This window comes from Mucilaginibacter sp. GW821-FHT07H05, assembly GCF_059418485.1.
Map to the genome: position 1 here is coordinate 288,357 of NZ_JBWKPY010000008.1, position 56,741 is coordinate 345,097.

The window sequence follows — 56,741 nt, forward strand, 5'->3', positions numbered from 1 at the left end:
AGCCGACATCCTTCTGAAAAAACAGGACGAAATACAGATCTCTTCATCAACAGCTTTTAGAAGTGAATATACCGTATTTATAGAAGGCGAAGTCAGAAAAGCCGGATACTATCCTTACAAAGACAACTTATCGGTAAAAGATATCCTTTTCCTTGCCGGAAGCTTCACTGATGCGGCAACATCATACAATATAGCGGTGAGCCGGCGTATTACTACAGAGCGCGCCGGCCAGCCGGCCGATTCCATTGCCCGGGTTTTTTTTATCAATACCGGGAAGGATCTTTCTTTCACAGGCGATGCATTTATCCTTCAGCCCTTCGATATTGTGACGGTGCGCCGCAACCCGGGGTATAACGAGCAAAAACGGGTGACGATAAACGGCGAGATCATGTATCCGGGACTGTATACCATTTCAACAAGACAGGAACGCCTTAGCGACCTTTTTAAAAAGGCAGGCGGACTCACCCCATCTGCCTATATTCAGGGAGTATCGTTAACAAGGAAAGTTAAGGAATCTTTAAAGCTTAACGATACGATCAGAAAAAAGAACATCGCAATGATGCAGAGCGGTATAAAGGATCTTAATTCAAAAGTGATCCGCGATGTAGATGCGACTACGGTGAAAATCGCTGTTAATATGGATAAAATACTGGCTGAACCCGGTTCTGAGGATGATTATATTCTTGAAGAAGGCGATGTGATAAATATAGCGAAATTTGACCCGCTTGTTAAGCTTAGCGGCGAAGTGCTGTTAGGGACTAAAGTTAATTATGAAGCGGGACGATCAATGAAATATTATCTCAACAGGGCCGGTGGAATTACGGATAACGCCAGGCTCTCTAAAATATATGTTGTGTACGCCAACGGGCAGCTCGACAAAACTGATTCACATTTATTCGGGCTGATACGCTCATACCCTAAGATAAAGGCAGGGGCGGAGATTGTGGTACCTGCTAAAAGCCCGAGACGGGGATTAAGCGCCGCGGAGACAGTCGGTATTACATCGGCCATTGTATCGATCTTCGCTGTCGTTGTAGTCACTTTGAATTCAATCTCTAAATAATGACAAACTTGTTCGATAGGATTTTAAAAGATTGGGAAGCCATTGCACGGGACCTTGCATGGTTCCTGTGGAAAAAATGGTATATCCTGCTGGCATCGTTCGCTATAGGAGGCGCGGTTGGGTACTGGTATATTCATCGCCAAAAACCGGTTTATACGGCAACCATCAGCTTTGTTCTGTCTACCGAAACCAAGCAGAGCGGGAATCTCATGAACCTGGTAGCACAGCTTAGTTATGATGCTGGAATGAGCGGCTCGGAAAATATTTTCACAGGGGATAATATCATTGAACTTTTTAAGTCGCGTAAAATCATCAGGAGCGCTTTATTCCAGCGACTGCCTGACGGGCAGCGCCTGCTTGATTTCATTGCCAAGGCACAGTATGGCTCGGTCCGTTTTCCCGAGGATACGACGAAATTCACGGAGAGCCAGAAATACATGTTGGGGGGGATCGTATCGCGGGTAGTGAACTCGTTCACCGTGTTTAAAAAGAATGATCTTGTGTTTTATTATATCATGGCCACATCAGAGGATCCCTGGGTAGCGCAGCATATCGCTAATTATGTGCTGCAGCAAACCGCATCCTATTTTATCGAGACTAAAACACGGGTGGCGGCCAGCAGCCTCAACTTACTGAAAAAAGAGGCCGACAGTCTGGCTACTGTATTAAGCCAGCTTTACCGGTCGACCGCCAGTGTGAACGACCGGACCTATAATATCAACCCGGCTGTCATGTCTCAACGATCGGGGATGTTATTTAACCAGGCTAAAGCAACTGCCTTAAGCGCTGCCTATATCGAAGCGGTGCGTAACCTGGAGCTCGCCAAGATCAATGTGCAAAAAGAAACCCCATTGTTCAGGGTAATTGACGAGCCTGACCTACCGCTGGCGCCGCAAAAAAAGAGCGCAACCCGGTATTTGGTATTGGTAGGATTAGCTGCCACAGCTTTTATTACGGTTATCCTGCTGTTGTTCCGTTTGATATTGCTTTTACGAAAAGAGCCGGCTGTTAAAGACTCCAGCCCCGCTCTATAGAAGGAGTTTTCCTGACTACAGTCGCCCATCGGTACTTATGATCGGGCAGCCGGTTGTTGGGGAGGCTGGCACGATGCTCTTTGCCTGGTATAATACAATGGCTCTGTTAAAAGGTTGAGATCACTGGAATATTTCTTCAAAAACACCCGCACTTACATATTTTGCCCCGAAAGCTGATAAATGATGCGCATCGCTGTAGATAAAATGGCCATCCTTTATAAAAATAAATTTATTACCGGCCAGCAGTTTATTTTCCAGGTGCAGGATGGTAACGTTATCATCCTGTTGCACCTGTTCAAATATCCGGGTCACCCGTTCAATAGACAATCGATACTCATCCAGCGTTTGGGAAATATCTGTTTGATCTGACTTGAAAAACCGGTTGCTGATCCTGTTGGCAGTATACCACCGCATATCATTTTTGGTCTGCGGCAGTTCATTCACAATCACTACCCTTCTATTTAATGCTATGATCCTCGCAATGGTTGTTCGCAAACCTTCCCGCAGTGCACTATTATCCATTCCATGTTTCTTGGGGCCATGCTTTGGCTTGTCTGTTTCTAAGCCCATTTTAAGATAACTCTTCCAGCGGGCAACCAAAATAACCGTATTAATTTCAGGGTGATGCCTGATAAAATCCATGACCTGGTTATTAAACACAGCGAAATCTGCATCGTTGGGCCTGATTAACCCAGTTAGCGGCGCGGTAGAATTACGGGTTAAAATATATCCTTTTCTTTTTTTTACCCGCGCAATAGAATCCACACCCGGGGCCAAAGCTATGGCATGCGAATCGCCCCATAATAAAAAGGATGCAGGCTGATTGTTATCCCCTATAGACGGCGGCACTTTTCCAGCTGAAAGCAGGACTGCAGAATTTAAGGTTGCCGATCGCCAGTATTTAAGTTCCGGGCTAAAAAACGTTTCCTCCAACGCCTTATTTTCAGGATATCTGCCCGGTAACCCGTCTTTCCAGTAGATCCAAAAACTGGTTCCACCTACCACTACCACCAGCAAAGCAGCTGTTGAAAAAACTTTTGCATGGGCATATCCTGCAGATCTTTTTATACGAAAAGGCCTTTCAATAAAATAATAGGAAAGAACCGACAACACAGCTATGACCGCTAAAAGGAAGATCTTTTCTGAAGCAACCAGGGCATCGCCAAGCAAATACCCGGCGAAAGCATATATGGGGAAATGCCACAGGTATAAGGAATAGGATATTTTGCCTGTAAATACAACTGGTTTCCAGCTTAATAAGCGATATACCCATCCGTTTTGATAGATTCCGCCGACAATAATCAGGCTCGCGCTAATAACAGCACATACAACGCCCGGGCCGGATGCTGTCTCTGACGGTTTAAAAAAAGCCAGGCTTAATAACAAGCAAATTACTCCGCCGGTCTGAATGACAGTTACCGCCAGCCGGGGAATATTTTTATTAGTTATGGCAACCGCGATACATGCGCCGGCTAAAAACTCCCAGGCCCTTCCCGGACTGAGAAAAAACACATAGGCTGGATAAAAGACCGCCGCCAGAATATAAATGGTCAGCGACAGGATCAGACAACAAAATAAGGGTATAAATACCGGCCGCCTTCCCGTTTTATGCAGGAAAAACAGCAGCAGCGGAAAAAAAATATAAAACTGTTCTTCAACAGACAGGGACCAGGTATGCAGGAATGGCTTAAAGGAAGTTGTAGCCAGGGCAAAATAATCGGGACTGGTCCTTTGAAAAAAAATGTTGGAAAAAAACAGGCTGCTTGTTGCTATACTTCCTGCCAGGTTCTTATACGTTATGTTCTCAAAAAAAAGATAGCCGGCTATCAAAAAAACGATACTTGTAAAAAACAGCATGGGGAATATGCGCCGTATGCGTCTCTCATAAAAATTCCATATGGAAAATTCGCCCGTGGAGATCTCTCTGACCAGGATTGATGTAATTAAAAAACCCGAAATAACAAAGAAGATATCTACTCCGACATAACCTGCAGAAAATCCGGGAATATTAAAATGAAAAAGAATTACAGCAAGCACGGCAACTGCTCTTAAACCGTCGATATCAGGGCGATATTGTATATTCATATTGGATTAGCTTCTATGAATATACAGTTTTTTGTATATTGACAAAAAGGCTAAAAGCCATAATTGTATCTATCAAAAACTGCCAATCGCTGAAAGAGGGCTAAATATAATGCCCCGCAACAAATTGAGCAGGACAACATTGTTAAAACAAAGAAAAAAGGAACACATCCTTAGTTCTATATCACACTTATACCACCTCATGAAGCCACTAAAAGCGTTATTGATTTTACTACACCTGTTTGCTTTTTCATTCTGGTCTGATGTCCAGGCCCAACCTATCCGGCTTATCAATCTGAAGACCGAATACACATCCGTGCCGCTGGGCATTGACGTTGCCAGGCCAAGGTTTAGCTGGCAGATGGCATCGGAGTTGCCGGGTTGTTATCAAACGGCTTTTCAAATTATTGTAACTGATGAGGCAGGTAACACAGTATGGAATTCCGGAAAAAAGCGGGAGAGTGGATCATTGAATATCAGCTATGATAAGTTCTCCCCGATAGCATTTACAAAGAATTCGGCTATAAATTTATTTTCATGTAATTCTGCATCCGTTTGGAAAAAATTTGGAGTAACGATGACACTTAGCGAAGCTATGGGATTTGCAAACAGTAAAGGTAATACTGTTTTTAGTTTGACTAATTCGGTCCCTCAAGCGAAAGTAACCGGTTTAATTGGTCAGTTTCAATATGGGCCTGTCAGAAGTGGGTTACTGCCAGCGCCTGGGCATACAGGGGGAAACTATAGCCCTCGCATTAATGGAAGTAAGGAATCACCAGCAATACAAGTAACAGGACAAAATGGAACAGTATAAGAAAACTAAAACTATTTTATCAATAACATTTATCGGAATAGCCCTCAGTTTAGGGTGTCGGGGCAAAATAAATGATGCCTCATTTACAGACAGTAGTTTAAATGATAATTTATCCTATGACGTTAAAAATGCATTAAGCGTAAAAATAAAACATGGCGATTCAACCAATTTGTTACTCCAATACGGAGGTCCAAGTGTTTTACATGATATTGACTACAATATCAATGGGAAAAATAGCTTTCATATTACTTTTGGTAAAGATGATATTTCACATCCAGCATTTCTTTCAGTGCCTCATTTTGAAAAGGATACTATTCAGATGTTATACAGGTTTGACGGGAGTAACGGTATTATAAGAGAAATTCAAAGAGCGCAGAATAATAACAATAATGGTCCGTATTATTCCTTTGACAGTGAGGGTGCACTAAAAGTGTCGGGCTTTTACAAAAATGGATATTATTCAGGAATATGGCGCTTGTATGATCACAACGGGAATATTTTAGAGACCGTTAATTCGGATTCAAATAAAGTAGATGTGCTCAAACATTTCAAAATAATAGAGTAATATATTTTTATAGAAGGGCCAATACTTGCAGGGGGTACTTGGATACCCATGATAGGATCATCACGAATGATATGAAAGCATTTATAATTTTCGCTGTTCTTTTTTATAGTTGTAGTAATAAGTTGAATATTCCTCACAAGCAACATGATGAATGTAAAAGTCAGTATGATTCTAAATTGAAAAAGAACATTTATGAAACAGTTGATGAAATGCCGGAGTTTGTTGGGGGTACAGATGAACTAATCAAATACATATTAAAGAATACAGTTTATCCAAATCAGGAAATTGTACAAGGTTCAGTTAAAATAGTTTTGATTATTGATACCGATGGTAAAGTTAGAGATGAAAAGATTGTCAATAAGGCAATAGGTGATTATACACCATTAGATAACGAAGTTCTCAGAGTGATGCAACATATGCCCAAATGGAGAGCTGGTAAGTGTAATAAAAGAAAAGTGCCTGTACGAGTGTTTATACCAATACGATTAAGCAGATAATACACATTGCCTATATACCCAACGTTTAGCAGCAATAAGACTTTTTATTGCCATCTTTCTTTTATAGCAAACTCATTTAAATACTTTTCATAGTTTTCAATGTATGCATTAAAACGTAATGCAAGTTTCTTAAAAGATTCCTCAGTTATATCGTAATAGAACGCATCGTTTAAGTCCATATACTGAAATTGGGTTTAAATTCTTCTCAACCGACAACAAACCCGACAACAAAAATCACAAAAGCCCCTCTAATTGCTTAGAGAGGCTTGTTTTGTGATCCCGCTGGGATCATGTGTATATGTCAAAAAGCGCTTAAAAATGCTGTATTCGATCTTTCTACTCAACGAGGGCACCACTTTGGGCACCAGTCATTTTGGAACGCTTTGATACGATTTAAAGAACTAATTTGTGTTACTTAAAATTACGATTATTAAATTACAATAACAAAAAAATAGAAATTACAATTGGGGTTCATAACCCTCAGGTCGGCAGTTCGATCCTGCTCCCCGCTGATTACAGTTCTTACCATGTAGTCGTTTACGATACAATTAGCGGTAGAAAAATAAAGGGCGTAACCCACCAGGGGTATTCAGATAGTTCCATGTGGGCGCGTGGACAATCGTGGGCCATTTATGGCTTTACCATGTGTTACCGTGAAACACACCAAGCAGAATTTCTGGATTTCGCTCAAAAAGTCGCTGACAGGTACTTACAAGGTCTGCCTGGCGACCGGATCCCGTATTGGGACTTTAATGATCTCTTAATACCCAATGCGCCGCGCGATGCTTCGGCAGCCGCCATAACAGCATCCGCATTGCTGGAGCTTTCCGGCTTTGTACGAGACAAGGCCAAAGCAAAAGTGTATCTTAAGCAAGCCATCGCCATGTTAACCACGCTTTCCTCCTCAAAATATCAAAGCCGGGCAATGAACCCGGCATTTTTACTGCATTCAACCGGTCATTTCCCTGCGGGAACAGAAATCGACGCCTCGATCATCTATGCGGATTATTATTATCTGGAAGCATTGCTGCGATTAAAGAAAATACAAGCCGAAAAAAACTGACTGCATGAAGAACCAGAAAAGATTTCAGTCCTCATTTTGTCCACAAATATGATGCTACAAAATATTAAAACGGGATCCGTTCGCTCCTTTAAAGGTTAGCTATTATTTGAGATAGGAGGCGAGCATCCAGGCCATTTTTTCATGGGCCGATATCAGCCCAGTTAAAAAATCACTGCTGCCATAATCCTTATAACGGGTGGCGAATACATCTATATTTTCCCTTAATGTAAAAATGATACTCCGGTGGTCTTCAAGGATGTTAGCGATATAGGAAGATCCGGAATTCCCACCGCCGTCGTCTTCCGAAAGACGGGTCAATTCCAGAAAGCTCTTCAATGAACCGGGGGAATAGTGGCCAAGGGAACGGATGCGTTCCGCAATACTGTCGATCATTTCATCCAACTGGCCGAACCGTTCCTCGAAAAAAATATGCAGGCCATGAAAACCGGGGCCTTCCAGGTTCCAGTGCGCGTTTTTCGTTTTGGTAAAAAGAACATATTCGTCCGCCAGTATTTTTGATAATTGATTGGCCACTTCCTGGGTATTGGCCTCGCTGATTCCGATGTTATTTTTCATGATTTAAGACTTTTTTGTTTGCTATTCTCAAAATATGCCAGTAATCGCAGTAAATAAAAAATTCCAGCAACAGGTTAATTATTCGGTAAAGTAAACGGGAACTATTAAAAAGTGCTTAATAAATAATTAAACCAAGTTTTAATCAAATGAATTTTATAAAAAGTAACCCGGAGCTTTGCCTGTGGATCAAATCTCATTTTCCGTGCTTACCGGTGATCGCCTTTAGTTGCGATAACGCGATCAGCGAACAATTCCATTCCGCAGGTTTTGATGCTTACTTGAAAAAGCCATTTGATCTGGAGGATTAGTATAGCCTAATCCGCAAGTTCATACCGGGTCACAAAAAACATGGAATGGTAGAAGAGGAAATGGTTTGTTAAGAATTAGCCTGATTATTTTTGCGGTTCAAATAAGCTTCCACGGCTGCCGCCGAAGGGCCGACGGCATTGATCGCCGCCTTCAATTGGACCTTGGTTACATTTAACCGGTCTGCCCATGCCCGAAGTTCCGCGTCATTGGTATTGTTGGCCTGGTTTTTAGAAACGCTGATAGCCGGTTGCGGAGGACTATGGAACTGCATCATGAGCCTTTGATTTTTATTGGAAGTAAAGGTAGATTATCCTTACGTTAAATTCATACTATCATTATGTTAATCACGGCCAGGAATGTTAAATTTGGTCAGCGCACCGCGCTCCGATCTTTTCCCATACCGCACGCAGGTCATACTTTGCTTTTTCCAGCATATAATCCAGTTCCTTGATATCTGAAAGCAATATTTGCTCCTCTGCCAGGAGCAATTCGCATTCGGTAGGGTCCGCCATTGTCCCGTTTTTTAATGTTTACCTAAGTTAGGTGTTTCCTTGCAATCCCGCGCTTTGGCTGGCCTTTGAGCAGGCGGGTTTCCAGCACGGACTTCCGGATGGCCGCAAGTTCTTCTATGATCCTTTCATTGACAAACTCCAGCGAGGGATATTTTTCATAGGTTGTTTCAAAGGTGGTGATGATCCCGCAAATTTCGTCGAGCAGTTCCGGTCGCAGCAAAGCATGATTATCCAGTTGTGTGCAGTCATTTCGCCCCAGGGATTTGCTTAAATAATAAATATCGCTGTTTAAAAGCAGGCCGTAGATCAATTTATCACCGGCCTGGCGGGTAACATGAATTATGGAGAAAAAATAAGTGGCGCTGTTGATATGAATTGGGATCATGCCGGATACGGTTAGGTTCGGAAATAAACATGGGCGTGGATAAGCTGGGTACTTAAGGCAACGCTGTTCCCGCCCAATTGTTTGCTTAAATCGTATCCGGTGTCGGCTCATCGTGATCCTTGTCATCCTCCGGTTGAAGTTCTGATTGGATCAGGTCTTTTTCAAATATTTTTTCATCCTTGCGGTTTCGCTTGACCAGCCAGGTCACCAGCAGGATCACCAGGACAATAAACAAGCCGCACCACCAATAATTAATACCCGTAAGCTGAGTCATCATTTTGTTGATTATCAATTATTTATGAAACTTCATAAAGCCTTTTTTCTTTCTGATAAAACTCTGATAAAACTAAATCTAAGCCAAAGCATATATAAACTGCTATAAAAAGATGGTCTTTACCAAGTTATTTTAAGTTAGGATAACCCCAAATGAACTACGCTCTTAAATTATAAATGGCGAATTGCGTTAGTTAGTTTTATCTTGCCACGTGATAAAACTAACTAACGCGCATATTTTAATGTTCAGTCGTGCGGGCAGCGGGCACCAAAAGTGTTGGCTTTATTTTGGTTAAATTTGAACTATAATTATCTTATTGCGCCAAAGATTGCGCAGGGCGATTTTGAAGTAGTTCTTTATCATTTAATTAGCCGTTTATATCATAGTTTATGCAAGCTACCAATAAAAAAAAGCAGTTTCTTTTGGTGACGGAATTTCTTGATTTGAATCAAGTATCCTCTAAAAAATGGTCATTAGTTTTGATAACATAACCGTTAAGGATACCGGAAATTTTCTTTCAAAAAAAGTAATTGCCGATGCAGCGGCGATTTTTATGTGATTTTTCTCTTTTAATGGCGCACTTTTTTCACTTATGATGGCGCTAAATGCTATACTTATTACGCCCGGCCCAAAAGGCTGCTGACGACCCTTTTGAGAAGGCTGATCGTCTATCAAAATTCATTGAAGTGAAATGATTTAACGTTCATCTTTTCCTGAATTTGCTGTAACCTTATTTGCTGATCTTCGTCTTACCGGTAAATAGTCCACTTAAAAATCTGTCAATCCCTTTTTCCTATGAAAAAATACCTGGTAGTTTGTTTTGGTCTGATTTTATATTTTACCGGATTTTCAAACGCCGGTGCACAGGTAAAAACCGGTACACTGCCTGCGCAGATCGATGCCATTTTTAAAAAATACAACAACCGTACAGGTCCAGGATGTGCCGTCGCCGTTATTCAAAACGGCAAGGTATTGTTTCAAAAGGGTTACGGACTGGCTAATCTGGAATACGGGATACCCATCTCACCAACGACCACTTTTGACATCGCTTCTGTATCGAAACAGTTTACTGGACTGGCCATATCGATGCTGATTCAGGAAAAGAAAGTAGCATTAAATGAAGACATTCATCGCTATCTGCCCCAACTGCAGGATTTCGGCGAACCTATCACCGTAGCGCAATTACTCTGGCATACCAGCGGTATCAGGGACGCTTACGATGGGCTGATCGCAGCGGGTTGGCGCTGGACCGATGTGTTGTCGTTTGACGATATGATGAAATTCACCCGCTATCAAAAAGAGCTGAATTTTACGCCGGGTTCCGAATTTTCGTATTGCAATACGGAATATATCCTGCTGCAACGGCTCGTTGAAAAAGTCAGCGGAACATCGTTCGCCAAATTTGCTGATTCAGCTATCTTTAGACCGTTCAAAATGAATTCTTCTTTCTTCTTAGACAATTACGCCAGGATCATCCCTCATCCGGCGAACCCATATACTACTACCGATCATGTGTTTGAAAAACAGGAGCAGCAAACCAGCGGCATCCCGATGTTCTCCACCCTTGATGATCTTTGTAAGTGGACCATTCATTTTAACCGGATGATCGCAGCAAAGAACCCGGTTTATACCCGGATGGCAGAAGAGGGCATCCTAAACAACGGACAAAAAACGGATTATGGTTTCGGGCTGATGTTAAGCGAAGACCGGGGCCTGAAGATGATCTGGCATACCGGTGCATGGGGCGGTTACCGGGCGGTCATCAAAAATTATTATACCGAAGGATTATCCATTATTATTTTGAGTAACGGGAATGATGATGTCATGAACGTAGGCTACTCATCGAAAGTTGCCGATATCTTTCTTAAAAATAAGTTTCGCGAAGAGCCAAAGATCGATGCAGCCAAACTGCCGGATGTAAAAGTGGACAGTGTATTATTAAAACGATATACCGGCACCTATAAATTCGGTCAAGGGGAAATTGCCATTACTTTAGAGCAAGGGCAACTGATGCTGCAATATACCGGCGAAAGCAAATACCCGACTAAGGCGATGTCAGATTCCTCATTCCTGGTCGTCGTCGCCGGGTTGCCACTCACCTTTTCAAAAACACCCGGCGGCCACGTGAACACCTTTACTTTTCGTTCTATTATGGGCAAGCGGGTCGTTCCGTTCAACCTCACTACGGAACAACTCGGTGCCTATAGCGGCGCGTATTACTGCCCGGAACTCTTTGTAGAATATACGGTGGACGTCCAACAGGGCAAGCTGTTTATTCACCATTTCCGCCGTGGTGATTTTGAACTTTCCCCTGATGCCCAGGATACGTTCAGTTCTGATATCGGCGATATTCATTTCCTTAGAAACGGGCAACAGCAGATCATAGGCTTTACCTTATCGGGAGAGCGGATTAAGAACCTTCGTTTTGAAAAAACTAAACCTTAATTTCTTGACCTTGTATGCATAGTCAGTTTGTGATAGCAACAGCCCACCGCATAGTGCGATACTGCCATCTGCGGTTTGTCCGATTATACCCAATCTAAAGAGTTTAAAAACGCTAAAAACAAGGAGCGGTGCCATTATAAGTGGAAATAGTGTGCCGCTAAAAGTAGAAAATCTGTCAATAACATCTTATGATGTCTCACATTTACATCATTTACCGTCCGTTTGCGTTACAAGAGGCATGCGGTTTAGCACCAAAAGTTTGTGTACTCGTTTAAAGGTGTCAAAAAGAACGGCGCTTTTAACCTATGTCATTACAACTCCAATACGCTTTAGGCATTATCTCCCGGAACACAAGACAAGCAAATCGGGATGACAAATGACACGAAAGCAGAGGCTAACGACAAAGCGTGCAACTCATGCAGGGAAGACAAATTTGTAGCAGGCTTAGCGTAAAATACGCTGCTTTCGTCAAAAAAATAAAGATTTCCCTGTCATGCAACTTTGTAATAACTCATGTGTCTTTTAAAATAATGACCGGCTCCTGAGTTACCTTGAAAAGGTACCTATTAAACGACAATCGAATGAAACCATTTTTATTTTTTTTAACGCTGAGTTTAGCTATCCCGGGATTTTCACAAATAAAACCGCCTAACGCCGATACCAGGAAGCATTTGCGACAACTGGCATCAGAACTTGAGCAACTCCGGCAGGTTTTAAAAATTCCTGGAATGTCGGTGGCTGTCGTTAAGGATCAGCAGCTGATCTGGTCTAAAGGATTTGGATTTTCCGATCTGGAGCAACACATCAAAGCGACACCAAATACACCGTACCGTATCGCTTCCTTAACCAAACCAATCGCTACCACTTTATTTCTTCAATTGTTGGAGCAGGGAAAGGTGGCGCTGGATGATCCATTGAAAAAATATTACCCCAAAGACTTTGAAACCGAAAGGGTGCATGTACGCCATATTCTCACACATACTGCCGGCGTAAACGTTGCGGGAGGAAAACCGGGAGATCAATATGCGTACAGTGGTTCCTGGTTTGGCTATTTGGGATTTGTTATCGCAAAAGGTGCAGATAAGCCATTCCGGGATCAATTGGCTACCCAAATTCTTGAACCCCTCCATATGGATCATAGCGTGCCGGGCCAGGATGTTTTGACATTAGTGCCCTCTCCGGCAGATGGCTACGTGGCAGGTACCCGTCAGCGTTATGAACAGGTGTTAAAACAGCTTGCAAAGCCTTATACGCTGTATGGTGCCGATGAAAATATTCTTTCGCCCTACCCGCCAAAGATGATCAGTTCTGCCGCAGGTCTGATTTCAACCGTAACCGATCTCGCTAAGTTTGATGTGGCGATCGATCAGCACCGCTTGATTAAAAAAGAAACTCAGGAACTTGCCTGGACCCCATCGCTCACCAATGATGGCAAAAAGATACCGTATGGGCTGGGCTGGTTCATACAGGAATTTAAGGGGAATAGATTGATTTGGCATTATGGGCAGTGGCCCGTTTTCTCCGGGCTGATCTTAAAAGTGCCGGAAAAAGGAATCACGCTGATTCTGTTAGCCAACAGTACTGCTTTAAGTGCACCTTTTGACCTGGATAAGGGCGACATTTTGAAATCACCTTTCGCACTGGCATTCCTGCGGGCCTTTGTGACCAAAGATAAACCATTGCCGGATTGGACGCTTTTGCAGATAGCGGCTGATTCATCGATACACCGTTATCTTAATAGCAGGCTGGCAAGAGTGCGCAACGAAATAGCGTTAGACTCAGGGAAACTCGACCTTTATGTAGGAAAATACGCGCTGGGCAGCACACAACAGGTCGTGATCAGCAAGGTAGCGAACAGGCTTTTGATAGCATACCCCGGTCAAACACAGAGCCTAATAGCGCTTTTCGCTGAATCAGATGCGCGGTTCTTTGCAAAAATTGCTGATGTACAGGTATCTTTTGAGAAAGATCAGACCGGAAAAATCAACTCGCTTATACTGGTTACCGGGGGGAAACAACAACGAGCTATAAAAATGTAATGGATCAACAAGGGCGGCCTGAATTCATTTTGGAGCTTTTGAAAAAATAATGAACCATTATTAACAATTTCTTGCTGAACTCATGATAACTTTGATCCGCATTTAACGTGAATAATCTTGTACGCTGATCACCTCTCTGTTTGTAACCTAAATTTATCTCCATAACAACTTCGTACGTTTCTGGAAATAAGTCACAGCATTACCTCCAATGTGACAGTAAATGATGTAAATGTGAGACATCATAAGATGTTAATGACAAAATCACATTTTATTTCAGACCATAGAATATTGACATAGGGGTAGCAATGCAGTTAGTCGTCTCAGGGTGAAAAACTAAAAAATGAAAACTAAAAAAACTTGTTGCATCTTCCTGCTATTCGTAATTGCGAGGATTGCCGCGCATGGTCAACAGCTTTCTGCAAACCCTTTTCAAACTGCTACTATCCAGCGCCCACCCATTTCCGGATTTGATTTGATTCATGTAGCATTGGATCTTAAGGTTGACTACGAAAAACGCTCCTTCTATGGAACTGTTACTAATATAATCGTTCCCCTCCGGGATACGCTATCAAATATCAGACTACACTGCGGAGCGAACCTGAATATAGCAAGCATTGATGTTTCAGGACAAGAGGCGACCTTCGTCCGCTCAGGTGACCTTCTAACGATCACCCCCGCACAACACTTAAAAAGTAAAAAACCAGCCAGGGTAATTATACACTATTCAAATGTTGTTGGTAAGGGAAGCCGTAATTTTTATTGGATAAAACCGACTGATGGCAATCCTCAGCAGGTAGGATTCTGGACCAGGGGAGGGTCAACCGGAAATCGCCAATGGTTACCTACCTGGGACTACCCAAATGATTTTGCTACAAGTGAAACCCGGGTTACGGTTCCGGCCGATTGGTACGTGATTGGTAATGGAATACTTATTTCAGACAGCCTAAACAACGATAAAAATACCAGAACATTTCACTGGAGAATGACTCAACCACATGCCACTTACCTTATTTCTTTAGTTGGAGCCCCATTAAGTATAAGCCGTACGACATGGAGAAGCATTCCCTTATTATACGTGGTGCCAAAGGGAAATGAAAGTAAGATCAATGATACGTTTGGAGAAACACCCAATATGTTATCGTTTTTTTCAGATATTCTTCATGTAAAATATCCGTGGCCAAAATATGCGCAAACTGCCATAGCAGATTATAATAGCGCGCAGGAAAATATCTCGGCAACAAGTTTTACATCATCGTACCTCACGGATAAAAGAGATGGTTTTCACCGGTTCGCAGATGTCGGCTCACATGAACTTGCTCATCAATGGTTTGGCGATCTGGTAAGCCCCAAAGACTGGAGCCAACTGTGGCTGAGCGAAGGATTAGCGACCTTTTTCCGATACCTATATATGGAACACAGCCGGGGAAAGGATTACTACTGCTACCAAATCCGGGACAATGCGGATGCCTATTTTTCGGAAAGCAAGAGTTATAAACGCCCGCTCATTGCTACACGCTATCCCCAGCCTTCCCAAATGTTTGACAATCACACCTATCAGAAAGGAGCCGCCATTGCACATTCTTTACGTCGTTTTATGGGTGACAAGGCATTCTTTAAAGGACTAAAAAATTATTTAGTGACCTATAGCCATCGCCCTGCGGACACGGAAGACCTGCGTAGAGCTATGACAGATGCAACAGGTATTGACCTTTTACCGTTCTTCAACCAATGGATGTATAAACCTGGTCACCCGGTTATCGACTATTCATGGAAATGGGATCAAAACGATAAACAGGTCATATTAAAGGTACGGCAAACGCAGGATACAGTAGGTGGAGTGCCTGTATATAAAATGAGGTTAAAAGCAGGTTTGATAATAGCCGGCAATATCGTGCTGAAAACGTTGAATTTAAACTCAACTGATCAGGAGTTTCGTTTCCATACAATCAGGAAACCAGGTGCTGTACTGCTCGATCCAAATCATGATTTCTTAATTGAGATACCTGTCCTTCATTGGGATGCTAAAGAACTATTTTCTATTTTTCAGTATGCACCAAATGCTGTTGATCGCCAGCTTGCCATGGATAAAATTCTGGCTGGAAATCCCTCAGATGCATCAATTAAAAGCATCGTGTCGGTTTTAAAGACAGATATGAATTTATTTCCGAAGTTTCATTCCATAGCTCGTTTAGGAGAATTAAAAAGTGCCGGTCTACACGATTTTTTCCTTGCGCAGATTAAACATCCTAATGACGACCGTAAGCAGCAGGCCATTCATGCATTGGGTCAGCTTCCCCCCAATGCTGGTGATTTACAGGCAATACGCGCTCTTACCGGTGACAAATCAAGCTATGCAGTAGTTCTTGCTGCCATAGCAATCCTCGCAGACTGGGATGCTCCAGGTAACCGCGATATTTTCCAAAAATCCGTACAGTCGCCGTGGCCGAATAGCGTATTAAGGTACGAAAGTTTGCTTGCTCTAAGAAAAGCCGACTTCATGGCAGGAAAGGCTCCAATGGATCCCGATACAATAATAACCAACCGGATAATGAAATTTATGTCAAATTTCACTAAAGGGATTAAAGATCCTACCTCTATGAGCACGGGTTTGATAGCGCAGCTGCCGCCTGCCGGCGATAAGGGTTATGCAGAAGATTTGAGCAGGCTGACGTCCTTTTCATATATTTTCAGGGAAGATGTGAGCAGTCGCAAGATTATATCGCACGGCGACCCGGTAAGCTATATTTATTATTATAAAATGGTCCCTACAAACCATGTTCATTATCTCAAATTCTACCTGACATCTGAAGGTAAAATCACGGAAATGCGGGACTAAACACTTGTTAAAAATTGTTAATATTTTGATCGAAGAAATTATAACTATCAAAGAGTTCGAATTTTTTTTCAACAAGCATTATGCTGCTGTGTTGAGGTATTGCGCGACTATAATAGCCAATTACGATGACGCAAAGGATATTGTTCAACAGGTTTTTATCATCTTATGGCAAAAGCGAGAAATCGTTTCAATTACAAATTCCACAAGGGCGTATCTTTATAAAGCCGTTTACAACGCCAGTCTTGATTATTTAAAGCATGAAAAAGTCAAAAGCAATTTTGTGAACCAAACAAGCTTTGGCAGCACAGCGGTTGTGTACCAAGCAGACATATTGGAAGCAGAAATTCAAGGGAGGATAGAAAAAGCTATAACAAAGCTTCCTGAACAATGCCGGAAAATATTCACGATGAGCAGGACGCATCATTTAAAATATAAAGAGATTGCAGCGGCGCTTAAAATCTCTGAGAAAACGGTCGAAAATCAAATGGGAAAAGCGCTCAGGCTATTAAGATTGTCCTTAAAAGGGTATTTGAACATTATATTGATTCTTATAAAATTATTGTCATGACAGAAGAATTGATAGCAAAATTTCTTGCCGGTGAAGCTTCACCGGAGGAAGCGGTCATGATTGAAGATTGGATGAACGCATCAATTGACAACCAATCTTATTTTGACGAACACCAACGAATTTACAAAACAACAGGCTCGCCAACCGAAATAATAGAAACTTTCGACGCATGGAGAAAAGTGCGGACGGCAATTGATAGTTACGAACGAGACAAAAAAATACAGTTACATCGGAGAATAGTCGGGCTTGCAGCCTCCGTTGTGCTAATAATCGCTACTATCCTACTTGTTTTTCACATTAAGGGAAATTCAACACACCTGGTCGAATACCGGACAGATCTGTTACAACGAAAAATTCACTTAGTAGATTCATCTGTGATTACACTTGCCCCAAAATCAAGTCTAATAATCGATAGCGATTTTGGTAAAAACGAGCGTCGTATTTTATTCAAGGGATCAGCTTTTTTCATTGTGAAACATGATGCTGGAAGGCCTTTAATAATCGACATGCATAAGCTATATTTTGAAGATATGGGGACAAAATTTTTCATACACACTTCTCAGAACATTGATACCGTCTATATCTATGTAACGAAAGGCAAGGTTTCCATGTTTGACGATTTCGGTTCAAGGACAATTTTAAATGCGGAGGAGCGGGCATTTTACGTGCGATCTGCAAAAAAAATTGTTACGCTGCATGATAAGCCTGTTGTTACCGAAAGTAAAGGCGATGTTGGCGAAAACGTTAGTAAAGTTACTAAATCAGTTTCGTCTTCTTCGATAAACAAAAAATGGAGCCATTTCATAAAGGACATTTGCGATACTTGTAATACCACCTTTGCTGAAACCGGTTTCTCAGCAGACACCGCCCTCCCGGCTCGCAAAGCAAAAGCTCCAGCTGTTGGTAAACCCGCTGCAACTACGAAGAGTCCCATTCCCGCCAGACCAAGCAATGCGTCGCGACCGGCTAAACCACCAAAATAATACAAATTTGTCGAATTGATTTTGGTCAAGTGGATAAGATGACATGGGATTTATCTGTAGCTCCTGAATTTCTCACCTTAAAATTGATACATTTTTAAGGTGAGTACAATATCTCACCTTAAATCGATTAAGGGCTACACCAGCGCCTGATTGATGGTTTCTGTAATAAAGATTTAGCTATTTGCATGAAATTTGTAACCGGTTGAAATTTGCTAAAAACCCGATGGCATACAAAATCGATGCCAATGCAGGCGGTTTCAAAAAATGAAAAAATGACAAACCGGCTTTATACCCCCGTTGTTGTAACAATATAGCCGGGATGTTCCGGTTAGTAAATAATTGAAGGAGGGAAAGTGATGGCCTTAGTAAAATTCAATGAGGGGAAAAACAGGGGCGGCCTGGTGCGCCCGGGGTTTGATGACATTTTTGAATCTATTATGAACGACACCTTTTTATCCGACCGGATGATATCGCGGGTGCCGGCGGTGAACATTTCTGAAACCGACGGGCATTACCATATCGAACTGGCCGCACCGGGACTAAAAAAGGAAGATTTTAAATTGAACCTGGACCGGGATGTACTCACCATCTCCGCCGAACACCGGGAAGAGCAAACCGAAAACGACAAAAAATATAATAAGCGCGAATACAGTTATAGTTCGTTCGTCCGCTCTTTTACACTGCCCGACTCGGCGGATGACGAGGGGATCGAGGCCGAGTATACCGAGGGGGTATTGAAGATCAATGTGGCTAAAAGGCCGGAAGCCAGGCGCGAAAGCCGCCAGATCGAGATCAGGTAGCTGAAAAACAGCATAATGGTTTAACCGGGCGCTGCTCACGCAGCGCCTTTATTTTTTCAGGCTATCTGCCAAAATCATATCAGGCAGGAAAATTGGTAGAACAAATGGTTGATCGGTTATCCTGTAATTACGGCATCAGGACTTAATGATACTTTCGCTATCCCTGGTTTTTGCTTCGATCTCCCTGATGATGGCATCCAGCCGGTCCCCGGATTTTTTGATGCCCTCAATAATGATTTTCTGATCTTCATCGGCATCATCGGGGTAATTGAGCAGCTGGACCAGGCCCAGGATATTGACGACCGGTGAACGGACCTTATGGGATTGTATCCAGGCGATCTCCTTCAGCTGTTCGTTCTGCTGCTTCAGTTTTTTTTGGTCTTCCAACGCGGTTTCCAATAACCTGCTGTTTTCCAGCGCCGCCAAAACCCGTTCATGATCATCCATCAGGTAAGCCAGGACAGCATCCTTATCGTTAACCTGAATGGCCTGTGAATACACATGGACGTAAAAAGTTTCCCCGTTTTTCCGCCGGTGGCAGGAGTTGCCCAGGTCATAAAATCCGCCGGCTGTCTGTGCATCCAGGACGATGCGCAGTTTCATACCCCGGTGGATCTCGCCATCCACCCGGACGTCCGGCAGTTTCATCGCCAAAAATTCATCCCTGCTGTAGCCGTATTGTTCGACCGCCGCCTGGTTGACCTCCAGGAACCGCATGTTTTCCTTATCCAATATCCACATCGGGCAGGGGCTTTCTTTGAAAAGTACGCTGTAATAATCTAATTCGAGGTTCATATCGGTTTCGTCCATCGGATGGGCCGCCAGTTCATAAACATATTGCTTTTAAACGAAAAACAGGTTGCATTGTTTATTTCCCGGTTATTTTGCTCACCATTCGCGCGAAATGGCATTTTAATTATACCCGGAACATTGTTAGCTGCTTTCGCTCCATCCGGCATCATTTGATCAAAAGCACCAGAATAACCATCGCTTTTTTTCCGGCAGGAATAGTTTTTTATTAAATTTGGTTCATAAATTTATAGCTTTAACCCTTAATTATCAAGGATATAACACGCAGTTTTTCACCCGGATTAATTTAACCCCTATCAACCCTTTAAATCCCGATTATGGAAGTTCCTATCAATTACCTGGCCGTAGCGGCAGCAGCGATTGCCAGCTACATGATCGCCGCCATCTGGTATGGCGCGATCTTTAGTAAATTATGGCAGCGGCTCACGGGCGTTACCGACATGAAACCAGCCCCCCTGAACATTGTACTGGTGTTGATCGCCTGCTTTGTCATGGCCTATGTGCTGGACCATTCGATCATCTTTGCCCAAACCTACCATAAAGAAAGCGGTCTGTCTTGCGGGCTCACCGCCGCCTTTTTCACCTGGCTGGGATTTGTAGCGCCTGTAACTTTATGCACCAAGCTTTATGAGAAAAAACCCTGGGGGCTTTGGCTTTTGGATAATGCTTTCTGGCTGATCGCCATGTTGGTCATGGGCGCCATTCTGTCCGTTTGGGCCTAAGTGGTTACGCATCAGGATCATTTCAATGCTGGAATTTTGATCAGGGGATGGCAGGAAAGGTGCCGTCCCCTTTGTTTCAGGGCGTTCGGATCGGGACACCTATATTTTTTTCCGGTTCAAATACGCTTCAACGGTCTTAGCGGAAGGGCCAACGGCATTGATTGCCGCCTTTAATTGAACTTTCGTCACATTCAACCTATCGCGGTGACCTGCCCGATGCACGCGACGTAAACCAGGTCGTAAAACAGCTCCAGCCAGCTGATCCTGCGCTCATTTTGCCGGTCCTCGAAGCGGGCTGGCGGCTGCCACCATGTCTTTTTGCGCATAGCGCTACCGGTTTTCTATCCAATCCACCATGAGCTTACGTTCGGCAAAGAGCCATTTCCCGTTTTGCTTTACAAAGCGGTCGTGATATTTAATATGGGCGATCATCAGTGCTTGAACCCCGTCCTTGATGGTTTGATGATGCGCAATGCAATAGGCAATACCGGTTGCCGTGTCATCGTTCAGTTCCAGCACGGTACTTTGACCATTAAAATGCATGGTGGCCCGATAAGTATTCAGGTTATCAAAGACCGGAAAAAGGTCGGCCCGGTTATGGATCACCTGCGATGGTTCTGCTGATTGAGCATCCATGAAAACAATAAAACTGGTATCTTCGGTAAACAGCGCCATTTGCCCTTGTGCATCACGGGTGTCGGCACAATAAGCATATTGGTCTACCAGGTTTCGAATGGCCAGCCTGTCGGCTGCCTGCTGCAATTGTTGTTCGGTATTCATGGGTTAGTTTTTTTAAGGTTATGGAATGCTGGCCGGCGTTACGCCAAATTTTTGTTTGAAAGCAGTATAAAAATGGGAAAGGTTCTCAAAACCTAACTCCATATAGATATCTATTGGTTTCCGCTTTTTTTGACGGATAAGCTCATAAGCTTCTGCTAATCTTTTTTCCTGTAACCATTTGCGCGGCGGGGTTTGAAAAACCTGGCTGAAATCTCGTTTAAATGCGGCCAGGCTTCTTCCCGTGAGTTTCGCGAAGTGTGCTACCGGCACATTGTAATGATAGTTTTGCAACATGAATTTTTCCAGGTCAATCTTATAGGGTTCTGAAGAATCGAATAGAAAGTACCGCAAATCAGGGTCTAAATGCAGGAGCAGTTCAATGGCTTCATTGGTTTTAATAGCCGCCAGTTTTTTATTGGTTTTTTCAAATTCCTCCACATAGGGCAACAGTGATTGGAAATAGCTTTTCAGCAAGGTATCCGGTTTGAGTAAAAGATTTTTTTCGCCGGTATAATTTTTGACTTCGTGGATAGAATTGGCTAAGGCATATTGCCGCAAAGTGGTATCCGTTAGGATGACCGAGATACATTGGTATACCTTATCTGCGGCCGGGATTTTGACCGATTTGGCCAGTTGATTTTTTTTGGTCAACAGGAGTTGATTCTTTTTTAAGACCAGCCTGCCGTTTTGATGCTGGATATGGGTTTCCCCCGAAAATTGAAAAGACAAAACGTGATAGGGGATAAACTGTTCATAGCTGCTGTATTGCTGCTCATAGGTACAGGAATACACAAAACTGTCTTCCAAAATCCGTGTTACCGGCATTATTTTTTCGTTCATGGTTTTCCGGCAACTAAAGTTTGGTGATATTCGGCGTTTCTTGCCCCCGTATTACTGTCGATCAGCATTAATACCGCCATCAAGGCAATGGCCGTGATGCCAACAGCCCGCCAGGTGGGTGTATTGACAAAGATGATCAGCAAGGCGGCTGCCATAATGATCAGGGGAAGCACCTTGAAAACCAATGCCAGGTCATGCTGCGATTTGGCGGTACGCTGTATTTCCGTCCGGACAAATGCTTTCGCATCGGTTTGATAAGCGGTTTCAAATTGTGTTATCCGGGGTTTGTTGGCAAAACATAAACCTGCCGACACAGCGATCATGACTACACCGGCCACCAGCATGGGCCAAACAAAAGCCCTGGCCATAGCCGTTTTGCCTGATTGGCCAAAGCCGACCGCTGCTAAGAGAAACAACAGGCTCAACAGCAAACTTATTTTGGCGGAAAACACCTCTGCCCTGGCCCAATCTGTACTTAATTTTAAAATATCCATTGACATCAAAGTTGGATTTTTTTTCGCACATTCTCATTGCTGTACAGCTCAAATACGAGTTGGTGTATGGCTCATCCCGGATTTATTTTTTTCCGCTATTCGGAAAATTCACACCCGGCCCAAAATAGCAGTCGTACCCGGTGATCTTGCCATCTTTGAACTGGAAATATTCCGTGTTCCGGAAGACCCGGCCATCATTGGTATAGCCATTGTAGGTCACAAAGGCATCCCCGTTTCCCATGATCACTTTTTCCAGGTCGACTTTTTGGTGTTTGGCAGTTCGGCCAGCACCGGGCATGATGGGTCTCCAGGCTGATATGATCGTCAACGGGGCTGCAGAACCGGAAACCGGGGCTTAAAATTGATTTCAACAGGTTCCAGTCCTTCTGCTCATCAGCGCGGTAATACGCTTTGACCAGCAGCTGGTTTTTGGATTGACTGTAGCCGCTGCCCACCAGCGCTAAAAAGCCAAGGATGAGTAATATTTTTTTCATAAACACCATTTAGCGATTTGTCCCGGTTTTTAGTGGCGGCATGATTCTTGTTATTTTCCTGTAAACACCCGGCAAAACACCATGAAAAAATAGCTGTTGCCTCGGGAAAAGCCATCTCTAAAAAAATGACAAACCAATATCCGGGGATTTCATTTTTACAGTTTTAACACTTAACTTCATGGGCAGCAAAGCTCCGCACATGAAAAAATACCCTCTCCTGTTTGGCTTCCTTTTGATCCTGACGATGGGCTACGGGCAGAAAAATATCCCGTGGCCAGTCTCTTCCCCGGAAACACAAGGCATGAATGCTGCGACACTGATCGATGGCATTCACAAGCTTAAACTGGATCATACGAATATCCACAGCCTGTTGGTGATCAGAAATGATCATATCGTCCTGGATGCCAGTTTTTATCCCTTCCAACCGGCCTATGCACATGATATCGCCTCGGTGACCAAGAGCATCATGTCGCTGTTGATCGGTATCGCGATCGATAAGGGGTTGATTAAAAATGAAGAGGAGCCAGTATTGAGCTATTTCCCGGAGTATCCCGTAAACAATGAACAGCTAAAAAAACTAAAGATAAAGGACTTGCTGAATATGGCCTCCGGTTTACAATGCAGCTGGGATGACCATGAAAAAGAACTGGAGCAGATGCAGCAGGGTACTGACTGGGTAAAGTACATGCTCTCGCTACCCTTTGTTTCGGAACCCGGGGGAAATTTCGCCTATTGCAGCGGTAATTTTTACCTGCTGGCCGAGATCCTTCAACGAACGGCCAAAATGACCTGCCATGAATTTGCGCGGCAATACCTGTTCGGCCCCTTACAATTTGGGCCAACCTATTGGGAAGCCAACAGCAAAGGCGTTAATCATGGTTGGGGCGATCTGCATATGCGCCCTTACGATCTGGCCAGGATTGGCTGTTTGCTCCTGAATGATGGCAAATGGCAGGGGCGGCAGCTCATTTCAAAGGAATGGCTGAATAAAATAAAACCCCTGTACTATATACACGGCACGGAATCCTACGGCTACGGCTGGTGGCTGGATAGGGAGAATCCCGACGAGATCCAGGCACTGGGAAGGGGTGGCCAGCGCTTGTTTGTGCTGAAAGCTGAAAATACCGTCATCGTAACGACCGGCGGCGGATTTGATGCGGGAGAAATGGATAACCTCGTCCTGGAATCGATCAAGTCGTATACTAAAAATGAAGATCATAGCGCGGACTTAAAAGCACTGCTCAAAACCATTCGGTCTCCCGGCCCCCAAAGCCCCGCTAAAAATGGTTTTTCCGCTAATATGTTAAACAGGACTTTTCATTTAGAAAAAAATGACCTGGAGTGGAAGACCGTTCGGTTTGAAAAAAGAAATAAGGCCCGCGCGCTCGTCATTCATTTCACAGATGGCGCCAAAGAAGTGCACCCCATCGGCTGGGGCGGCCAATATCAATTATCCCCTGAACATCAATTTGGTTTGCCGGTCGCGGTTAAAAGCCAGTGGGAAGGCCATCAATTGGTCGTGGATTACAATCAGCTCAGCAGGATCAATCTTTACCAGCTCCGCTTTGTTTTCCATCAGGATAGCCTTGATCTGGCTATTCATGACCTGACCAACAAGCAACGGGCCTCAGTCAAAGGAACGGCGATAAAGTAAACGGCCATGCGAATAGTTGGTGCCGGTATCAGCGGCATCCAGCAGTTGCTGGTATAAACTCTTCATGTCCTGTATAGCCCTATTTCAAATAAAAATAGCGCAAATTTAGGGTAAGCCCAATAGCGTATTTTATTCCGTTCCTAAGCCGATCTTACTGATGCTGCGGCCATTGGAACTGATCTTTAAACCGTTCGTCTTCCAGGGGCTCCGGTTCCACTTTCTCGGCGGGCAGGGCACAAATATTGGAGGCGAGCTGCGTCCATTGGCCCTGTTGTTGCTTCCCATAAATATCCATAGACCTGAGCTGATAGGAACCTTTTGTTGCGCCGTCCTCCCAGGACAGTTCTGCAATATAGGTCACGATGCCAGTCTGTTCGTGAAAAACAAGGTCATATTCCAGCATTTTGTACCCTACGAGGTGCCAGGTATTTTGCTTGTTCAAGCCGCCCTGGTTTGCTGCCGCCGCCATATAGTCATCGATGCCCCTTAGCACCTTTCTGGAATAAGTCAGGAAGCCGCGCCAGTTAGCGGCATGCAGGGCCCTGACCTGCGCTTCGTCTTTAGCGATATAAGCCTGGAAAATGCGGTCAATATGCGCGCGGATCGCCCGCTCATCTTCCGGGCCGCCCGCTGGCCGGGAACGGAGTACACCCGCGCTAAAGTTCAGGGAAATCAGCGCCGCCAGTACCAGCCCCAAACAAAAGTTACGTCTGTTTTTCATAATTTTGCTTAAAATTAACCGCGTGCGGGGAGGCAACAAGTATTTCTGATAGTTAGCCGGCTTTGCGTGAAAAATCGACGGTTTTTGATGATGTGCGGCCAGCCGTATCGTTTTTAATCTGCGCGGTTAAACCATTGCATCACCGGGTCGATCCATGCCTGGTATCCCTTGAATAAAAACCCGTGGCTGAGCCCGGTGTGAAGGACAACTTCTTTAAAGCTGCTGACCTCTGGCCTCGGGCTAAAGATCGCGGAACAGGTACAATGCGGATCGGTTTGTTCGATAATGGAAAGAAAATGACCGGGTAGCCGCACGTTTTGGTAGATTTGATAAGTGTCCGGCCAGCAGGCGCCCATGATCACATAATTCATTTGCTTGTTTTTTAATGTTTCGGCAACGCTGAGCGTGATGGCGGATCCCGCCGAAGCGCCGACAATCATAAGGTGCCGTACAGGTACACCCCCCCGGAGCAGGGAGTCAACCTGTTTGACCACTTTGTTCACATATACTTGGTCATTGATCCCATGCGCTCTTTTTTCACTGATGACATGTACCCCGCGGCTGCGCAGCGAATCTAAAATATTGAAATACTCGTATGGCCCCCACTGCGGCATGGCTGCGGTAATACCATTGTTTCCTTTTTCGGTCACTACACCGCCATGCAAATAGAATAAATAATTTTCCGCCGCACTGATTTTTTTAGGGAGCGAGGAAGATATGGTCTGTCCGAAACCCCGGTTAGGAATAACCGTTAGCAGGACCAGTAAAATCAAAAACAAGCTTTTCATGGGTTAACTCCTTTGATTACACCGGCTAACATCGATCCTGAAATACGGAGCCCGGCTTTTACTAAAGTGGCTTTAGAAGCCGCATTATCCTTGTCGCACCTGGCCGCAGGTATTCTTCCCCGCAGGTAGGATTCTTTTTTTACTTCCTGTAAAAGGAAACTGCCGGCCCCTCTTTTCCGGTAGCCGGGATCTACCTCCATATACAGGTCTGAAAATGGCCGGTTATAATGTAGTAAAAACCCGCCAGTGGCGATGATCTTCCCACCAAATTCGATCACAAAATCTCCTTCCGGTTCCGACCGATGTTCAAAAAGCTGATCGTCTTCTTTCCTGGGCCGGAAAACCATTCCTGGTACAGCTAAAGCGGTCACCGCCTGGTCACTGAATAATATCACATCCGCGGTGACTTCGCCGGCAAACTCATACAGCAGAGGCTGCAATATCTTGTCGTTGCTTTGACACTCGATATATTTTGCGGTAGCCACCTGAATAAGTTGTTTAAAAAAACGGGAGGCCAAACTCCGATAAGCCGGTATGATATAAAATTCAAAGATGCAATCGCGCTCAGTGGTATCCTGCGCTTTGACCGCACCATAGCCGACAGGAACAAGGTTGATTGTTAAAGCATATACGGTTGACCAGCCGCGCTCATGACAGGCATTGTACCTGATCTGCGTATTCATTTCCTGGAGATACAGCTCACGTAAAGGTAAAATTTCAGCTAAAGCAGTACGGGTTACTTGCAGGACCATACTTAAAGATAGGGTTTTAACCGGATAATCAAGCTGGTGATCAGCGTTTCAATAAGCGCTGTTCCACGACCTGCATCAGTTTGTCCCGGAAGGCCCGGCTCACGGGGACAGCTTTATCACCGATGATGACCTGATTGCCTTCAATGGCTGTTATCCGGGAAAGATTGACAATAAACGATTGATGGACCTTCATAAACTCCTGCGGTGCCAACTGGCTTTCCAAGCTTTTTAAGGTCAGGTAGGCGACCAGTTTTTTTTCAACGGTAAAGATGTTGATGTAATTACCCGTGCTTTCAGCATATAAAATAGCCGCTAATTCGATCTTTTCGATCCGCTTTTCGCTGCGGATAAATAAACTGGCGGCAAAGGCACCGGGCAGGTTCGTCCGCCGCCTGTCGGCATATTCCGCTGCTTTCTGGACTGCCTTTAAAAAGCGCTCAAAAGCGATCGGTTTTAACAGATAATCGATGATATCGAGTTCATAGCCTTCCAAAGCGTAACTGGGAAAGGCGGTGGTCAGGATCACCATAGGCTTGACCTCCGTTTGCTTCAGCCATTCCAGGCCGGACCTTTTGGGCATTTCGATATCCAGCAGGATCAGGTCCGTTTCGTTTTGCCGTAAAAACGCTTCGGCCTTCGCCACGTTCTCCACCTGGCCGGCCAGCTCCAGGAAAGCGGTTTTGCCAATAAATTCCCGCAGCACCTTGCGGGCCACGGGTTCATCATCCACGATCAGGCAGCGCAAGGTTTTCATGTCGCCAGGGTTAAGTGAACGGCGTAAAAACCATCGGCCTGCTTAATGTCCAGCGTATGGCGGCCGGGATAAAGCAGTTCCAGCCGCCGCTTCACATTGCCCAGGCCGATACCTTCACGGCCCGTGTCCTGTACCTCGTAGGAATTACGGCACTCAAATACGAGTTGCCCCGCGGTTTGCGTTAAGCTAATCGCAATGCTGTTCGCCTGCTGATCATCCCGTGTACTGTACTTAAAGGCGTTTTCGACAAAAGCGACGAAGATGAGCGGGGCTACCAGTACCGTTTTGTCGGTCATGGTTATTTGCAGGTCAATGGATAAGTTGCTGTCACTGCGCGCCCGTTGCAGCGCCACATAGTTCTCCAGATAAACCGCTTCCTTATCCAAAGTGATCCAGTCCACATCCGCTTCGTATAAATTATAACGCAGCAGGTCGGAGAACTGTACCAGGATATCCCTGGCCTGGGTATTTTCGATATCAATGGTGCCATAAATGGTATTCAGCCCGTTGAATAAAAAGTGCGGATTGAGTTGGGCGCGTAAGTATTTTAATTCGCTGTGCAATTGTGCCACCTCGATATTTTTGACGCGGTCCTGCTGCCGGCTCCAGCGCAGGCTGAACAACAACAGCGTCGAGATCAAAATAGACCAGAAACTGTCGAACAGGTTCCATTTAAAGTAATCCCGCAGGGGCATGAGATCCTTGGGCCAAATGATACTATCATAGTGTTGTTTGCTCAAGGCTTTCAGCCAGGTATTCAGGACGACTAAGGCTAATACCGCGATGAGGTAAAGGGCGATCCTTTTTTTATCCAGCAGTTTGGGGATCAGGAGAAAGGCGTTGACATAGATCAGCATGGCCAGTAATAAGACCGAGATCGCCAGTGGCGGCAGCGCGAACAGCCAGCCTTGCTTACGGATATAGTCCTCCACATTCATCAGGTTGTACACGCCGTATACCAGCCAAACGATCAGGTGGAACAGGTAACGTCGCTGGAAGACCGGGCCCAAATACTTCATGAAACCAAAGCTAAAAAACATTCCCGGGAAATTTAACCGCCGAAATCTGCCAGTTACGTAGCTTTTCCGGCTAATTATCCGAAAACCAAGCAGGTTTGTAACCTATGTGAAAGAAAAACGTCTTTTATCTAAACCCCTGGTCATGAAAAGTAGCCTTACTGCCCTGATCCGTAGCTTGTTCGCGGTAATACGTCATTCAAAGCAAGGCAGCCCGCGACCCGCAGAACGAAGCCCGGAAGGGCGGGAAGAACTGACCATCCGGGAAGCGGCCGTTACGGATATCCCGGCTTTAGCGGAACTCTATAACTTAGCCCGTTCAGCAACGCGCGGAAACGTCCGGAATCCTACTAAGGCAGAACAGCAACAATTGACAGTCACTGTCGGCACCTTTTTCTGCCTCGTGATCGCCAACAAGGAGGGGGACCTGGTCGGTTTTGCCCAGGGAAAAACGCATCAGCGCGGAGGGCTGCCGGCCTGTTCCGGCGAACTGGACCAGCTTTATTTACGCAGCGCCTACCACGGCGTGGGACTGGAACAAAGACTGATCGACGCGGCTGCCCGGAAGATCCTGGCCATCCGGCTCAGTCCGGCTGATCCGCCTGCCTCACCCGCGGTGACCTGATCTCTTTTTTACCGAACCGGTAAGCCAGCGTGAGCCGGAGGTTCTGGTTCTGATAGCGGGAGGTTTGCAGCTGTTGGTACGCACCGGTGCTGACCGCTTCATCGATATAGCTATAAGGCGTCAGGAAAGCATCCAGCCGGAGACTGATATTGAAACGTTCCACCAGTTCAGGATTCTGCAAACAAGGGTCATTCTTTATTTGCCATTTAAAACCGAACGTACTGATGTCCGGTATGATGACAGATAATTAGTGCAATTGAGACGTAATTTACTTTATATTAGAATTTAGTAATTTGGAACAGGAAATTGGAAGTGATAAAATCAGTTGAACGCATATACTTTTCATATTAGCCCCTATGACCTCGCCTTCCTGGGGGCGATATTTATCGGGCTGACTTTTACCCTGCTGCTATGGTTGACCAAAAGGATCAACCGTACTGCAAACTGGTTTCTTGGCCTGGCCCTATTCACCATCGTTTTGTGGTTGGTTTGGGTATTGGCTTCTGACATCCGGTTGGGGGCTTACTTTCCCCGCTGGAGTTGGTTGCCGCTGCAATTTTCGCTCGCAATTGGCCCGTTTATCTATTTTTACGTACTCAAAATGACCAGACCACGGTATAAACTCCGTTGGAAGGACTTGCTGCATTTCAGCCCATTGGTTATACAACAGGGGATTTTGGTTTTAGAGATCAAGGAGGGCATTAAAACGGGCGCGGCAACTTATGATACGCTGATCTTTCGGCAAATGAACCCGGTTTTGCAGCTACTGGCGGCAGTTTCGATACTCATTTACCTGTATTGGTGTCACGGACTGTTTGAACACTTTTATAATCAACAGGAATTCAACAGCGTTAATGACCGGTACCGGTTTGCGTGGCGCTGGCTGCATCGCTTACTGGCGGGTTTCGGCCTGCTGTGGCTCATGTGGATACCTTATACCAGCGTTGATTATTTTTATTACCATCACCCGTCAGGATTGCAGACTTACTATCCTTTTTACCTGCTTTTAGCGATCATGATGATCTGGATTTCAGTGGTCGCTTTTTTGAGGCCGGAGACTGGCATGTCGGCAGAAGCGTCTTCGTTTCCAAGACCGGTATCGTCGGCAGAATTGAAGCAAAAAGGTAACTGGTTGAAAAACATTATGAAATCCAATGCGTATTATCAGGACCCGGAACTCAATTTAAGCTCACTGGCTGAAAAGCTTGGCTTAAGCCCCCATGAATTGTCCCGAATTATTAATACAACGCTTAAGAAAAGCTTTAACGATTTTGTTAATGAATACCGCGTTGCGGATGTGATCCGGAGGATGCAAGATCCCGGTTATGCCCACCTCAGTCTACTGGGCATCGCGTATGATGCCGGCTTTAACTCAAAAAGCACCTTTCACCGCATTTTTAAGGAGATGACCGGGAAAAGCCCGGCCGAATATAAGATAGGTCTGGAAAAAGAACTCCCATCTTATAACTTGGGACATCATCTACGTTTTGCGCCCGTAATTTCGAACCAGGAAACCACGCCGAAGTGGTACCATCAGAAATTTAACCGCAACTTTATGTTTAATATTAACCTCAAATTTGCCTGGCGAAACCTGCTTAAACACAAATTCTTTTCATTTATTTCGGTTTCAGGACTTGCTATTGGTTTATGCGCCTGTATCCTGATCATCCAGTATGTAAATGAGGAACTGAGTGTTGACCATTTCCATACAAAACTGAATAGCTTGTACCGGGTGGTAAATGACCGATACCAACAGGGTGTGCGGGTACAGCACAGTCCCATGACCTATTCCGGAATTGGCAGGGCCATGAAACAGGAGTTGCCTGAAGTAGCGGAATACTGCCGTGTGACCCCTTACCGCGTCGAGGTTATCTCCTGGGCTGATAAGAAAATAGCAGACCAGCGCGCTATTGCGGTGGATGCATCTTTCCTTTCGATGTTTACTTACACACTGTTGGCGGGTGACAGGCAGACTGCTTTACGGGAACCCAATAGTATCATTATTTCGGAAAAAATGGCGAGGGAACAGCTGGGCGTCAAAGAACCGAGGTCATTGCTCGGGCAGACGCTTGTATTCGATACGGATTCTCTGCCTTATAAAATAACAGGTATCTGCAAGGATGCACCGGCTAATTCCCAATTACACTTCGATCTGTTGCTATCTTATATTTCACTCTACAGCAATACAGGCAACAACCGGTTCACCGCTGCCGACTATGATTTTGTACAACCTTCTTTCTGGCAATACATTCAGTTGAAGGAAGGTGCCGATCCTGAAACAGTAGAACGTAAGCTTGCAGTACTGACTAAAAAATATTTCCCCAAAGCCGCAGCAGCCCGTATCAAAGAAGTGTTTTCCCTGCAGCCCTTGCGAAAAGCTTATCTCTATTCCGATTTTGAATATGAGATCGGTAAAAATGGCAATTATCGTATTGTTTGGAGTCTGTTGGTGATCGCGTTGTTCATACTGGTACTGGCCTGGATGAACTATATCAATTTATCTACCGCCAGGTCACTGGAAAGAGCAAAAGAGGTAGGTGTAAGGAAAGTAGCCGGTGCATCAAGGCTGCAGTTGATCAAACAGATCCTGACCGAAGCGCTATTGATAAATATCGTGGCAGTCATCTTAGCGGTTATCCTTACACTGTTGTTCCAACATGAGTTTAACCAACTGGTGAACCGCGACCTGTCTATCGGTATGTTGTTTTCAAAACAAACGGCAGATACCGGTATTACCCTCCTCTTTGTACTTTTTTCAGTTGCAGGTATTTTGTTATCCGGTTTTTATCCGGCATTTGTCCTTTCGGCCTATCACCCGCTAAAAGTATTGAAGGGAACGTTTACGCGGTCTGTTTCCGGGGTATTTCTCCGGAAAAGCCTGGTAACCGCACAATTCGCCATCAGCATATTACTAATCATCGGTTCTTTTGTGGTATACCGGCAACTTCGGTTCATGACCGGGCAATCGCTGGGATATAATATGGAGCAGATGATCATCTTACGTAAACCGGTGCTCAGTAACCAGGGTAATGCTTTCATGACCAATGCCGACGGATTTATCAATACCGTAGAACAGCTTGCGCATGTGAAAGGCGCCTCCGTTTCCGGCCGGATACCGGGGGATGAATTGGGCAAGATCAATAATGTAAACCGGACGGATATGGCGATGAATAACCAGGGTACCATGACCAATATGGGTGTGGACGCGCGGTTCATCAATCTTTACCAGATGAAACTCCTGGCAGGCAGGAATTTTTCTTCCCTGGATTATAACAACGATTTGGCAAAAGTACATACGCTGATCATCAATGAAACCGCTTTACGGCAACTGGCTTTTAAATCACCGCAGGAAGCGGTCGGAAAATCGGTAACGGCATTTAATCGCACCTGGGATATCATTGGTGTTGTGGCTGACTTTCATCAGAAATCATTGAAAAGTGGGTTAGAACCGGTGTTGCTGTTGCCTACCCTGCAGGGGCATTACAGCCAGTTCTCTGTAAAAGTGGATCCGCGGCAATTACCCGCAACCCTTGAAGCCATTCAGAAAGCCTATGCCAGGTATTTCCCAGGAAATGTTTTTGATTACTATTTCCTGGATGAAAAATTCAACCGGCAATACAGCAACGATTACCTGTTCGGTAAAGTGTTTGGCCTGTTTGCGGCACTGGCCATCCTGATTGCAGGCCTGGGATTGTCAGGTCTATCGCTGCTGACTACTGCCCAGCGAACCAAGGAGATCGGTATTCGGAAAGTGCTGGGCGCTTCGGTAACGGGTATCGTACTGCTCCTGTCGAAGGATTTTATTAAACTGGTACTGCTTGCGGTCATCATCGCTTCACCTGTTGCCTGGTATATCATGCATCTCTGGCTGCAGGATTTTGCTTATCGTGCTGAAATAAGTTGGTGGATATTTGCAGCGGCAGGTTTGCTTTCACTAACTATTGCATTGCTGGTAATCAGTTTTCAAACCATACGTTCAGCTGTTGCAAACCCGGTAAAAAGTTTGCGCACCGAATAATCAGTCATTTTCCCGCTGCCGGATTACAATCGTTACCTCACAAAAAACAATCCTAGCACATAATCCATTTCTGACATGAAATTTTTAAACGCCGTTTTAATTCTCTGCTGCTTGCTAATATTAAGCAATGCGCAGGTATCGCAAGCACAACTCACTGGCTTGCTTACAGACAAAGGTACCCCAATAGGTGTTTCGATGCGGACACAGCTCATACAGGGCAAAAGGGCCATCAGGGTGGTCGTAGATTCGACTATCGCCAAACCCAATAGTCCAACGTTCGTCAAATTCAAAAGTTCAGAATTCAGGAATGGAACCATTGAAGTAAAAATATTGAGTAGATTGCTCGATCACACTTTTAGCACCGCACGTGGATTTATCGGCGTGGCCTTCCGGATTAATGAGGATAACAGCCGGTTTGAAGGCATTTATATCCGGCCAACCAACGGAAGAGCCGATGATCAACTCAGGCGCAATCATTCCACGCAGTACTTCTCTTATCCGGATTATCCATTCAGTCGCTTGAGAGCTGAGTCGCCTGGTGTCTACGAGTCTTATGCGGATATGGGCCTCGATGAATGGATAAAACTGAAGATAGTTGTAAAGGATGCCGGCGCAAAATTGTTTTTAAATGGCAATAGCCAGCCTTGTCTCGTTATAAACGATTTAAGATTAGGGAGCAACAATTCAGGTGCTATCGGGCTTTGGGTGGATTTTGGTACCGAAGGATTTTTTAGTGATCTTATCATTCACGCTGAAAAACAGCAATAAAAAACGAATTAAAAATTATTTTAATAGGTACTTTGAAATGCAAAGTGTTTTTATCTAACTTTGTACTTCAAAGTACTTTTAATAATTACTGCAATGAATAAGAATATCTTATTGGCGTTATGGTTCATGACGATGTTGACCGGCAGCTATGCCCAAACCCTCGACAAAGCCAAACTCGACCTGTTGTTTGACCGCCTCCTGGAAAAGAACCAGGGCATGGGCAGCATTACCCTCGCCAAAGACGGAAAAATCCTTTATACCCGCTCTTTCGGCTACGGCCAGATCACGGAAACCAGCAAGAAGCCGCTGACCGAAGCGACCAGGTACCGCATCGCCTCGATCACCAAAACCTATACCGCCGTAATGATCTTTCAGCTGATTGAGGAAGGGAAATTAAGGCTGGACGACCACCTGGATCAGTTCTTCCCGCAGATCCCGAATGCCAGCAAGATCACCATTGCACAGATCCTTAACCACCGCAGCGGTATCCCCGAGCTGACCGTTGAGAACGGCTGGCGGATGCAGGCCAGGACACATGAAGAGGTCATTGCCGCTATGGCCAAAGGCGAACCACTTTTTGAGCCGGATAGCCGGCATCTGTACAGTAACTCCGGCTATGTGCTTTTAGGGTATATCGTAGAAAAAGCCGGCGGAAAACCATACCAGGAAGCGCTCAGGCAACGAATCACGGCTAAGATAGGCCTGAAAGATACTTACCTGGGTGTCGGTAACACCAACGTCGATCATAACGAATGCCTTTCTTACCGGTACCTGGGTGCCTGGAAGGAAGCACCGGAGATGGATTTCAGCGTTCCGGCCGGTGCTGGGGCCATCGTTTCCACACCAGCGGATATGGCCAAATTCATACAGGCACTGTTCGACGGGAAACTGGTTGCTCCAAGCAGTCTCGACCGCATGAAAATGATGCGTGATGGGGAAGGTATGGGCATGGAACCCTTTTCCTTCGCCGGCAGAACCCTTTACGGGCATACCGGCGGTAGTAATGTTTCGGGATCATGGCTGGCCTATGAACCCACCGAAAAACTGGCCATGGCGTATACGACCAACGCCAAGATCTACCCGGTAGCCGATATCATCGCCGCTGTTTTCGACATCTACTGGAACAAGCCGTACCAGGTGCAGACGTTTGAAGCGCTGGAGGTCAGCCCGGAGATACTCGACACTTATGTTGGCGTATATGTAATAGCCGGAACGCCCGCGAAAATGACCGTGATCAGGACCGGCGCAACCATCTCCATTGAGAATGGCGGAAGGACGATCCCGCTGGAAGCAACCGCACGCGATAAATTCAAGCTTGCGCCCGGCGTTACCGTTGAATTCGATGCGGCGAAAAAACAAATGACCATTAAGCGCCCCCAGGGCGAAGGCGTTTTTACCAAAGCAAATTAAAACAATAGATTAAATTTTACAACTAATGAAGATCTCCAGAATAAGATTTGTGATCATTTTTGTCGCATCGGCGTTTGCCTTTATGATGGTCACTAATTTACTGCTGCAACCCGTAAACGGCGATTGGTTCGCCGGAACTCATTCACCCATAGCCTGGAAGCGTACCTTAGCTGCTATCATCTATCCGGTTAAACTCGTTTTATTAGGTCCCCTGCCACAAATTTTAAACGATCCTGACCCGGCACCACCCATCCGGGGATTAGCCGGTGCTTTATACTTGTCCATCGTAGCCATAGTTCTTCATTTTATCCTCAGCAAAATTATCCCGCGTAAAAAAAATGAATAGATTGGAAGAACTCTACCAGGAGGCCAAAACTGACCAATGGTTGAAACGCTTTGTGGTGTTTTGCCGCTTCGCTTTAGCCGCGAGCTTTTTGATAGCAGGTTATACTAAAATAATAGGTGAAAGGTTCGCCGCCGGCCTGCCCCACAATAACCCTTTAGGACATTACTTCGATGCCTTACAGCTCACTGGCTATTACTATACCTTTATTGGAGTTGCCCAGATCATCACCGCTATATTATTGCTGATCCCGAGAACATCTCTTCTCGGTGCAATGCTCTATTTTCCCATTATCGTTAATATTGGTGTACTCACTTATGCGACCCGTTTTGACGGTACCCGCTTGGTCACGATGATGGTATTGGCCTCTTTGTTTTTATTAATCTGGGACTATGACCGTTTAAAACCGATTTTATCATCGGCAGGAACACCGCCTCCCGCCTTATATCGGCCTGTCAATAAAAGACTCCGGTTTTTCTTTTTTGGAGGGTGCCTGGCCGTGGTGGCTTTGATCATCATCGGTACTTTCTATTTATATGAGATCGTGCCTGGTAACTCGGAAGCCGAGTGCCGCAATCAATGTGCTTCCAGCAAAAACCCCGCAGCTTGCGTAGTTTTCTGCGATTGCATTTATAAACAAGGCCAGCCGCTGGATAGTTGCCTGGCCACTTTACACCAGGCGGAAGGCCGGCACAGTAAATAGGCTAAGCCTTTGGTTTTTGCTGACAATTTTATAATTTAGTTCACCCATGACAACAGGCGAAAAGATAGCGGCATATCGCAAGCGAAAAGGAATGACCCAGGAAATGCTTTCCGACGGGTCCGGCATATCGCTTCGGACGATCCAGCGAATAGAAAGCGGCCGTGCCGCGCCCAGGGCCTTCACCTTGAAAACCCTGGCAGGCCAGCTTGATCTTAGCCTGCACGAGCTGCTGGAGAGCAGGGAGTCCCCTGTGGTGACCGTCAACCCCGCACCTGTCCTGCTCCGGATGAACGCAGCCGGCTTTACTATCCTGTTGTTGCCCGTATTACCCCTGCTGATCACCTGGCTCCTGTGGCGGGTCCACCACGAAGACCGGGTCATTGATGGTATGGGCAAACGGATGATGAGTTTTCAAATCCTTTGGCTGGTGTTGACGGCCTTTGTGCTGGTAGTTACCCAGGTGGCCTATTACGACCTCACCGGCGCTCACCTCATCGGCCATGCTTCCCCTTTACTGGCCGCCTACTTGCTGATGCTGTCGCTTTATTTGATCGTCGTGATCGCTTCGGCGTTCCTGCTGCAAAAGCAAGCGCCGGGCCTTTACCGGATGCTACCCCTGCTTTTCTGACCATGGCGCAAGAATGTCGCAGGAATGTCGGCTGTTTTTCTGCCAAACTGCCCTTAGCTTTGGCATCAAAAAAATATGAAAAAATTCATCCTGGCCCTGATCATCCTGTACACATCGGTGTCTGTCGGGAAAGCGCAGAAAAGCAGCCGTACAGACAGTTTAGTGTTGACCGAACTTTATGCCAAAGCGCTGCAGGAGAAAAGAAGGATCGTCGTTCATTTGCCCTTGAACTATACCAAGGAAACGCAGAAAAGATACCCGGTCATGTACGTGCTGGATGGGGGCACCCTGGATTTTGACCTGGCTGACCGGCTATTTACTTTCGCTTCGGCAGGGACTTTACCGGAATGTATCACTGTAGGCATTTTGAATGCGAAAAACAGCCGGGAAAGGGACCAAACGCCCCCGTTTATGCCAACGGATACCGTAGACGCTACCAGCCCGCTTGGCAAAGCAGACCGCTTTCTGGAATTCATCCGCGCCGAATTGATTCCCCTGATCGACAGCAGTTACCGGACCTCGGGCTATCAAACCATCAGCGGCCATTCCCGGGCCGGTTTATTCGTGCTTTATACGCTGCTGGAGCAGCCCGGCCTGTTTAACGCCCGTTTTTGTTATAGTGCGCCCGCCTGGCGTTTCGATAACCTGCTGATCAACACGCTGGGGGACAGCCTGCGCCGCCACCCCATGACCAAAGAAAGTTATCTTTTCTTTAGCGTTGGTGAAAAGGAAAATGCCCACATCCGGGCCAGTTTCCAGGCGATGACCGAGTTGCTCAAAAAAATAAAACCCAAACAGTTGAAATGGGACAGTTATTTAACCCCGCTGGCCGATCATCAAAGCAATCCTGTTTTCAGTTCCGCCAAAGCCATGGCTGCCTGGTCGGCGTACTGGAAAAGGTCGGACTTCCCGCTTCATGGGGCTCCACCGCGGCGGTAACGATAGTGATCTGCTGTTGGGACAGACGATACAAAAGCTGCTGAAACCCGCGCTGCCAGTTACGTAGTTTTTCCGGCTAAATATCCTGAAATTCGGTTTTAAGCGCACATATCTTTATTTTAGTGTCCATGTCCGATCTACTTTTTGTTTCGCCTTTTTTTATCGTAGCCGACCTGCAAAAATCGGTTGATTTTTATGTGCAAAAACTGGGTTTTGAAGTACTCTATATCGCTGAAGAAGAAGGATATGATCCTTATTTTGCAATGATCGGCCGTGGGCCCGTATCGCTCATGCTGAAAGCCAGCGGCGAACCAATACCCAACCATACCCGCTATGATTGGGCGGGCTGGGACGCGCATATCGGCGTAGCTGAGCCGGATACTTTATTTGAAGAATTCCGTTCCAAAGGGGTTGAATTTTACCAGGATTTGCGGAACAATACCGATAATCTTCGCGGTTTTGCCGTTACCGACCCCAACGGTTACCGTTTATTTTTTGCAAGGCCCCTATGAAAATTAAACAAATGAGCCCGCTGTTGCTGGTCACCGATCTCGAACGCTCCCTGGATTTCTATACGACCCATTTGGGCTTTGAGATCGATTTCCGGTACGAGGATTTTTACGCCGGTATCCGCAACGAGGCGCATCGTATACATCTCAAATTGGGCAAGCCCGTACAAAGCGGCGAGGCCGAACACCTCGACCTGGTTTTTGCCGTCGAAGATGTCCGGGCGCTATTTGAAACTTTCAAAGATCAATCGTTAACGATCATCCAGCCCCTACGGGAAATGCCTTACGGCAAAGAATTTTATATCGCTGACCCCGACGGTTATATTTTAGGTTTTATAGCAGAAAAATGAAAAGCAGCCTCAATCTGATCTTAGCGTTGTTAATGGCGGGCGGCATCGCCAATGCGCAACCCGCCTTAAGCCTGAAAAGGGCCGACGGGTTAACGGTAACCGTGATCAACAGAACTTACCCCTTACTAAAAGTACTGCTGCCGGGACAGCCTCCGACAGACCGCGGTATCGAGGTGGAATTTCCGGAACATGTCACCGGGTTAAACTTAAAAAACAACCAGACAGAACACCTTTATCTTGTTTCCCTGGGTACCAGTAACAAAAGAACGATGCCCAAATGGACCCTAACCGGAAATACCATCAGCTATGAAAGTAATTTAGACAGCGTAGTAACCCTCACCGCCCGCGTCACCCTTGAAAAAGATGGTTTGCGGTATACTTACCAATTCGTCAATCACTCCGGCCGTGCTTACCAGAACTTACAAGCCGTCACCTGCGTCAAACAATACGCCGTTTTCGCAGACACTTTGCTGGAGCGTACCTACGTTCATCATCCTAATGGGTTTGAACTCCTGGCCTCGGAAACGCCCCAGCGCCTGACGATGGGGCTCGGGAAATGGCTGCCCTGCCGCTACCTCGTTTCTTATACCTGGCCGGTTAACCCCGTTCCGGTACAAAAAGACGAAGACGGGATCACGAGGTATAACAAGTCTAAGAAAGCGGACATGCCGTTCATCGCTACTTTGTCGCATGACAAACGCTGGATAGCAGCCACCTATACCAGGGAAACCGGTAACCTTTGGACCAACCCCGAGCGGAGTTGCCAGCATGCTGATCCTGCGGTCAACCTGGGTCCGCATGAAACTAAAATACTGGAATTAAAGACCTTTATCATCAAAGGAGATCTTGATCAATTATTGGTCCTGGTTAAACGGGAAAAGAAATGACCATATCAAATGACCGCATGAAAAATCCAGCCGAAAATCCATGGACCGCGCTACGCCTGAGCGCCGCTATCGCTTTTGCCGGCGGGATCATCACGCCGGCCCTGGAAACCGTCCGGCGCTGGCACCAAATGGCCGATCCGCATTACTTTATCGCCTGGTTCGATGATTACCTGATCGGCAGCTTTTTAATTTTCGGAGCCTGGCAGGTCTGGAAATACCGTGCCGGAGGTCAGCGTTATTTAGCCGGTGCCTGGGGTTTTGCCACCGGGCTGAGCTTTTACAGTTTTTTCGGGCAGTTGCAGTCGCTGGACAAACCCGACCCGGCACCCGTGTCGCCGGTCGTCGTCGTTTCGGTCAAGGGTGTCATGTTCTTCATTTGCGTGGTCAGCCTGTTGATGGCGTTCCAAAAGAGCAGGGAGGAACAGCCATGATGTACGATCAGGCAGCTTATGAGATCAAGGCCGAATGGGGGCTGCGCGGCCTGGAGCAATTGCTGCCGGTCTCCGATGTGATCATCATTGTCGATGTGCTTTCCTTTTCCACCTGCGTGGATATCGCCGTCAGCCGGGGCGCGGAAGTTTTTCCCTATCCCTGGAAAGACGAAAGCGCAGTTACTTTTGCCCAATCAAAAGGCGCGATCCTGGCCGACTTCAAACGCAAATACACCGGCGGCTATTCCCTTTCACCTACTTCGCTGACCACCTTGTCCATAGGGGCAAAGATCGTCTTACCCTCGCCGAATGGTTCCACCCTTTCGCTGGCCACCGGCAACGTACCGACCCTTTGCGCTTGTCTCCGCAACGCCGACGCGGTAGCCGCCTATGCGATGACCATCGGCAACCGCGTCAGTGTCATCGCGGCCGGTGAGCAATGGGCAGACGGAAGCCTCCGGCCGGCACTCGAAGACCAGCTGGGTGCGGGAGCGGTCATTGCCGGCCTCCAGGGCAGCCTTTCACCCGAAAGCCAGGCCGCGCTGCAGCTATTTACCACTGCAAAAACGCAATTGCCGGAACTGATCCGGGAATGTATCTCCGGACGCGAACTGGCGGAACGCGGGTTCGAAGCGGATATTGAACTGGCCTGTGCGCTCCATGTCAGTAAACAGGTGCCCTTATTAACTGCTCAGGCTTTCCGCACCACGCAGGATACGTAGCTTTTCCGGCCAAGTATCCGGATATTTTCATTTGAACATTTACCTTATTAACTTAGGATATGCAATTCATCCCTTTATTCAAGGTCCGCGATATGCGGGCAGCGATCAAACATTATACGGAAGTACTGGACTTCCGAATGACCTGGCCGGAGGATACCCCCGATTCACCCGTTGTTGATCTTGGCCATGAAGAAATGGAGTTCCAGATCACCACCCATGAAAGCGAACGCCTTTTCGGCTCGGTCGCCTACGTTTATGTGCCGGATGTCGACAGCCTGTTCGCCAAATACAAAAGCCGCGGGCTGGATAACGATAAACCCAACTCGCCGGTAGAGCAAGGGCCGACCGACCAGACCTGGGGGCGGCGGGAATTTTACGTGAAAGACGCGGACGGCAACACCCTGCGTTTTTGTCAAAATATCAACTAAATGAAAAACCGGCGATTTCCTTTTACATATAACGGAACCGGACACCAGCTTGAAATGGTCCAGGTCAGCGGTACAAGGGAAACCCCGTTTATATTCGGCGGCGAACAGGAGATACAAATCCCTGATTTCTATATCGCCAAAACTGAAACCACCCAGTCACTTTGGAACTATATCATGGATGAAGACGGCAGCCGCTTTATGTATAAAGGCAACCAGCAGCCCGCCGAGCATGTTTCCTGGGATGATTGCCAGGTTTTTATGGAAAAGATGAACGAAAAATACAAACAAAAAGCTTCGTTCCGCCTGCCCACCGAAACCGAATGGGAATACGCCGCCCGTGGCGGTACGCACTGGCGGGACGGCTTCCATTTTGCCGGTAGCAACAATATGGCGGAATCCGGCTGGTTTGAAGGCAATGCCGGGCCTTATAAGGACATGGCCATCATAACGCAATTAAAGAACCGCGATAAGTTAACGATTGCCCATCCGGTAGCCCTGAAACAACCCAATCAACTGGGTTTATATGATATGAACGGTAATCTCTGGGAATGGTGCCAGGATTGGTTTGTCCGGGACACGAACCTCATCCCCAAAAACGGCAGCGCTTATCAGGTCCCGACCGGTAATAAAGTGCTGCGCGGTGGCTGCCACCATAACGGGGCCATTCATTGCACCAATACCAAACGTTATGAGATCCCGCCGGATAGCTTTGACGGTTGCATCGGTTTTAGAGTAGCTTTTTCAAAAAACAATGACTGAAATAAAAAAATATAGCGAAGAATACCTAAAGGCCAGGTCGGCATTTATCGGCGCCGCCATCTGGCATGGAACCGCAGACGAAGCGGACGAACTGCTGGTCAAATACCCCCGGCTCAATTCCGGCGATATCTTTACCGCCGCTATTTTAGGGGATGAGGAAAGCGTGGCGCATTACCTGGCCGAAGATCACAATAACGCCATGGCGACCGCTGACCCTTATGGCGCAACCGCTTTGGTCTACCTCTGTTTGTCGAAATACCTGCGGCTGAAAAAACGCCCGGAACACGGTTTTTTAAAAGCCGCTGAAATGCTGCTGGACGCGGGCGCAGACCCCAGCGCCGGCTTCTGGAACAAGGGGGAATTCGAGACCGCGCTCTATGGTGCCGCGGGGGTTGTCCAACACGGCGGCCTGACGCAGCTCTTAGTGGATCGCGGGGCGGACGTCAATGATGAAGAAGTTTGTTACCACTCCCCGGAAACCTGGGAGAATGCGGCGCTAAAGGTCGTAGTGGATACGGGCAGGCTGACCGGAGAAAACCTGTCTATGATGCTGGTCCGCAAACATGACTGGCACGATTACCAGGGCGCCAAATATCTCCTGGAACATGGCGCTGATCCGAATGGCAGCCGCAAACACGGCTGGTACCCCCTGCACCACGCATTGGAAAGGATCAACGGCCCCGATATGTTCGAGCTGCTGCTGGATCACCAGGCTGATCCTTACCTGGTCGATGATGGCTTGACCGCGATAGCGCGGGCAGCAAGTGAAGGGCGTGCGGATGTGCTGGAAATGATCAAAGAACGTGGTTTTGATTTTAAACTGGAAGGCACGGATGAACTGATCTGCGCCTGTGCGTTGGGCGATGAGGACCAGGTACGGACACTCGCGACCAAAGAACTTAAACAAGCGCTAACGGAAATAGCCGGAACGTTGCTAGCCAAGTTCAGCGCCGGGGGTAACGTTACCGGTACCAAATTATTGCTGGACCTCGGCCTTCCGGTCAATGCGCCCTACATGGAAGGCGACGGTTATTATGGGACGCCGCCGAACAGCCTGCCCATCCATGTCGCGGCCTGGCACAATTACCCAAAAGTGGTTCAATTACTGATAGACAATGGCGCGGCAGTTCATGTGCCGGATGCCAACGGGGACACGCCAATGATGCTATCCGTAAGGGCCAGTACCCAATCCTATTGGACAAGGCGGCGTTCGCCCGATGCCGTGGCCGCGCTCCTCAAAGCCGGCGCGTCGACAGCCGGGGTAAATTACCCTTGCGGCTATGATGAGATCGATGTTTTATTAAAACCTTACCAATAAGATGATCAGGCCATTGGAAATGAACCTCGGGCTGCCGATGGAAGTAGCTAATAAAGTCATATCGACCACGGACAAGGTCTGGGAAATATTGATGGCCAGCCGGGACGGCGACCTCGAAAAAGTAAAACAACTCACCGGCGAATGCCCGGAACTGATCTACGGGCAATATAATTATACGCCGCCGATTCACTTTGCCGTAAGAGAAGGGCACACCGAACTCGTCAAGTATTTATTGAATAATGGCGCCCATGACCCTGATTATAAGATCTACCCATTTTTGGATAAGCTGGAGGTGCTGGCTGATGATCGGGGCTATACGGAAATTGTCGGATTATTAAAAGATTACGCCGCGCATCCAGAACGCCAGCAATATTTTGGCGATAACGGCAGGATATTTTTCAAGCGGACGCCGCTGCAAATCGCGTTCGAAAAAGCCGTCGACCGGGAGGACCTGAAACAGACCGGGCGAATCCTGATAGACCATCCGGAATTCGCTTTGGACGAAACTTATTTTTGGGGCGAGGGTATCCTGACCTTTGCCGCCAAATTCAATAACCGGCCAATGGCCGACCTGCTCCTGTCTTACGGCGCGAAAGTACCGGACCTCCTGAAATGGATACCGGCTTATTATTTCGAGCGGCTGGACGGCGCGACTTATATGCTGGAGAAAGGCATGAACCCCAATACCATGAGCTGGCACCACGTGACGATCCTCCATGATATGGCGCAAAAAGGCGACCTGGCCAAAGCTGAATTATTATTAAAGTATGGCGCGGAGATTGATGCCATAGACGAAGAATACCAAAGCACCCCGCTCGGCATGGCAGCCCGTTGGGGGCATTTGGAAATGGTCAATTATTTATTGGAGCAGGGCGCCAATCCTCAACATGCCGGGGCGGACTGGTCCACGCCATTGGCCTGGGCGGAAAAGAAAGGGCACCGGGAGATCATTCATACCTTAACACAATGGTTAAAATAGCAGCCTGCCAGTTACCCGAGATCAGAGAAGACAGGGATGCAACCTTATCTTTGATCAATGCCTATGCCACGCAGGCCGTGGACAAGGGCGTACAGCTGCTTTGCTTTCCCGAATGTTTCCTGCAAGGCTATTTACTGGAAGAAAGTATGGCCTGGAAAAACGCGCTTGACCTGGCCGCGAATCAATTTAAAAATATGCTGAGAACTTTACCGGCACACAGCCCCGTATTGGTAATTGGCTTGATCGAAACTGAAAATGGCCGCCTCTATAATTCCGCAGTTGTCGTCAAAGACCGGCAGCTGCTCGGCGTTTACCGCAAGACCCATTTGCTCGGCGGTGAGCGCATTTTTAACACAGGTACCGCTTATCCTGTGTTCAAAGCCGGTGAGTTGACCTTCGGCATTAATATTTGTTACGATACCAGTTTCCCGCTGGCCGCCCGCACGCTGGCTGACCAGGGCGCACAGCTGATCGTTTGCCCCGCCAACAATATGATGGGCCGCCAAAAGTCCGAACATTATAAGCATATCCATAACGCCGTCCGTGCGGAGCGCTGCCGGGAAACGGGCCTGTGGCTCCTTTCAGCCGATGTGGCCAGTGAACAGCCCGGCCGCCTGTCTTACGGCCCTACCGCTTTGATCGATCCCTCCGGCTGCGTAAAAGCACAATTACCGCTGCTGGAAACCGGAATGTTGGTCGCCGATATTGAACTCCACCCAAAAAGAGTATACGATGAAAATTGAATCCGTGATCCCTATTTTGTATTCGGACGATGTCGCCCGGAGCATCCGATATTATACTGAGGTCCTCGGCTTTAAAGAAAGCTGGAGCTGGGACGAAGCGCAGACCTTTGGCGGCGTGGTCGATGGCGACACCACCATCTTCTTTTGCCGGGGCGACCAGGGGCATAAAGGCACCTGGCTGGCACTCAACGTTGATAATGTCGATGAATATTACGAAGCCATCAAAGCCAAAAGGGCAGACATTCTCAGTCCCCCCGATACCAAACCCTGGTTTATGCGCGAGATGCTGGTTAAAGATCCTGACGGCCATATCCTGCGTATCGGCCATAACACGAATTGTGATTAGCGGGAAAGCAGGACCTTATCGAGGTCATCCTTAAAATTCCGCCCGATAGGGACCTGGTACCCGTCGAGCAAGATGCAGTTCCGCTCCAATTGGGTGACTTTTTGCAGGTTAACTATAAATGATTTGTGTACCCGGACAAAGCGGTCCGGCGGGAAAATATCCAGCATCGCTTTAACTGAGCCCTTGAGCAATATCTTTTTGGCTGGTGTATAAATAACGGCGTAGTCTTTCAAGCCCTGGATATGCGTGACCTCACTGAACTGTAGTTTGAGCCGCTGGACACCGCTTCTGACAAAAATAAAATCACTGTCGCCGCTTTCGACCGCTTGTTCTTTCAGCGCCAAAAGTTCCCTGGCCTTGCCAATGGCCTGTACAAAGCGGTCAAAAGCGATAGGTTTTAATAGAAAATCGATCACTCCCAGTTCGTATCCGTCAAAGGCATAATTACGGTAGGCCGTGGTGAAAATCGTCAGCGGCGGGTCGGGTAAGCGTTTAAGAAATTCAATACCGCTCATTTCCGGCATTTCAATATCCAGCAGCAACAGGTCGGGCTTTGTTGTTTTTAAACCGTTCAAAGCTTTCATTGCGTTGGGGAAAAGCTGCACCGGTCCAATCCCAGGTATTTTTTTTAAGTAGCCTTCCAGCACCTCACGTGCCAAAGGTTCATCATCTACCACGATAATGTTTAATAAAGCGTCCATCACAACTCTATCTTTAAGATCGCCTGATAAGTTAGTTCATGGTCTTCCAGCCGCAGTTCATGCCTGCCCGGGTACAATAGTTCCAGCCGCTTGCGCAAATTGCCCAGCCCGATACCGCCTTTGGATAGCAAGGCAGATGCAGCAGGTTTGGTGTTTTCTACCTGTACGGTTAAAGTAGTACCATGTAGGGCAATAGCGATATGTAATGCGCTATCCTCGGTTTGCCGGCTAAGTCCATGTTTAAAGGCATTTTCTACCAGCGGTAACAAGAGCAATGGGGCGATCATCTGCCCGGTGTTTTCCGGCCCGGCGCTGAAAGTGATGACCGCGTTGCCGTTAAAGCGCAGCCGCTCCAGTTCCACGTAGCTGCGCAGGTAGGCCAGTTCTTTATCTAAAGATACCTTTTCATCATTGCTGTCATAGAGCATATATTCCATCATCGCGGATAGTTTAAGTACCACGTCCGGCGCTTGCTGTGATTTCTTGAGGGTCAGTGCATAAAGGTTATTCAGGATATTAAACAGGAAATGCGGGTTGATCTGGGCGCGCAGAAAATCGACTTCAGCGTTCAGTTTTTCGACCTGCAAGCGCTGGATGAACAATTGCTGGCCGTACCAATCCAGGCTGAGTTTAAGCGAGAGCATCAGGGCCAGGTACCAAAGGGTGCTGACGAAATTATAGGACACTGATTCCCATATATTGCTGTTAAAGCGCGGACCGACAATGTAACCATACAAATAATAGTCATATAAACTTTGGATGACCAAATAAACGAGCACGGACAGTAAAACAACGGTGGTATAAACGCCATAGCGTTTTTTGCTCAGGTATCTGGGCAGGAAGACGTGCAAATTCAGGTAGGCGATAGCGATCAATAAAATGACCCTTACCCCAACGCAAGCCAAAAAATAAGGCATATTGGCTTTGTAGAGCAGATATTTTTTCTCGTACAGAAAAAAGCCGGTCACCAAAACCCAATAGGCGCTATAGATCCATGTTTTCAACTTCATGCCGTAAAGCAAATCAAAAATAAAGGGGCCGCCAAAAAACGTCGACGAACGACCGGAATAATAGAGGAAGATACGCATAAAAAACGGATGTCGATTAAATGCGCCGCTCGTCTACTAATTTTTAACATGCGGAGCGACCTGGCTACCTTCATCAAAAAAAAGATATGAAAAAGTTAATTGCAGGTGCGCTCCTCACCTTAATCATGAGCAGTTTCGTTACCCGGTTTGGACTGGATGCCTATGACATTTACCTGAACAGCAAAATGGTGATGAAAGGCTATGTAAACCAGCCGCTGGATGCCCGGGTCTTGTTTCTGGACAAGGCTACAACTACAGGACAGCTTGGGGTTGTTTACCGTCATTGCCGGCTGAATAACGGGCCGGGCAGCGGGCGGAACATTACCTTAAAGGACGAAACGGGTAGTTTGTTACGCAAATGGGATTTCGCGGATAACCAAACGATGAATATCCCCGTCAAAGATTTGTTGCAGCCAAAAGGCCATCAATTGAGCCTGTACTACACCGCTCATGAACTGGATAAAGGCGAACTATTGGCGATGATCCGGTTTAAATGAAACAGGCTTTTTTCATCTTGCTGTGCCTGGCGGCGTTTGCCGCGCAGGCACAAAAGCGGGATAGCGTAAAAAAAGATTCGGTCATGCTAAAGACCGTGACCATCCGCGGGCAGCGACCGGTCATTGAGCGGCGGGTGGATGGTATTGTCTTTACCGTGGGCAGCCAGCCGGCAGGCGCCGATGCAGCGGATGTTTTGCGGCAAGTACCGATGGTCAGCGTGGATGGCAATGGTAATTTGCAGGTGCGCGGCAACGGCAACGTGAAAGTACTGATCGATGGCAAACCGTCGGAGATCTATGCGGCCTCAGTGGCGGATGCCTTGCGTGCTATTCGCGGGACGCAGATCGCAAAGGTAGAAGTGATCACCGACCCCTCGGCGAAGTATGATGCCGAGGGTACAGAAGCAGTGATCAATATCATCACCAAGAAGCTGCGGCAGAACAGAACGAGCGGCGATCTCGGCGGGCTGCTGGGTAACCGGGCGGAAAATGTGTTGGGCGACCTGCACCACCAGCAGGGCGCCTGGCAGGTTCATGCGGATGTTTTTGAGCAGGTTTACCGGAACCGGAACGGGTCGGTTTTGTTGCGTGATGCGGGTAATCAAACGCTGCGGCAGTCCAACGAAACCCGGCAGCAGGGCGACTATTTCGCGGGTGGATTAAGCCTGATCTACCGCCTGGATTCCCTGAATACTTTTTTCGCGGGTTACCGTTTAAGGCCGCAGCACAGCCACAGTAATAGCACGATGGCAGCGTTCTCCTTTCAGCGGGATATCGACACGCGGGTCAGCGCTGACGGCCATACTTATAATGCGGGGTTTAACGGGCAGTCCCTTGATAAAAAGTCCGAATATGCGTTATTGGGCTTGTATGTCCCGCAAGAAACCCATACGGATTACCTATTGGCACAGGATAATGGTTACCGCGAAGCTTTTAAAGGCACAGTGCAAAACAGAGATTTTACCTTGCAGGGTGATTACGCGCATAGCTTTACCAACTGGAAATGGGAAAGCGGGGTTAAACTGACCGGCAGACAGGTGAACAATAACAGCCGGTATGACCCGGATGGGGGACGCTCCGCGGTATTTCATTACCAACAGCACATTTATGCGGCCTATACCAATCTCAGCGGGCATCGGGGTAATTGGGGTTGGAGTGCCGGGCTGCGTTATGAACAAACTCAGGTAGAGGCAATCAATGTTCAGCAATCTTTTGGCAATTGGGTACCACAGTTTTTGTTACAGCGGACTTTAAACTCCGAAGCCAGCCTGAAGTTCAGTTACGCGCAAAAATTGGTACGGCCCTCCGTTGCTTATCTGGATCCGACACCAGTCACCAGTGACTCGCTGACGGTTCAACATGGCAACCCGGATTTATTACCAGAACTCACCCGGCGCTACCAGTTGAGCTATGCGATCAGTGGCGCCAAATTATATAAGGATGTCACCTTTTTTTATAACGATAACCACAACTCGATTGAAAATATCCGGACACCCTTACCCAATGGCCGCCTGGAAAGTACCTGGGCAAATATCGGGCAAAACCGCCGTCTGGGCCTGTCGGTCACGGCCAACTGGAAACCGCTGGCCCCTCTGCAGCTGGGCGGTACGCTGACGGGGCAATATGTGCGCCTCTCGGGTGGCGGCCTGCAAAACCAGGGTTTTCTCCGGCAATTGACCGTCAATGTCAGTTATCAATTGCCCGCCGGGTATAGTTTGGATAGCTACGGTTTTTTTGCCGGCGATAACCTCAGTTTCCAGGGCTACACTCAAGGCTGGAAGTTTTATAATATGACGCTCAATAAAAAGTTCAAAGGCGACCGTTTGACCTTGAGCCTGCGCACCGAAATGCCGTTTACGCGGTATACTTATCTTGAAGAAGTCGTTACCACCAGCGGCCAGATGCAGCTTCAAACCAATCGTTACCAAAACCAAAGTATCCGCCTCACCTTTATCTGCAAATTCGGTAAAAAAGAAGTAAAAGCGCCGCAGCTCAGCAGTATAGATCAATAAGTCCTGAGGTCAAAGACCCGGACGGCCATATCCTGCGCATTGGCCATAACACGAATTGCGATTAATTAGGTATTTTTGCCTTAAGAGATCGTCTTCCTGACTTTCTTTTAAATCTTGCCAACTGCAGCCGGCCGGAATTTTTACATCCCTTTCCTTTGCGATTTTCAAAAACAATAGATACGTAAGTTCCTCGATGTAGTCGCTATAGTCTACTCCTTCATGTCTTAAAGTATGGCAAAAATTCCAAAGTTTATTGACCAAATCCATGTTTAAAGGTATTACTAAAATTTTATGTAAATAAAATATAAAATATAAAAGCAATAAAGTATTAATAATCAGCGGTGAGTTTTTTTATTTACGAAACGAGTGGGATAAAACTTCTGATTACAGAGTCACAAATACGAGGAAGATACGCTAGTGCAAAGTTATTTAAGCAGTCTTCTTAATCACCAAATGCGATAAGCCCGGATCACTTAGCAACTGCTCCATCACTTCCTGGATGATCTCAATGTCAAACATTTTTGATGATTTTCAAAGCATTTCACAATTCATAAATAGTGATAGTTGATAGAGCAATTAAGTTATTAGCAACTCATCACTTCAGAACTTGGGAAGGTGGCCGTGAAACTTACTACTATTATGTTGATGAACATACGCTAAAAGCGGTTAGTAAGATAAAGGCTGGACAGCCCGAAGTTGCTATTTCAGAACTGAAAGCAGCACCGAAAACTTAGAGGTAGGAAAACCATCGGATGATGATAGAAATGCAATGATTTATTATTTTATGGGACAGGCTTATGATGCTTTAAAGGATAGTAAGAACGCGAAGGAGTGCCACCAAAAAAGTGTAGCTGCAAAGAACACCGCTAAATGGCCTGATTTAATTTATTTTCAAGGGAAATCTTATAATAAGCTTGGAAATCAGGAAAAGGCTAGAGAACTTTTTAACCAACTCATCGAAGAAGGAAAAGCAATCGAAAATAAGGGTACGGCAACAGCGGGTATTGGTGTAGGCGAGCGGGTTTCAAACAAGGTATCTACCTCTCAGGCCTATTATTTGCAAGCATTAGGAAATAAAGGGTTACACAACGAAGCTAAAGCCGATGCGTTAATAAAAAAATCCTTGGAGATCTATCAAAATAACCTTTGGGCAATAAATCTTAATGATTACTAACTCTACTTAACAAAAAACAGGTTGCTGACACAATGTGCTGATACAGTTTAAGTTGGTCAAATATTAGTTCATATCAATGGACAAATTAATTGTTCTTTGGTATGAACCAAATAACGATTTAAACGCGCAACACTATATTTTAAAGTTGCTCCGGCGATTTCAGGAATTTATACAGGAACCCATAAAGCCTACTGTGGTACCGTTCGTAAACCTCCTTAAAGGCAGCGTTATCCCCCTCCCGCAAAAGCGGGAGCAGATCTTCGTCGCTTGCCTTTTTTAAGCTATTCATGCCAACAGTTTTAAAACGAATATATTAATTTTTTTTCGCAAAAGATAAATGATGCCGGCGTTTTCTATAATAGGTGTCCTTTGAAGTTGTCGAAACGTTGTACCTGAGCTCTTGAAAAATTTAAAGCTTCTCAATTATAAAGATTTATTTTCTAAATATGCTGAGGGTGTTTTTCCAGTTTGTTTTTTGAATTCCCGACTAAAATATTTACTGTTTTCATAGCCAACCATGTATGCTATCTCATAAATGGTATAACGCTTTTCCTCTAAGAGTGAACATGCTTTCTTTATGCGGAGAGATTTGACGAAGTCATTAGCACTTAAACCCGTTATGGCTTTTATCTTTTTAAACAGTACTGGCTGGCTCATACCAACTTCTTTGGATAACATCATAACTCCGAAATTTGAATTATCCAGATTGTTTTCGGAAATCTTAATAAGATTATCTAGAAAGGTTTGATCCATCGGATGTAACCCATGCACACCTTTTTCATCTCGGGTTGCCGGCAAAATAGAGATGGCATCAATAGAGGGGATTAAAAAAGTCCCTTTCAATAGTTCCGATATATTCGTGCGTACACGTTGCCTCGTGATTAAAAGATTTCGCACTTGAAGTGTAAGTAACTTTAAACTGAATGGTTTAGTTAAGTAAACATCGGCGCCCGTTTGCAGTCCGCTCGCTTGGCTATCCTCCGAATTTTTCGCCGTAAGTAGGATGACTGGAATATGGCTTGTCCTGATATCGCTCTTTATTTTTGAACATAACGTAAATCCGTCCATTTCTGCCATCATAACATCGCTGATGATAATATCAGGTATGTGTTCTATTGCCTGTTCCCATCCTTGTAATCCATTCCGGCTCTCTAAAATAGTATAGTTACTTTGCAAGGCATCTTTTATAAAGCCTCTTATGTCATCATTATCTTCTACAAGCAGAACAGTGCCGGGGTATTCTGTCCCGTTTTCTATATTTACTGCTGGAAATTCAATTAGTTCAACAGAAGGATTTATTATTGTCGAATTATATTCAGTTGTATAATTGACAAGTTGATCCTCAGTAAAATGCCCCGTCCCTGAGCGAAGTACAACTTCAAAAGTAGTATTGTAAACCGGGGCGGTTTCAAAAGGAGAACAGCTTGCCGTGATGTACCCGCGATGCAAGTCCACAATCGCCTTAGATAAGGCAAGACCAATTCCGTAACCTGTGTTCTGTTGTCCGGTATCTTCCTGCTGGAAATAGTTATCAAATATTTTATCGAGATTTTCTTTCGCAATACCTTTGCCGCTGTTACTTATTTTTATTGAGATACCTCCGTCGATTACTGTAATATCCAGGCAGACACGGCCTTTCTCGGGAGTGAATTTTAATGCATTCGACAAAAGATTATAGATAACCTTTCCTATTTGAGTGGTGTCAAACCATACGTATAATGGCGTGGCATTGTACTTTTTTTCGAAAACGATCTGTTTTGTATTTGCGACTTCCGCAAACGAATCACAAATATGGTTCATAAAGGATTTTAACTCATTCTTTGATATTTGCAATGGTAAATGTCCGGTTTCGGCCTTGCGAAAATCCATCAATTCATTAACAAGTTTCAAAAGATCTTCAGTATTGTTCTTTATTGTTAGTAATTGACGCTTCTCAGCGCCATTACCATCTGATGCTTGCATAAGCTTCTCTACCGGAGCCAAAATTAGCGATAGGTGCGTGCGAATTTCGTGAGAAACATTCGTGAAAAAGTTGAGTTTAAATTGAGTAAACTTATTTGTTTTTTTTAGAAGCTCCTGAAGAAAGAAGTAGCGTGTTATGATGAAGGTAATGATTAAAAATATTACCGCATACAATGTGTAAGCGTACCAGGTCTTCCAAAATGGTGGTTTAATATGAATTAGAAGCACGGTGGGATTACCCCACAGCCCATCGTTATTACTGCCTTTGGCTAAAAAGCGATAATCTCCGGGTGGCACATTTGTGTAGCTTGCTAATGGCGATGAGGTATTTACCCATGCTTTGTCATACCCTTCCAATCGGTAAGCGAATTGATTTTTCCCCGGTTGAATAAAATTGAGTGACGCAAATTCAATCTTAAATACGTTTTGATTATACTTAAGATCAATGCCATTATTATTGTTGCCAGCAAATGTGTTTTTTAATTCGCCATATCCGTCTACTGAAAATTTGGTGATCTCGAATGGGGCTGCAATCGTGTTTTCTTTTATGCTTTCAGGATTAAAGACGACCATGCCGTCATAACCACCGAAAACCATTTCACCTGAAGCAGTCTTATAAAAGGCATTTTGGTTAAAATTATTACCCGGCAATCCATTGTATTTGTTATACAGCAGAAAGTGTCTTTTAGCAACATCAAATTTAGCTACGCCAGATGCTGTACTAATCCATAGATTACTATAGGAATCCTTTAACGCACCTAGAACATTATTATCTGGCAATCCTGAATTTTGTGTAAATACAGCAAGCAATTTACCACTGCTGTCCAGTTGCATCAAACCACCTCCATCTGTACCCACCCAAATTGTATGTCGTTGTCCTTCCAAAAGACAATTGATCCTGTTTATGCCACATGCCAAAACCTTTCTTACTGAATGTTTACTAACTATTTTAAGCCCCTCGGAAGTTCCAACCCACAAATTCCGATTATCAAATTCGGCAAATACTGTAACTGATGCGCTACTCAATTCATTAACGATTCTATTATAACTTAAATCAGGATAAATTTTTGAACCTTCCCTTTTAAAAGCTTTCAGGCCTTTAAATTCAGTCCCAATCCAAAGAATACCATTATCGTCCTCAAAAATAGAGGAGATTTCAAGACCCGGAGAATCGCCATTTACCTGGTCGTAAAGATATTTTGTAAATGAATAACTACTTCCCTTTTTCGTGATAAGATTGATTCCACCGCCATGAGATCCAATCCATAGATGTCCATCTTTATCTTTATAGATAGTTTTAATAAGATTTGAGCTTAGGCTATTTTTGTTCCCCGAGTGGTTTTGAAAGTATTTGACAGATCCGGATTTTCGATCCAGCAGATTCAATCCTCCTCCTTCTGTTCCTATCCAAAGTCTACCATGTTCATCTTCGCAAATCGTGCTTATGATATTGTTTGAGAGGCGACCAGTTGTTGAATGATTTGAATACGTTTGAAAATTGGAATTATAATCGGAATACGAGTTGACCCCTCCAAAAAATGTACCGATCCAAATTGAGCCACGATTGTCTTTATAAAGACTATGTATAGAATTCTGGCTTAGGCTAAATGCATCAAATGGATTATTGATGATATTGGTAAAGTCTTTCCTGCTGCTATCTAAAATGGACACACCTTCCTGGGTTCCGATCCATAGCCTGTTATGATTATCCAATAAAATTTTACGGACATGGTCGTTAACTAACGAGTTATCTTCCTCAGTTTTATGAAAATTATTCTTAAATTTTTCGCTAACGTTATCATAGGTAACAAGACCTGCATTTAAAGTACCAATCCAGAGCAAACCCGTCTTATCTTCGACAATACTAAAAACCGCGTTATCAGGAAGACCGTCACTGCTTTGATTCTGGAGAAAGAGTTTGGCTCGGAAGCCGGCTCCTTCTTCGTCAAGCTTGAGGAGACCGTTACTTCCTCCTATCCAGAAGTGTCCACGAGAATCTTGGAAAATGCAATGTATAGTACCCGAATCCCATTTCAAATTAAATTTTACCTCTTTCAATACGGCTATATGATCCCGAATCGACATTTGAAAAATTCGCCCGTTTGCGGCTACCCATATTCGCTTTTGCTTATCAGTGTAAAGACAACTGATACTCATTTTAACGTGATTTAAAATAGTATCAACGAAACGAACACTTGCAAATTTGTCTCGGCCAGGAAAAAATCGATATAAGCCATTCCTTGTACCTACCCAAAGATTGTCATTAACGTCTGCTGACAAAGCAAGAATATAATTATCTGCTAAACCGTCTTTTTGACCTGGCTTGCTTTCAAATGAAATAACATTCTTAGCGTCATAGCGATTTAAACCTGAACGTGTTCCAAACCACATAAAACCCTTCTTATCTTGCGTAATAGAAAGTACAGAATTTTGCGAGAGTCCATTCTCCACGGTTAACCGCGTAAAATTTATAACCTGTGCGTTACCCTTGATCCATAAAAAAACCAGCATAAAGCACAATTGCTGCAAGTGTTTCACTCGTTTAAACATATCGTCATTAATATTTACAGCTTTATTTGGTTCGAAGCTGAATTCAGGTTATATATTACAAAGCTAATCGTATAAAGCTACTCTATAGCCATCATTTTAAAAAAGTGCCCTATTTAGTCGATTTTTTGCCCCTTCAATCCACCCTTGACCCTATACATTTGTCTTAGTTACCATTCAAACCAATTATTAACTAACATTCATCTTAAACAATACAAGATGTATTAACCACAGTTGTATTAAACTATATCAACACAGTTAACTATTATGATAAAAAATACCTTCTGCTCAATTTTCCTTATCGGTTTAATTATTTCTATAAGCTCAAGTGCTCAACACAAGAGTAACAATATGCGAAAACTAATATATGACGATTTTAAACTGGCTGCCGAACAATACAAAATTTTGATAAATACGGTACCGGCAAACGAGATGCCCCGCAGTTATGATAAAGGTCTTTTAATTACTAGCAATACGGAATGGTGGTGCAGTGGATTTTACCCAGGATCACTACTATATATATATGAGGCCACCGGAGATAAGATGATATTGGACGAAGTAAATAAACGTCTTTCTATTTTAGAAAAAGAAAAATATTACACGGAGCAGCATGATCTCGGCTTCATGATCTTTTGCAGCTTTGGTAATGCCTACCGGATTACCGGTAAGAAAGAATATAAGGACATTGTTGTTACAGCAGCCCAATCGTTGGAAACCAGGTATCGGCCCGCTGCCGGAATTATCCAATCATGGAATGCATCGTCAAAATATAAATGCCCGGTCATTATAGACAATATGATGAATCTCGAACTCCTTAATTGGGTTTCTCAAAATACGGGTAATGAAAAATTCAGGCAGATTGCTGTTAATCATGCCAATGCTACTTTAAGAAACCATTTTCGTTCCGATTATAGTTCCTTTCATGTGGTAGATTATGATCCAAACACAGGAAAGATTATAAAAAAGGTCACCGCGCAGGGTGCATCTGATTCATCTTCTTGGGCGCGGGGTCAGGCATGGGGCTTGTATGGCTTTACCATGATGTACAGATACAAGAAAGATACAACCTATCTGAATTTTGCGAGACATGTTGCGCATTACATCTTATCTAATCCAACTTTGCCTGATGACAAAATACCTTACTGGGATTTTAAAGCGCCAGGAATACCTAATACTAATCGTGA

At 45.6% G+C, this 56,741-nt stretch carries 63 protein-coding genes (2 of these 63 cut by a window edge); 39 read left to right on the forward strand and 24 right to left on the reverse strand.

The genetic code is table 11. The features are described 5' to 3' along the window. Both AC07M6_RS21445 and AC07M6_RS21450 read left to right on the forward strand, forming a co-directional pair. Positions 1-1,063, forward strand: partial view of an SLBB domain-containing protein gene (locus AC07M6_RS21445; RefSeq protein WP_494893004.1) — the final stretch only. 1,349 nt of this gene lie to the left of the window's left edge; 1,063 of the gene's 2,412 nt are visible here — the last part of the coding sequence; its start codon lies off the left edge, out of view; its stop codon occupies positions 1,061-1,063. Further along, on the forward strand, positions 1,063-2,097 hold the full coding sequence (locus AC07M6_RS21450) for a hypothetical protein (protein WP_494893005.1): 1,035 nt from the start codon (positions 1,063-1,065) through the stop codon (positions 2,095-2,097). Before AC07M6_RS21445 ends, AC07M6_RS21450 begins: the two co-directional genes overlap by 1 nt. Positions 2,098-2,217: 120 nt before the next feature. Here AC07M6_RS21450 and AC07M6_RS21455 read toward each other — a convergent pair whose 3' ends face one another. Further along, a complete protein-coding gene (locus AC07M6_RS21455) occupies positions 2,218-4,182 on the reverse strand; it encodes an acyltransferase family protein (RefSeq protein WP_494893006.1) in 1,965 nt (654 codons plus the stop codon). 199 nt (positions 4,183-4,381) lie between these two features. On the opposite strand from AC07M6_RS21455, the gene AC07M6_RS21460 reads away from it, so the two are divergent. From AC07M6_RS21460 to AC07M6_RS21475, 4 genes are all read left to right on the forward strand, one after another. Further along, positions 4,382-4,993 (forward strand): glycoside hydrolase family 78 protein, encoded by a 612-nt coding sequence (locus AC07M6_RS21460; RefSeq protein ID WP_494893008.1) that lies wholly within the window; start codon positions 4,382-4,384, stop codon positions 4,991-4,993. Further along, positions 4,980-5,558 (forward strand): toxin-antitoxin system YwqK family antitoxin, encoded by a 579-nt coding sequence (locus tag AC07M6_RS21465; protein WP_494893010.1) that lies wholly within the window; start codon positions 4,980-4,982, stop codon positions 5,556-5,558. Before AC07M6_RS21460 ends, AC07M6_RS21465 begins: the two co-directional genes overlap by 14 nt. A 71-nt stretch (positions 5,559-5,629) precedes the next feature. Further along, entirely contained in the window at positions 5,630-6,055 is a 426-nt protein-coding gene (locus AC07M6_RS21470) for an energy transducer TonB (protein ID WP_494893012.1), read from the forward strand. 406 nt (positions 6,056-6,461) lie between these two features. Next, the gene (locus tag AC07M6_RS21475) at positions 6,462-7,118 is read left to right on the forward strand and encodes a hypothetical protein (protein ID WP_494893014.1); all 657 of its coding nucleotides are present in this window, start codon (positions 6,462-6,464) and stop codon (positions 7,116-7,118) included. Positions 7,119-7,220: 102 nt separating this feature from the next. Here AC07M6_RS21475 and AC07M6_RS21480 read toward each other — a convergent pair whose 3' ends face one another. Then, complete coding sequence (locus tag AC07M6_RS21480; RefSeq protein ID WP_494893016.1) at positions 7,221-7,694, reverse strand: Dps family protein; 474 nt, start codon at positions 7,692-7,694, stop codon at positions 7,221-7,223. A gap of 146 nt (positions 7,695-7,840) precedes the next feature. On the opposite strand from AC07M6_RS21480, the gene AC07M6_RS21485 reads away from it, so the two are divergent. Next, on the forward strand, positions 7,841-8,002 hold the full coding sequence (locus AC07M6_RS21485) for a hypothetical protein (RefSeq protein ID WP_494893018.1): 162 nt from the start codon (positions 7,841-7,843) through the stop codon (positions 8,000-8,002). A 68-nt stretch (positions 8,003-8,070) separates the two neighbouring features. On the opposite strand, the gene AC07M6_RS21490 is transcribed toward AC07M6_RS21485, so the two are convergent. From AC07M6_RS21490 to AC07M6_RS21510, 5 genes are all read right to left on the reverse strand, one after another. Further along, on the reverse strand, positions 8,071-8,277 hold the full coding sequence (locus AC07M6_RS21490; RefSeq protein ID WP_494893020.1) for a DUF3606 domain-containing protein: 207 nt from the start codon (positions 8,275-8,277) through the stop codon (positions 8,071-8,073). 85 nt (positions 8,278-8,362) lie between these two features. Then, on the reverse strand, positions 8,363-8,515 hold the full coding sequence (locus tag AC07M6_RS21495; protein ID WP_494893022.1) for a hypothetical protein: 153 nt from the start codon (positions 8,513-8,515) through the stop codon (positions 8,363-8,365). Positions 8,516-8,537: 22 nt separating this feature from the next. Continuing rightward, complete coding sequence (locus AC07M6_RS21500; RefSeq protein WP_494893024.1) at positions 8,538-8,900, reverse strand: hypothetical protein; 363 nt, start codon at positions 8,898-8,900, stop codon at positions 8,538-8,540. An 85-nt stretch (positions 8,901-8,985) separates the two neighbouring features. Next, positions 8,986-9,177 (reverse strand): hypothetical protein, encoded by a 192-nt coding sequence (locus AC07M6_RS21505; protein ID WP_494893026.1) that lies wholly within the window; start codon positions 9,175-9,177, stop codon positions 8,986-8,988. Positions 9,178-9,633: 456 nt separating this feature from the next. After that, the gene (locus AC07M6_RS21510; protein WP_494893027.1) at positions 9,634-9,849 is read right to left on the reverse strand and encodes a hypothetical protein; all 216 of its coding nucleotides are present in this window, start codon (positions 9,847-9,849) and stop codon (positions 9,634-9,636) included. A gap of 120 nt (positions 9,850-9,969) precedes the next feature. On the opposite strand from AC07M6_RS21510, the gene AC07M6_RS21515 reads away from it, so the two are divergent. The 6 genes from AC07M6_RS21515 to AC07M6_RS21540 all read left to right on the forward strand — a co-directional run bounded on the left by AC07M6_RS21515 (position 9,970) and on the right by AC07M6_RS21540 (position 18,845). Beyond that, positions 9,970-11,619 carry a serine hydrolase domain-containing protein gene (locus AC07M6_RS21515; protein WP_494893029.1) on the forward strand — a complete coding sequence of 550 codons (1,650 nt, stop codon included), beginning with the start codon at positions 9,970-9,972 and terminating at the stop codon, positions 11,617-11,619. Between the two features lie 581 nt (positions 11,620-12,200). Further along, the gene (locus tag AC07M6_RS21520) at positions 12,201-13,658 is read left to right on the forward strand and encodes a serine hydrolase (RefSeq protein WP_494893031.1); all 1,458 of its coding nucleotides are present in this window, start codon (positions 12,201-12,203) and stop codon (positions 13,656-13,658) included. Positions 13,659-13,998: 340 nt separating this feature from the next. Then, positions 13,999-16,494 (forward strand): M1 family aminopeptidase, encoded by a 2,496-nt coding sequence (locus AC07M6_RS21525; RefSeq protein ID WP_494893033.1) that lies wholly within the window; start codon positions 13,999-14,001, stop codon positions 16,492-16,494. Between the two features lie 25 nt (positions 16,495-16,519). After that, positions 16,520-17,062 carry an RNA polymerase sigma-70 factor gene (locus AC07M6_RS21530; protein WP_494893035.1) on the forward strand — a complete coding sequence of 181 codons (543 nt, stop codon included), beginning with the start codon at positions 16,520-16,522 and terminating at the stop codon, positions 17,060-17,062. Beyond that, positions 17,059-18,045: a FecR family protein gene (locus AC07M6_RS21535; RefSeq protein ID WP_494893037.1), complete on the forward strand. Its 987-nt coding sequence runs from the start codon at positions 17,059-17,061 to the stop codon at positions 18,043-18,045. The genes AC07M6_RS21530 and AC07M6_RS21535 overlap by 4 nt, the downstream gene beginning before the upstream one ends. Positions 18,046-18,401: 356 nt before the next feature. After that, positions 18,402-18,845: an Hsp20/alpha crystallin family protein gene (locus AC07M6_RS21540; protein WP_494893039.1), complete on the forward strand. Its 444-nt coding sequence runs from the start codon at positions 18,402-18,404 to the stop codon at positions 18,843-18,845. A gap of 135 nt (positions 18,846-18,980) precedes the next feature. On the opposite strand, the gene AC07M6_RS21545 is transcribed toward AC07M6_RS21540, so the two are convergent. Then, entirely contained in the window at positions 18,981-19,655 is a 675-nt protein-coding gene (locus AC07M6_RS21545; protein ID WP_494893041.1) for a PAS domain S-box protein, read from the reverse strand. A gap of 317 nt (positions 19,656-19,972) precedes the next feature. On the opposite strand from AC07M6_RS21545, the gene AC07M6_RS21550 reads away from it, so the two are divergent. After that, positions 19,973-20,377, forward strand: a complete 405-nt coding sequence (locus AC07M6_RS21550) for a DUF1761 domain-containing protein (RefSeq protein ID WP_494893043.1) — start codon at positions 19,973-19,975, stop codon at positions 20,375-20,377. A 99-nt stretch (positions 20,378-20,476) separates the two neighbouring features. Here AC07M6_RS21550 and AC07M6_RS21555 read toward each other — a convergent pair whose 3' ends face one another. The 6 genes from AC07M6_RS21555 to AC07M6_RS21580 all read right to left on the reverse strand — a co-directional run bounded on the left by AC07M6_RS21555 (position 20,477) and on the right by AC07M6_RS21580 (position 23,100). Continuing rightward, entirely contained in the window at positions 20,477-20,599 is a 123-nt protein-coding gene (locus AC07M6_RS21555; RefSeq protein ID WP_494893045.1) for a DUF3606 domain-containing protein, read from the reverse strand. A gap of 108 nt (positions 20,600-20,707) precedes the next feature. Next, positions 20,708-21,157: a nuclear transport factor 2 family protein gene (locus AC07M6_RS21560; RefSeq protein WP_494893047.1), complete on the reverse strand. Its 450-nt coding sequence runs from the start codon at positions 21,155-21,157 to the stop codon at positions 20,708-20,710. 18 nt (positions 21,158-21,175) lie between these two features. Next, entirely contained in the window at positions 21,176-21,997 is an 822-nt protein-coding gene (locus tag AC07M6_RS21565) for a helix-turn-helix domain-containing protein (RefSeq protein WP_494893049.1), read from the reverse strand. After that, positions 21,994-22,491 (reverse strand): hypothetical protein, encoded by a 498-nt coding sequence (locus AC07M6_RS21570; RefSeq protein WP_494893051.1) that lies wholly within the window; start codon positions 22,489-22,491, stop codon positions 21,994-21,996. The genes AC07M6_RS21565 and AC07M6_RS21570 overlap by 4 nt, the downstream gene beginning before the upstream one ends. An 82-nt stretch (positions 22,492-22,573) precedes the next feature. After that, positions 22,574-22,789 carry a nuclear transport factor 2-like protein gene (locus tag AC07M6_RS21575; protein ID WP_494893053.1) on the reverse strand — a complete coding sequence of 72 codons (216 nt, stop codon included), beginning with the start codon at positions 22,787-22,789 and terminating at the stop codon, positions 22,574-22,576. Between the two features lie 95 nt (positions 22,790-22,884). After that, positions 22,885-23,100 (reverse strand): hypothetical protein, encoded by a 216-nt coding sequence (locus tag AC07M6_RS21580; RefSeq protein WP_494893055.1) that lies wholly within the window; start codon positions 23,098-23,100, stop codon positions 22,885-22,887. A 63-nt stretch (positions 23,101-23,163) separates the two neighbouring features. Between AC07M6_RS21580 and AC07M6_RS21585 the strand changes: the two genes are divergently transcribed. After that, a complete protein-coding gene (locus tag AC07M6_RS21585) occupies positions 23,164-24,639 on the forward strand; it encodes a serine hydrolase domain-containing protein (RefSeq protein ID WP_494893057.1) in 1,476 nt (491 codons plus the stop codon). 151 nt (positions 24,640-24,790) lie between these two features. Here the strand turns inward: AC07M6_RS21585 and AC07M6_RS21590 are convergent, their stop codons facing one another. From AC07M6_RS21590 to AC07M6_RS21610, 5 genes are all read right to left on the reverse strand, one after another. Beyond that, a complete protein-coding gene (locus AC07M6_RS21590; protein WP_494893059.1) occupies positions 24,791-25,360 on the reverse strand; it encodes a nuclear transport factor 2 family protein in 570 nt (189 codons plus the stop codon). A gap of 113 nt (positions 25,361-25,473) precedes the next feature. Then, positions 25,474-26,148: a hypothetical protein gene (locus AC07M6_RS21595; protein ID WP_494893061.1), complete on the reverse strand. Its 675-nt coding sequence runs from the start codon at positions 26,146-26,148 to the stop codon at positions 25,474-25,476. Next, positions 26,145-26,900, reverse strand: coding sequence for a GNAT family N-acetyltransferase (locus AC07M6_RS21600; protein WP_494893063.1), 756 nt, complete (start codon positions 26,898-26,900; stop codon positions 26,145-26,147). The genes AC07M6_RS21595 and AC07M6_RS21600 overlap by 4 nt, the downstream gene beginning before the upstream one ends. A gap of 40 nt (positions 26,901-26,940) precedes the next feature. Beyond that, positions 26,941-27,654, reverse strand: coding sequence for a LytR/AlgR family response regulator transcription factor (locus AC07M6_RS21605; RefSeq protein ID WP_494893065.1), 714 nt, complete (start codon positions 27,652-27,654; stop codon positions 26,941-26,943). Continuing rightward, positions 27,651-28,673, reverse strand: coding sequence for a sensor histidine kinase (locus AC07M6_RS21610; protein ID WP_494893067.1), 1,023 nt, complete (start codon positions 28,671-28,673; stop codon positions 27,651-27,653). Before AC07M6_RS21610 ends, AC07M6_RS21605 begins: the two co-directional genes overlap by 4 nt. 106 nt (positions 28,674-28,779) lie before the next feature. On the opposite strand from AC07M6_RS21610, the gene AC07M6_RS21615 reads away from it, so the two are divergent. The 19 genes from AC07M6_RS21615 to AC07M6_RS21705 all read left to right on the forward strand — a co-directional run bounded on the left by AC07M6_RS21615 (position 28,780) and on the right by AC07M6_RS21705 (position 45,576). After that, positions 28,780-29,295: a GNAT family N-acetyltransferase gene (locus tag AC07M6_RS21615; protein WP_494893069.1), complete on the forward strand. Its 516-nt coding sequence runs from the start codon at positions 28,780-28,782 to the stop codon at positions 29,293-29,295. A gap of 325 nt (positions 29,296-29,620) precedes the next feature. Beyond that, positions 29,621-33,313 (forward strand): ABC transporter permease, encoded by a 3,693-nt coding sequence (locus AC07M6_RS21620; protein WP_494893071.1) that lies wholly within the window; start codon positions 29,621-29,623, stop codon positions 33,311-33,313. Between the two features lie 75 nt (positions 33,314-33,388). After that, positions 33,389-34,081, forward strand: coding sequence for a hypothetical protein (locus AC07M6_RS21625; RefSeq protein ID WP_494893073.1), 693 nt, complete (start codon positions 33,389-33,391; stop codon positions 34,079-34,081). Between the two features lie 93 nt (positions 34,082-34,174). Beyond that, on the forward strand, positions 34,175-35,491 hold the full coding sequence (locus AC07M6_RS21630; protein WP_494893075.1) for a serine hydrolase domain-containing protein: 1,317 nt from the start codon (positions 34,175-34,177) through the stop codon (positions 35,489-35,491). A 25-nt stretch (positions 35,492-35,516) separates the two neighbouring features. Beyond that, on the forward strand, positions 35,517-35,837 hold the full coding sequence (locus AC07M6_RS21635) for a hypothetical protein (RefSeq protein WP_494893077.1): 321 nt from the start codon (positions 35,517-35,519) through the stop codon (positions 35,835-35,837). After that, positions 35,830-36,537, forward strand: a complete 708-nt coding sequence (locus AC07M6_RS21640) for a hypothetical protein (RefSeq protein WP_494893079.1) — start codon at positions 35,830-35,832, stop codon at positions 36,535-36,537. The genes AC07M6_RS21635 and AC07M6_RS21640 overlap by 8 nt, the downstream gene beginning before the upstream one ends. Before the next feature lie 46 nt (positions 36,538-36,583). Beyond that, positions 36,584-37,165, forward strand: coding sequence for a helix-turn-helix domain-containing protein (locus AC07M6_RS21645; RefSeq protein ID WP_494893081.1), 582 nt, complete (start codon positions 36,584-36,586; stop codon positions 37,163-37,165). A 75-nt stretch (positions 37,166-37,240) separates the two neighbouring features. Then, positions 37,241-38,104, forward strand: coding sequence for an alpha/beta hydrolase (locus tag AC07M6_RS21650; protein WP_494893083.1), 864 nt, complete (start codon positions 37,241-37,243; stop codon positions 38,102-38,104). Between the two features lie 128 nt (positions 38,105-38,232). Continuing rightward, positions 38,233-38,616 (forward strand): VOC family protein, encoded by a 384-nt coding sequence (locus AC07M6_RS21655; protein WP_494893084.1) that lies wholly within the window; start codon positions 38,233-38,235, stop codon positions 38,614-38,616. After that, the gene (locus tag AC07M6_RS21660; protein ID WP_494893086.1) at positions 38,613-38,963 is read left to right on the forward strand and encodes a VOC family protein; all 351 of its coding nucleotides are present in this window, start codon (positions 38,613-38,615) and stop codon (positions 38,961-38,963) included. Before AC07M6_RS21655 ends, AC07M6_RS21660 begins: the two co-directional genes overlap by 4 nt. Continuing rightward, positions 38,960-39,850: a hypothetical protein gene (locus tag AC07M6_RS21665; protein ID WP_494893088.1), complete on the forward strand. Its 891-nt coding sequence runs from the start codon at positions 38,960-38,962 to the stop codon at positions 39,848-39,850. The genes AC07M6_RS21660 and AC07M6_RS21665 overlap by 4 nt, the downstream gene beginning before the upstream one ends. A 17-nt stretch (positions 39,851-39,867) precedes the next feature. After that, entirely contained in the window at positions 39,868-40,281 is a 414-nt protein-coding gene (locus AC07M6_RS21670; protein WP_494893090.1) for a hypothetical protein, read from the forward strand. Then, positions 40,278-41,003, forward strand: a complete 726-nt coding sequence (locus tag AC07M6_RS21675; protein WP_494893091.1) for a 2-phosphosulfolactate phosphatase — start codon at positions 40,278-40,280, stop codon at positions 41,001-41,003. Before AC07M6_RS21670 ends, AC07M6_RS21675 begins: the two co-directional genes overlap by 4 nt. 59 nt (positions 41,004-41,062) lie before the next feature. Further along, the gene (locus tag AC07M6_RS21680) at positions 41,063-41,431 is read left to right on the forward strand and encodes a VOC family protein (protein ID WP_494893092.1); all 369 of its coding nucleotides are present in this window, start codon (positions 41,063-41,065) and stop codon (positions 41,429-41,431) included. Then, complete coding sequence (locus AC07M6_RS21685; RefSeq protein WP_494893093.1) at positions 41,432-42,190, forward strand: formylglycine-generating enzyme family protein; 759 nt, start codon at positions 41,432-41,434, stop codon at positions 42,188-42,190. It abuts the gene before it with no gap. Further along, entirely contained in the window at positions 42,183-43,508 is a 1,326-nt protein-coding gene (locus AC07M6_RS21690) for an ankyrin repeat domain-containing protein (RefSeq protein WP_494893095.1), read from the forward strand. Before AC07M6_RS21685 ends, AC07M6_RS21690 begins: the two co-directional genes overlap by 8 nt. Before the next feature lies 1 nt (position 43,509). After that, a complete protein-coding gene (locus AC07M6_RS21695; protein ID WP_494893096.1) occupies positions 43,510-44,487 on the forward strand; it encodes an ankyrin repeat domain-containing protein in 978 nt (325 codons plus the stop codon). Then, a complete protein-coding gene (locus tag AC07M6_RS21700; protein WP_494893097.1) occupies positions 44,475-45,230 on the forward strand; it encodes a carbon-nitrogen hydrolase family protein in 756 nt (251 codons plus the stop codon). The genes AC07M6_RS21695 and AC07M6_RS21700 overlap by 13 nt, the downstream gene beginning before the upstream one ends. Then, positions 45,220-45,576: a VOC family protein gene (locus tag AC07M6_RS21705; RefSeq protein ID WP_494893099.1), complete on the forward strand. Its 357-nt coding sequence runs from the start codon at positions 45,220-45,222 to the stop codon at positions 45,574-45,576. The genes AC07M6_RS21700 and AC07M6_RS21705 overlap by 11 nt, the downstream gene beginning before the upstream one ends. Here AC07M6_RS21705 and AC07M6_RS21710 read toward each other — a convergent pair. Together AC07M6_RS21710 and AC07M6_RS21715 are read right to left on the reverse strand one after the other, a co-directional pair. Continuing rightward, positions 45,573-46,277: a LytR/AlgR family response regulator transcription factor gene (locus AC07M6_RS21710; RefSeq protein WP_494893101.1), complete on the reverse strand. Its 705-nt coding sequence runs from the start codon at positions 46,275-46,277 to the stop codon at positions 45,573-45,575. The genes AC07M6_RS21705 and AC07M6_RS21710 overlap by 4 nt on opposite strands. Next, complete coding sequence (locus tag AC07M6_RS21715; RefSeq protein ID WP_494893103.1) at positions 46,277-47,365, reverse strand: sensor histidine kinase; 1,089 nt, start codon at positions 47,363-47,365, stop codon at positions 46,277-46,279. The genes AC07M6_RS21710 and AC07M6_RS21715 overlap by 1 nt, the downstream gene beginning before the upstream one ends. A gap of 86 nt (positions 47,366-47,451) precedes the next feature. On the opposite strand from AC07M6_RS21715, the gene AC07M6_RS21720 reads away from it, so the two are divergent. Further along, positions 47,452-47,862: a hypothetical protein gene (locus AC07M6_RS21720; protein WP_494893105.1), complete on the forward strand. Its 411-nt coding sequence runs from the start codon at positions 47,452-47,454 to the stop codon at positions 47,860-47,862. Continuing rightward, positions 47,859-49,874, forward strand: coding sequence for a TonB-dependent receptor domain-containing protein (locus AC07M6_RS21725; protein ID WP_494893107.1), 2,016 nt, complete (start codon positions 47,859-47,861; stop codon positions 49,872-49,874). The genes AC07M6_RS21720 and AC07M6_RS21725 overlap by 4 nt, the downstream gene beginning before the upstream one ends. A gap of 9 nt (positions 49,875-49,883) precedes the next feature. On the opposite strand, the gene AC07M6_RS21730 is transcribed toward AC07M6_RS21725, so the two are convergent. Beyond that, positions 49,884-50,141: a type I restriction-modification system subunit M N-terminal domain-containing protein gene (locus AC07M6_RS21730; RefSeq protein ID WP_494893109.1), complete on the reverse strand. Its 258-nt coding sequence runs from the start codon at positions 50,139-50,141 to the stop codon at positions 49,884-49,886. Between the two features lie 290 nt (positions 50,142-50,431). Between AC07M6_RS21730 and AC07M6_RS21735 the strand changes: the two genes are divergently transcribed. Both AC07M6_RS21735 and AC07M6_RS21740 read left to right on the forward strand, forming a co-directional pair. Next, positions 50,432-50,608 carry a hypothetical protein gene (locus tag AC07M6_RS21735; protein WP_494893111.1) on the forward strand — a complete coding sequence of 59 codons (177 nt, stop codon included), beginning with the start codon at positions 50,432-50,434 and terminating at the stop codon, positions 50,606-50,608. Between the two features lie 35 nt (positions 50,609-50,643). Next, positions 50,644-51,048, forward strand: coding sequence for a tetratricopeptide repeat protein (locus AC07M6_RS21740; protein WP_494893113.1), 405 nt, complete (start codon positions 50,644-50,646; stop codon positions 51,046-51,048). Positions 51,049-51,187: 139 nt separating this feature from the next. Here the strand turns inward: AC07M6_RS21740 and AC07M6_RS21745 are convergent, their stop codons facing one another. Together AC07M6_RS21745 and AC07M6_RS21750 are read right to left on the reverse strand one after the other, a co-directional pair. Beyond that, complete coding sequence (locus AC07M6_RS21745; RefSeq protein WP_494893115.1) at positions 51,188-51,337, reverse strand: RNA polymerase sigma factor; 150 nt, start codon at positions 51,335-51,337, stop codon at positions 51,188-51,190. A 134-nt stretch (positions 51,338-51,471) separates the two neighbouring features. Further along, positions 51,472-55,560: a hybrid sensor histidine kinase/response regulator transcription factor gene (locus tag AC07M6_RS21750; RefSeq protein ID WP_494893117.1), complete on the reverse strand. Its 4,089-nt coding sequence runs from the start codon at positions 55,558-55,560 to the stop codon at positions 51,472-51,474. Between the two features lie 264 nt (positions 55,561-55,824). On the opposite strand from AC07M6_RS21750, the gene AC07M6_RS21755 reads away from it, so the two are divergent. Further along, positions 55,825-56,741, forward strand: the 5' portion of a protein-coding gene (locus AC07M6_RS21755) for a glycoside hydrolase family 88 protein (protein WP_494893119.1). It continues 274 nt past the right edge of the window; 917 of the gene's 1,191 nt are visible here — the first part of the coding sequence; it begins with the start codon at positions 55,825-55,827; the stop codon falls past the right edge of the window.

Coding starts and splice junctions, on each gene's coding strand:
- AC07M6_RS21450 (WP_494893005.1), top strand. CDS start 1,063: ATGACAAACTTGTTCGATAGGATTTTAAAAGATTGGGAAGCCATTGCA.
- AC07M6_RS21455 (WP_494893006.1), bottom strand. CDS start 4,182: ATGAATATACAATATCGCCCTGATATCGACGGTTTAAGAGCAGTTGCC.
- AC07M6_RS21460 (WP_494893008.1), top strand. CDS start 4,382: ATGAAGCCACTAAAAGCGTTATTGATTTTACTACACCTGTTTGCTTTT.
- AC07M6_RS21465 (WP_494893010.1), top strand. CDS start 4,980: ATGGAACAGTATAAGAAAACTAAAACTATTTTATCAATAACATTTATC.
- AC07M6_RS21470 (WP_494893012.1), top strand. CDS start 5,630: ATGAAAGCATTTATAATTTTCGCTGTTCTTTTTTATAGTTGTAGTAAT.
- AC07M6_RS21480 (WP_494893016.1), bottom strand. CDS start 7,694: ATGAAAAATAACATCGGAATCAGCGAGGCCAATACCCAGGAAGTGGCC.
- AC07M6_RS21485 (WP_494893018.1), top strand. CDS start 7,841: ATGAATTTTATAAAAAGTAACCCGGAGCTTTGCCTGTGGATCAAATCT.
- AC07M6_RS21490 (WP_494893020.1), bottom strand. CDS start 8,277: ATGATGCAGTTCCATAGTCCTCCGCAACCGGCTATCAGCGTTTCTAAA.
- AC07M6_RS21495 (WP_494893022.1), bottom strand. CDS start 8,515: ATGGCGGACCCTACCGAATGCGAATTGCTCCTGGCAGAGGAGCAAATA.
- AC07M6_RS21500 (WP_494893024.1), bottom strand. CDS start 8,900: ATGATCCCAATTCATATCAACAGCGCCACTTATTTTTTCTCCATAATT.
- AC07M6_RS21505 (WP_494893026.1), bottom strand. CDS start 9,177: ATGATGACTCAGCTTACGGGTATTAATTATTGGTGGTGCGGCTTGTTT.
- AC07M6_RS21515 (WP_494893029.1), top strand. CDS start 9,970: ATGAAAAAATACCTGGTAGTTTGTTTTGGTCTGATTTTATATTTTACC.
- AC07M6_RS21520 (WP_494893031.1), top strand. CDS start 12,201: ATGAAACCATTTTTATTTTTTTTAACGCTGAGTTTAGCTATCCCGGGA.
- AC07M6_RS21525 (WP_494893033.1), top strand. CDS start 13,999: ATGAAAACTAAAAAAACTTGTTGCATCTTCCTGCTATTCGTAATTGCG.
- AC07M6_RS21535 (WP_494893037.1), top strand. CDS start 17,059: ATGACAGAAGAATTGATAGCAAAATTTCTTGCCGGTGAAGCTTCACCG.
- AC07M6_RS21540 (WP_494893039.1), top strand. CDS start 18,402: ATGGCCTTAGTAAAATTCAATGAGGGGAAAAACAGGGGCGGCCTGGTG.
- AC07M6_RS21545 (WP_494893041.1), bottom strand. CDS start 19,655: ATGGACGAAACCGATATGAACCTCGAATTAGATTATTACAGCGTACTT.
- AC07M6_RS21550 (WP_494893043.1), top strand. CDS start 19,973: ATGGAAGTTCCTATCAATTACCTGGCCGTAGCGGCAGCAGCGATTGCC.
- AC07M6_RS21560 (WP_494893047.1), bottom strand. CDS start 21,157: ATGAATACCGAACAACAATTGCAGCAGGCAGCCGACAGGCTGGCCATT.
- AC07M6_RS21565 (WP_494893049.1), bottom strand. CDS start 21,997: ATGAACGAAAAAATAATGCCGGTAACACGGATTTTGGAAGACAGTTTT.
- AC07M6_RS21570 (WP_494893051.1), bottom strand. CDS start 22,491: ATGGATATTTTAAAATTAAGTACAGATTGGGCCAGGGCAGAGGTGTTT.
- AC07M6_RS21575 (WP_494893053.1), bottom strand. CDS start 22,789: ATGCCCGGTGCTGGCCGAACTGCCAAACACCAAAAAGTCGACCTGGAA.
- AC07M6_RS21580 (WP_494893055.1), bottom strand. CDS start 23,100: ATGGCTTTTCCCGAGGCAACAGCTATTTTTTCATGGTGTTTTGCCGGG.
- AC07M6_RS21585 (WP_494893057.1), top strand. CDS start 23,164: ATGGGCAGCAAAGCTCCGCACATGAAAAAATACCCTCTCCTGTTTGGC.
- AC07M6_RS21590 (WP_494893059.1), bottom strand. CDS start 25,360: ATGAAAAACAGACGTAACTTTTGTTTGGGGCTGGTACTGGCGGCGCTG.
- AC07M6_RS21595 (WP_494893061.1), bottom strand. CDS start 26,148: ATGAAAAGCTTGTTTTTGATTTTACTGGTCCTGCTAACGGTTATTCCT.
- AC07M6_RS21600 (WP_494893063.1), bottom strand. CDS start 26,900: ATGGTCCTGCAAGTAACCCGTACTGCTTTAGCTGAAATTTTACCTTTA.
- AC07M6_RS21605 (WP_494893065.1), bottom strand. CDS start 27,654: ATGAAAACCTTGCGCTGCCTGATCGTGGATGATGAACCCGTGGCCCGC.
- AC07M6_RS21610 (WP_494893067.1), bottom strand. CDS start 28,673: ATGAAGTATTTGGGCCCGGTCTTCCAGCGACGTTACCTGTTCCACCTG.
- AC07M6_RS21625 (WP_494893073.1), top strand. CDS start 33,389: ATGAAATTTTTAAACGCCGTTTTAATTCTCTGCTGCTTGCTAATATTA.
- AC07M6_RS21630 (WP_494893075.1), top strand. CDS start 34,175: ATGAATAAGAATATCTTATTGGCGTTATGGTTCATGACGATGTTGACC.
- AC07M6_RS21635 (WP_494893077.1), top strand. CDS start 35,517: ATGAAGATCTCCAGAATAAGATTTGTGATCATTTTTGTCGCATCGGCG.
- AC07M6_RS21640 (WP_494893079.1), top strand. CDS start 35,830: ATGAATAGATTGGAAGAACTCTACCAGGAGGCCAAAACTGACCAATGG.
- AC07M6_RS21645 (WP_494893081.1), top strand. CDS start 36,584: ATGACAACAGGCGAAAAGATAGCGGCATATCGCAAGCGAAAAGGAATG.
- AC07M6_RS21650 (WP_494893083.1), top strand. CDS start 37,241: ATGAAAAAATTCATCCTGGCCCTGATCATCCTGTACACATCGGTGTCT.
- AC07M6_RS21655 (WP_494893084.1), top strand. CDS start 38,233: ATGTCCGATCTACTTTTTGTTTCGCCTTTTTTTATCGTAGCCGACCTG.
- AC07M6_RS21660 (WP_494893086.1), top strand. CDS start 38,613: ATGAAAATTAAACAAATGAGCCCGCTGTTGCTGGTCACCGATCTCGAA.
- AC07M6_RS21665 (WP_494893088.1), top strand. CDS start 38,960: ATGAAAAGCAGCCTCAATCTGATCTTAGCGTTGTTAATGGCGGGCGGC.
- AC07M6_RS21670 (WP_494893090.1), top strand. CDS start 39,868: ATGAAAAATCCAGCCGAAAATCCATGGACCGCGCTACGCCTGAGCGCC.
- AC07M6_RS21675 (WP_494893091.1), top strand. CDS start 40,278: ATGATGTACGATCAGGCAGCTTATGAGATCAAGGCCGAATGGGGGCTG.
- AC07M6_RS21680 (WP_494893092.1), top strand. CDS start 41,063: ATGCAATTCATCCCTTTATTCAAGGTCCGCGATATGCGGGCAGCGATC.
- AC07M6_RS21685 (WP_494893093.1), top strand. CDS start 41,432: ATGAAAAACCGGCGATTTCCTTTTACATATAACGGAACCGGACACCAG.
- AC07M6_RS21690 (WP_494893095.1), top strand. CDS start 42,183: ATGACTGAAATAAAAAAATATAGCGAAGAATACCTAAAGGCCAGGTCG.
- AC07M6_RS21695 (WP_494893096.1), top strand. CDS start 43,510: ATGATCAGGCCATTGGAAATGAACCTCGGGCTGCCGATGGAAGTAGCT.
- AC07M6_RS21700 (WP_494893097.1), top strand. CDS start 44,475: ATGGTTAAAATAGCAGCCTGCCAGTTACCCGAGATCAGAGAAGACAGG.
- AC07M6_RS21705 (WP_494893099.1), top strand. CDS start 45,220: ATGAAAATTGAATCCGTGATCCCTATTTTGTATTCGGACGATGTCGCC.
- AC07M6_RS21710 (WP_494893101.1), bottom strand. CDS start 46,277: ATGGACGCTTTATTAAACATTATCGTGGTAGATGATGAACCTTTGGCA.
- AC07M6_RS21715 (WP_494893103.1), bottom strand. CDS start 47,365: ATGCGTATCTTCCTCTATTATTCCGGTCGTTCGTCGACGTTTTTTGGC.
- AC07M6_RS21720 (WP_494893105.1), top strand. CDS start 47,452: ATGAAAAAGTTAATTGCAGGTGCGCTCCTCACCTTAATCATGAGCAGT.
- AC07M6_RS21725 (WP_494893107.1), top strand. CDS start 47,859: ATGAAACAGGCTTTTTTCATCTTGCTGTGCCTGGCGGCGTTTGCCGCG.
- AC07M6_RS21730 (WP_494893109.1), bottom strand. CDS start 50,141: ATGGATTTGGTCAATAAACTTTGGAATTTTTGCCATACTTTAAGACAT.
- AC07M6_RS21740 (WP_494893113.1), top strand. CDS start 50,644: ATGATTTATTATTTTATGGGACAGGCTTATGATGCTTTAAAGGATAGT.
- AC07M6_RS21745 (WP_494893115.1), bottom strand. CDS start 51,337: ATGAATAGCTTAAAAAAGGCAAGCGACGAAGATCTGCTCCCGCTTTTG.
- AC07M6_RS21750 (WP_494893117.1), bottom strand. CDS start 55,560: ATGTTTAAACGAGTGAAACACTTGCAGCAATTGTGCTTTATGCTGGTT.